52 protein-coding genes and 1 tRNA gene (1 of these 53 only partly in view) are annotated in these 57,671 nt (G+C 36.8%); 36 read left to right on the top strand and 17 right to left on the bottom strand.

What is annotated here, in order from left to right; genetic code table 11:
- From AC59HC_RS10740 to fmt, 5 genes are all read left to right on the top strand, one after another.
- Positions 1 to 1,046: the 3' portion of an OmpA family protein gene (locus AC59HC_RS10740; RefSeq protein ID WP_227942856.1), read on the top strand. The gene continues 70 nt to the left of window position 1, outside the view; only the last 1,046 of its 1,116 coding nucleotides appear in the window; its start codon lies beyond the left edge, outside the window; it ends in the stop codon at positions 1,044 to 1,046.
- A 52-nt stretch (positions 1,047 to 1,098) separates the two neighbouring features.
- Positions 1,099 to 2,625: an OmpA family protein gene (locus tag AC59HC_RS10735; protein ID WP_411413489.1), complete on the top strand. Its 1,527-nt coding sequence runs from the start codon at positions 1,099 to 1,101 to the stop codon at positions 2,623 to 2,625.
- A 209-nt stretch (positions 2,626 to 2,834) separates the two neighbouring features.
- Positions 2,835 to 4,274, top strand: coding sequence for an OmpA family protein (locus AC59HC_RS10730; protein ID WP_202841231.1), 1,440 nt, complete (start codon positions 2,835 to 2,837; stop codon positions 4,272 to 4,274).
- Between the two features lie 78 nt (positions 4,275 to 4,352).
- Positions 4,353 to 6,260 carry a RecQ family ATP-dependent DNA helicase gene (locus tag AC59HC_RS10725; protein ID WP_496558574.1) on the top strand — a complete coding sequence of 636 codons (1,908 nt, stop codon included), beginning with the start codon at positions 4,353 to 4,355 and terminating at the stop codon, positions 6,258 to 6,260.
- 140 nt (positions 6,261 to 6,400) lie between these two features.
- Positions 6,401 to 7,348: a methionyl-tRNA formyltransferase gene (fmt, locus tag AC59HC_RS10720; RefSeq protein WP_202841235.1), complete on the top strand. Its 948-nt coding sequence runs from the start codon at positions 6,401 to 6,403 to the stop codon at positions 7,346 to 7,348.
- 80 nt (positions 7,349 to 7,428) lie between these two features.
- Here the strand turns inward: fmt and AC59HC_RS10715 are convergent, their stop codons facing one another.
- The 3 genes from AC59HC_RS10715 to AC59HC_RS10705 form a co-directional block, all read right to left on the bottom strand.
- On the bottom strand, positions 7,429 to 8,010 hold the full coding sequence (locus AC59HC_RS10715; RefSeq protein WP_330743103.1) for a Crp/Fnr family transcriptional regulator: 582 nt from the start codon (positions 8,008 to 8,010) through the stop codon (positions 7,429 to 7,431).
- Positions 8,011 to 8,113: 103 nt separating this feature from the next.
- On the bottom strand, positions 8,114 to 9,235 hold the full coding sequence (gene ribB / locus AC59HC_RS10710) for a 3,4-dihydroxy-2-butanone-4-phosphate synthase (RefSeq protein WP_120232913.1): 1,122 nt from the start codon (positions 9,233 to 9,235) through the stop codon (positions 8,114 to 8,116).
- Between the two features lie 68 nt (positions 9,236 to 9,303).
- Positions 9,304 to 10,308 carry an LLM class flavin-dependent oxidoreductase gene (locus AC59HC_RS10705; RefSeq protein ID WP_062676211.1) on the bottom strand — a complete coding sequence of 335 codons (1,005 nt, stop codon included), beginning with the start codon at positions 10,306 to 10,308 and terminating at the stop codon, positions 9,304 to 9,306.
- A gap of 261 nt (positions 10,309 to 10,569) precedes the next feature.
- On the opposite strand from AC59HC_RS10705, the gene AC59HC_RS10700 reads away from it, so the two are divergent.
- On the top strand, positions 10,570 to 11,418 hold the full coding sequence (locus AC59HC_RS10700) for a M12 family metallopeptidase (RefSeq protein WP_120232911.1): 849 nt from the start codon (positions 10,570 to 10,572) through the stop codon (positions 11,416 to 11,418).
- 36 nt (positions 11,419 to 11,454) lie between these two features.
- On the opposite strand, the gene AC59HC_RS10695 is transcribed toward AC59HC_RS10700, so the two are convergent.
- Entirely contained in the window at positions 11,455 to 13,581 is a 2,127-nt protein-coding gene (locus AC59HC_RS10695; RefSeq protein WP_411413486.1) for a helix-turn-helix domain-containing protein, read from the bottom strand.
- A gap of 82 nt (positions 13,582 to 13,663) precedes the next feature.
- Between AC59HC_RS10695 and AC59HC_RS10690 the strand changes: the two genes are divergently transcribed.
- Entirely contained in the window at positions 13,664 to 14,116 is a 453-nt protein-coding gene (locus tag AC59HC_RS10690) for a hypothetical protein (protein ID WP_202841242.1), read from the top strand.
- Positions 14,117 to 14,292: 176 nt separating this feature from the next.
- Here the strand turns inward: AC59HC_RS10690 and AC59HC_RS10685 are convergent, their stop codons facing one another.
- Positions 14,293 to 14,829, bottom strand: a complete 537-nt coding sequence (locus AC59HC_RS10685) for a gamma carbonic anhydrase family protein (protein ID WP_034694954.1) — start codon at positions 14,827 to 14,829, stop codon at positions 14,293 to 14,295.
- Between the two features lie 162 nt (positions 14,830 to 14,991).
- On the opposite strand from AC59HC_RS10685, the gene AC59HC_RS10680 reads away from it, so the two are divergent.
- Genes AC59HC_RS10680 through hemH form a run of 3 tightly spaced genes read left to right on the top strand, consistent with a single transcriptional unit; the run spans position 14,992 to position 17,458 of the window.
- A complete protein-coding gene (locus tag AC59HC_RS10680; protein ID WP_062676215.1) occupies positions 14,992 to 15,870 on the top strand; it encodes a NifU family protein in 879 nt (292 codons plus the stop codon).
- A 10-nt stretch (positions 15,871 to 15,880) separates the two neighbouring features.
- Positions 15,881 to 16,414 (top strand): NADPH-dependent FMN reductase, encoded by a 534-nt coding sequence (locus AC59HC_RS10675; RefSeq protein ID WP_429812777.1) that lies wholly within the window; start codon positions 15,881 to 15,883, stop codon positions 16,412 to 16,414.
- A gap of 15 nt (positions 16,415 to 16,429) precedes the next feature.
- Entirely contained in the window at positions 16,430 to 17,458 is a 1,029-nt protein-coding gene (hemH, locus tag AC59HC_RS10670; RefSeq protein WP_496558573.1) for a ferrochelatase, read from the top strand.
- A gap of 81 nt (positions 17,459 to 17,539) precedes the next feature.
- Here the strand turns inward: hemH and AC59HC_RS10665 are convergent, their stop codons facing one another.
- Complete coding sequence (locus AC59HC_RS10665) at positions 17,540 to 19,492, bottom strand: M4 family metallopeptidase (RefSeq protein ID WP_411413482.1); 1,953 nt, start codon at positions 19,490 to 19,492, stop codon at positions 17,540 to 17,542.
- 353 nt (positions 19,493 to 19,845) lie between these two features.
- On the bottom strand, positions 19,846 to 21,066 hold the full coding sequence (locus AC59HC_RS10660; protein ID WP_343643344.1) for a type IX secretion system plug protein: 1,221 nt from the start codon (positions 21,064 to 21,066) through the stop codon (positions 19,846 to 19,848).
- A 70-nt stretch (positions 21,067 to 21,136) separates the two neighbouring features.
- Between AC59HC_RS10660 and AC59HC_RS10655 the strand changes: the two genes are divergently transcribed.
- Positions 21,137 to 21,775, top strand: a complete 639-nt coding sequence (locus tag AC59HC_RS10655; protein WP_202841251.1) for an MBL fold metallo-hydrolase — start codon at positions 21,137 to 21,139, stop codon at positions 21,773 to 21,775.
- A 499-nt stretch (positions 21,776 to 22,274) separates the two neighbouring features.
- On the opposite strand, the gene AC59HC_RS10650 is transcribed toward AC59HC_RS10655, so the two are convergent.
- The 3 genes from AC59HC_RS10650 to AC59HC_RS10640 are packed head-to-tail and all read right to left on the bottom strand — an operon-like array spanning position 22,275 to position 27,453.
- Positions 22,275 to 24,716, bottom strand: a complete 2,442-nt coding sequence (locus AC59HC_RS10650) for a TonB-dependent receptor (protein WP_496558572.1) — start codon at positions 24,714 to 24,716, stop codon at positions 22,275 to 22,277.
- 23 nt (positions 24,717 to 24,739) lie between these two features.
- On the bottom strand, positions 24,740 to 26,221 hold the full coding sequence (locus tag AC59HC_RS10645; protein WP_496558571.1) for a trehalase family glycosidase: 1,482 nt from the start codon (positions 26,219 to 26,221) through the stop codon (positions 24,740 to 24,742).
- Positions 26,222 to 26,223: 2 nt separating this feature from the next.
- Positions 26,224 to 27,453, bottom strand: a complete 1,230-nt coding sequence (locus AC59HC_RS10640) for an MFS transporter (RefSeq protein ID WP_496558570.1) — start codon at positions 27,451 to 27,453, stop codon at positions 26,224 to 26,226.
- Between the two features lie 123 nt (positions 27,454 to 27,576).
- Between AC59HC_RS10640 and AC59HC_RS10635 the strand changes: the two genes are divergently transcribed.
- Positions 27,577 to 28,482, top strand: coding sequence for an AraC family transcriptional regulator (locus AC59HC_RS10635; protein WP_496558569.1), 906 nt, complete (start codon positions 27,577 to 27,579; stop codon positions 28,480 to 28,482).
- Between the two features lie 130 nt (positions 28,483 to 28,612).
- Here the strand turns inward: AC59HC_RS10635 and AC59HC_RS10630 are convergent, their stop codons facing one another.
- On the bottom strand, positions 28,613 to 29,167 hold the full coding sequence (locus AC59HC_RS10630) for a thioredoxin family protein (RefSeq protein ID WP_120232903.1): 555 nt from the start codon (positions 29,165 to 29,167) through the stop codon (positions 28,613 to 28,615).
- Between the two features lie 310 nt (positions 29,168 to 29,477).
- Between AC59HC_RS10630 and AC59HC_RS10625 the strand changes: the two genes are divergently transcribed.
- From AC59HC_RS10625 to AC59HC_RS10610, 4 genes are all read left to right on the top strand, one after another.
- Positions 29,478 to 30,074: a TetR/AcrR family transcriptional regulator gene (locus AC59HC_RS10625; RefSeq protein WP_034694942.1), complete on the top strand. Its 597-nt coding sequence runs from the start codon at positions 29,478 to 29,480 to the stop codon at positions 30,072 to 30,074.
- A gap of 366 nt (positions 30,075 to 30,440) precedes the next feature.
- The gene (locus AC59HC_RS10620; RefSeq protein WP_062676224.1) at positions 30,441 to 31,601 is read left to right on the top strand and encodes an efflux RND transporter periplasmic adaptor subunit; all 1,161 of its coding nucleotides are present in this window, start codon (positions 30,441 to 30,443) and stop codon (positions 31,599 to 31,601) included.
- Between the two features lie 40 nt (positions 31,602 to 31,641).
- Positions 31,642 to 34,824: an efflux RND transporter permease subunit gene (locus AC59HC_RS10615; RefSeq protein ID WP_123279189.1), complete on the top strand. Its 3,183-nt coding sequence runs from the start codon at positions 31,642 to 31,644 to the stop codon at positions 34,822 to 34,824.
- Between the two features lie 169 nt (positions 34,825 to 34,993).
- Entirely contained in the window at positions 34,994 to 36,406 is a 1,413-nt protein-coding gene (locus tag AC59HC_RS10610; RefSeq protein WP_062676226.1) for an efflux transporter outer membrane subunit, read from the top strand.
- 233 nt (positions 36,407 to 36,639) lie between these two features.
- Here AC59HC_RS10610 and miaA read toward each other — a convergent pair whose 3' ends face one another.
- Entirely contained in the window at positions 36,640 to 37,560 is a 921-nt protein-coding gene (miaA, locus tag AC59HC_RS10605; RefSeq protein ID WP_496558568.1) for a tRNA (adenosine(37)-N6)-dimethylallyltransferase MiaA, read from the bottom strand.
- Positions 37,561 to 37,851: 291 nt separating this feature from the next.
- On the opposite strand from miaA, the gene AC59HC_RS10600 reads away from it, so the two are divergent.
- The 4 genes from AC59HC_RS10600 (at position 37,852) to AC59HC_RS10585 (ending at position 40,691) form a co-directional block, all read left to right on the top strand.
- Entirely contained in the window at positions 37,852 to 38,709 is an 858-nt protein-coding gene (locus tag AC59HC_RS10600) for a YicC family protein (protein ID WP_082798853.1), read from the top strand.
- 81 nt (positions 38,710 to 38,790) lie between these two features.
- Positions 38,791 to 39,354 carry a guanylate kinase gene (gene gmk, locus AC59HC_RS10595; RefSeq protein ID WP_110008065.1) on the top strand — a complete coding sequence of 188 codons (564 nt, stop codon included), beginning with the start codon at positions 38,791 to 38,793 and terminating at the stop codon, positions 39,352 to 39,354.
- Positions 39,355 to 39,458: 104 nt separating this feature from the next.
- Positions 39,459 to 40,478 carry a quinolinate synthase NadA gene (gene nadA, locus AC59HC_RS10590; protein ID WP_002976710.1) on the top strand — a complete coding sequence of 340 codons (1,020 nt, stop codon included), beginning with the start codon at positions 39,459 to 39,461 and terminating at the stop codon, positions 40,476 to 40,478.
- Between the two features lie 51 nt (positions 40,479 to 40,529).
- Complete coding sequence (locus AC59HC_RS10585; protein ID WP_157885796.1) at positions 40,530 to 40,691, top strand: bacteriocin-like protein; 162 nt, start codon at positions 40,530 to 40,532, stop codon at positions 40,689 to 40,691.
- 56 nt (positions 40,692 to 40,747) lie between these two features.
- Here AC59HC_RS10585 and AC59HC_RS10580 read toward each other — a convergent pair whose 3' ends face one another.
- Genes AC59HC_RS10580 through AC59HC_RS10565 form a run of 4 tightly spaced genes read right to left on the bottom strand, consistent with a single transcriptional unit; the run spans position 40,748 to position 41,630 of the window.
- Positions 40,748 to 40,957, bottom strand: a complete 210-nt coding sequence (locus AC59HC_RS10580) for a bacteriocin-like protein (RefSeq protein WP_110008066.1) — start codon at positions 40,955 to 40,957, stop codon at positions 40,748 to 40,750.
- A gap of 24 nt (positions 40,958 to 40,981) precedes the next feature.
- On the bottom strand, positions 40,982 to 41,179 hold the full coding sequence (locus AC59HC_RS10575) for a bacteriocin-like protein (RefSeq protein WP_202841259.1): 198 nt from the start codon (positions 41,177 to 41,179) through the stop codon (positions 40,982 to 40,984).
- Positions 41,180 to 41,218: 39 nt separating this feature from the next.
- Positions 41,219 to 41,389 carry a bacteriocin-like protein gene (locus AC59HC_RS10570; protein WP_157885797.1) on the bottom strand — a complete coding sequence of 57 codons (171 nt, stop codon included), beginning with the start codon at positions 41,387 to 41,389 and terminating at the stop codon, positions 41,219 to 41,221.
- A 46-nt stretch (positions 41,390 to 41,435) separates the two neighbouring features.
- Positions 41,436 to 41,630 (bottom strand): bacteriocin-like protein, encoded by a 195-nt coding sequence (locus tag AC59HC_RS10565; protein ID WP_496558567.1) that lies wholly within the window; start codon positions 41,628 to 41,630, stop codon positions 41,436 to 41,438.
- Between the two features lie 335 nt (positions 41,631 to 41,965).
- Between AC59HC_RS10565 and thrA the strand changes: the two genes are divergently transcribed.
- The 9 genes from thrA (at position 41,966) to AC59HC_RS10520 (ending at position 50,430) form a co-directional block, all read left to right on the top strand.
- A complete protein-coding gene (thrA, locus tag AC59HC_RS10560) occupies positions 41,966 to 44,413 on the top strand; it encodes a bifunctional aspartate kinase/homoserine dehydrogenase I (protein ID WP_429812754.1) in 2,448 nt (815 codons plus the stop codon).
- Between the two features lie 10 nt (positions 44,414 to 44,423).
- The gene (locus tag AC59HC_RS10555; RefSeq protein WP_496558566.1) at positions 44,424 to 45,350 is read left to right on the top strand and encodes a homoserine kinase; all 927 of its coding nucleotides are present in this window, start codon (positions 44,424 to 44,426) and stop codon (positions 45,348 to 45,350) included.
- A gap of 15 nt (positions 45,351 to 45,365) precedes the next feature.
- Positions 45,366 to 46,670, top strand: coding sequence for a threonine synthase (gene thrC, locus AC59HC_RS10550; protein ID WP_343641498.1), 1,305 nt, complete (start codon positions 45,366 to 45,368; stop codon positions 46,668 to 46,670).
- A gap of 3 nt (positions 46,671 to 46,673) precedes the next feature.
- Positions 46,674 to 47,042 (top strand): dihydroneopterin aldolase, encoded by a 369-nt coding sequence (folB, locus tag AC59HC_RS10545; protein ID WP_110008073.1) that lies wholly within the window; start codon positions 46,674 to 46,676, stop codon positions 47,040 to 47,042.
- Between the two features lie 34 nt (positions 47,043 to 47,076).
- Positions 47,077 to 48,441, top strand: coding sequence for a DUF4403 family protein (locus AC59HC_RS10540; RefSeq protein ID WP_343641496.1), 1,365 nt, complete (start codon positions 47,077 to 47,079; stop codon positions 48,439 to 48,441).
- A 42-nt stretch (positions 48,442 to 48,483) separates the two neighbouring features.
- Positions 48,484 to 48,993, top strand: coding sequence for an RDD family protein (locus tag AC59HC_RS10535; RefSeq protein WP_343641494.1), 510 nt, complete (start codon positions 48,484 to 48,486; stop codon positions 48,991 to 48,993).
- A 58-nt stretch (positions 48,994 to 49,051) separates the two neighbouring features.
- Positions 49,052 to 49,122, top strand: a tRNA-Cys gene (locus AC59HC_RS10530).
- An 89-nt stretch (positions 49,123 to 49,211) separates the two neighbouring features.
- Entirely contained in the window at positions 49,212 to 49,655 is a 444-nt protein-coding gene (locus AC59HC_RS10525) for a CPBP family intramembrane glutamic endopeptidase (protein ID WP_496558565.1), read from the top strand.
- 547 nt (positions 49,656 to 50,202) lie between these two features.
- The gene (locus tag AC59HC_RS10520) at positions 50,203 to 50,430 is read left to right on the top strand and encodes a glutathione synthase (protein ID WP_202841274.1); all 228 of its coding nucleotides are present in this window, start codon (positions 50,203 to 50,205) and stop codon (positions 50,428 to 50,430) included.
- Between the two features lie 653 nt (positions 50,431 to 51,083).
- Here the strand turns inward: AC59HC_RS10520 and AC59HC_RS10515 are convergent.
- A complete protein-coding gene (locus AC59HC_RS10515) occupies positions 51,084 to 51,524 on the bottom strand; it encodes a hypothetical protein (protein WP_496558564.1) in 441 nt (146 codons plus the stop codon).
- Positions 51,525 to 51,766: 242 nt separating this feature from the next.
- Here AC59HC_RS10515 and AC59HC_RS10510 point away from each other — a divergent pair, with 242 nt between their 5' ends.
- The 7 genes from AC59HC_RS10510 to pyrE all read left to right on the top strand — a co-directional run.
- Entirely contained in the window at positions 51,767 to 52,315 is a 549-nt protein-coding gene (locus AC59HC_RS10510) for a glycine zipper domain-containing protein (protein ID WP_496558563.1), read from the top strand.
- Positions 52,316 to 52,370: 55 nt separating this feature from the next.
- Positions 52,371 to 54,005 (top strand): LIC_10190 family membrane protein, encoded by a 1,635-nt coding sequence (locus tag AC59HC_RS10505; RefSeq protein ID WP_429812745.1) that lies wholly within the window; start codon positions 52,371 to 52,373, stop codon positions 54,003 to 54,005.
- Between the two features lie 50 nt (positions 54,006 to 54,055).
- Positions 54,056 to 55,126: a chorismate synthase gene (gene aroC, locus AC59HC_RS10500; RefSeq protein WP_202841276.1), complete on the top strand. Its 1,071-nt coding sequence runs from the start codon at positions 54,056 to 54,058 to the stop codon at positions 55,124 to 55,126.
- A gap of 17 nt (positions 55,127 to 55,143) precedes the next feature.
- Entirely contained in the window at positions 55,144 to 55,707 is a 564-nt protein-coding gene (locus tag AC59HC_RS10495; protein WP_062676249.1) for a thioredoxin family protein, read from the top strand.
- 9 nt (positions 55,708 to 55,716) lie between these two features.
- Positions 55,717 to 56,256, top strand: coding sequence for a TlpA family protein disulfide reductase (locus tag AC59HC_RS10490; protein ID WP_062676250.1), 540 nt, complete (start codon positions 55,717 to 55,719; stop codon positions 56,254 to 56,256).
- Positions 56,257 to 56,338: 82 nt separating this feature from the next.
- Positions 56,339 to 56,680: a YkvA family protein gene (locus AC59HC_RS10485; RefSeq protein ID WP_496558562.1), complete on the top strand. Its 342-nt coding sequence runs from the start codon at positions 56,339 to 56,341 to the stop codon at positions 56,678 to 56,680.
- Between the two features lie 121 nt (positions 56,681 to 56,801).
- The coding region (pyrE, locus tag AC59HC_RS10480) for an orotate phosphoribosyltransferase (RefSeq protein ID WP_496558561.1) at positions 56,802 to 57,671 on the top strand (870 nt) is incomplete at its 3' end.

The raw sequence follows: 57,671 nt of genomic DNA, 5'->3' as shown, positions 1-57,671 counted from the left end.
CAGTAAACTCTTCCACAGAGTACCCTAATACATTCTCCTCAGGTTCCGCTAATGTAAAACCCTTTGACAACAAATCCAGACGTTTCAGAGACTGGTCTATTTCTGTTGGAGGAGGTCCTGCATTTATGGTACACTCCGATTTAAAATCTATCCGCAAGGATAAGACTAATTGGGGATACAATGCTTACGTAAGCGTGGACAAACAAATCACACATGCATTCGGGCTAAGCCTTATGTATATGAGAGGAGAAACAAAACAGACAGCCCAGCTTCCTGGTGCTGAAGGTGTAAAATCAGGAATAGCTACTGCAACAACACAGTTTGACAACATCTCTTTATTGGGGGATATCAACTTCTCGAACTTATTCAGAAGAGTAGACAACCACTCTCCATACAGATGGGCTTTCCACGGATATATGGGTATCGGTCTTCAGGGATTCAGAACGTCACTGCATGATAATGACGAATTCAGATGGAGCAATTCTCCAAGAAGAACTCCTTTATTCATTAAACAGGACATTGATATCAACTCTATCTTCTATCAGGGAGGTGTGGGAATCAAGTACAATGTTTCAAAACTTATTGACGTTGAGGCAAGAACCATGTACATTATCAGTGGTGATGATGAATTCGATGGCGGCGGATGGGCAGATCCTAATGATTATGATCCTTCCACTCCAGGTTCAAAATATAACATGTTAAATTCCAGAAGATCTGATAACGCCTGGACAGTAAGTTTAGGAGTATCTTTCAAACTAGGAAAGCACGAATCTCATCTGGCATGGCATGATCCGCTTCAGGAAGCTTATTACAGAACCAGCGTTCTCGAAAATGCAAGTACTGACCTTGTTGTCTGCGAAAAAGGAGATGCAGACAATGACGGAGTATGCGATGACTGGGACAGACAGCTTGATACTCCTGCAGGAGCAAGAGTAGATGGAGCCGGAGTTGCTTTGGATATGGATCTTGATGGAGTTATTGACCTTTACGATAAGTGCGTAACTGTACCAGGACCTGTTGAAAATAACGGATGCCCGATTAAATAATTAAAACAGTCTTACAATTCTTTTACAAAAAGAAATCAAATAATAATACACGATGAAATTAAGTTTAGCAATTGTTGCATTAGCTTTGGCAATTCCTTCTGCCGCTTATGCACAAGACTCAACAGCAGTTTCGAATGGAAAATATCCCAATACATTTTCCTCAGGATCTGCCAATGTTACACCATTTACCAACCAATCCAAGAGATTTAATGATTGGTCTGTTTCAGTAGGAGCAGGTGTTCCGCTTCTGCAGTCAGCAGATTTAACCTCTATCAAAAATGGTAATGGTAAAAACCTTTTTGGCTATTCAGCGTATGTAAGTATTGATAAAGCGATTACCCATGCTTTTGGGATCAATTTACAGTATGACAGAGGTGAAACCAGACAAGGATGGTTCAATACTAAAAATGCAGCACCGGATGCAACAGCAGTAGGGGCAAGAACTCAGTATGACGCGATCTCTATCTTAGGAGATATCAACTTCTCAAACCTGTTAAGAAGAGTTGACAACCATTCTCCTTACAGATGGGCACTTCACGGATATGCAGGTATCGGTACTATTGCATACAGAGCATATCAGAAAGACGGAAGCAACAGACAGAGATTGATGACAGAAATCAAACCTTTCGAATTAGGTTCTATGTTCTTTCAGGCTGGTACAGGTCTGAAGTTCAAAGTGAACAGAAGAATCGATATTGAAGGTAGATTAATGTATGTGGTAACCGGTGATGATGAATTTGACGGTGGAGGTGATGCTTACAGCACTATCAACAAGCGTTCTGAGCAGGTTTCGGACAACTTCTTCAACGCTACTTTAGGTCTTTCTTTCAAACTAGGTAAGCACGAGTCTCACGTAATGTGGCATGACCCGCTTCAGGAAATCTATTATAAACTTGATGTATTGGCTAACAAAAACCAGGATATTGAAGTATGTAAAAAAGGAGATGCTGATAATGATGGTGTATGCGACGATTGGGACAGACAGCTTGATACTCCTGCAGGAGCAAGAGTAGATGGTGCCGGAGTTGCGCTTGACACTGACTTAGACGGTGTAATTGACCTTTACGATAAGTGTGTAACGGTTCCAGGACCTGTTGAAAACAACGGATGTCCAGTTGTTAAAGATAATAAGCAAACTGCTGTAGAAGTAGAGAAAACCCTTAAAGATATTTATTTCAACTTTAATAAAGCAACCATCAGACCTGAATCTAATGAGAAACTGGATCTGGCTGCTTCAATTATCAAAGAAAACGGAGGTAATTACCTGTTAACAGGACATACGGATATCAAAGGAAATGCAGCATACAACCTTAGATTGTCTAAAGAAAGAGCAGCAGCTGTAGTTGGAGCTCTGGAAAACAGAGGCATCAATGAAAATGTGCTGAAATCAAGAGGAGTAGGTTCTGCTGAAGCTACTATCCCTGCATCAGCTTCAGATGCTGAAAGAATGGCGGACAGAAAAGTTACTGTAAGATTTATAGAAAGTTCAGAATGGGATTCTATCAAAAAGAAAGACTATGAAGATGCTCCTGTAAAAAAAACAGTCAAAAAAGCTCCCGCTAAGAAAAAGAAGAAATAATTTCAAATACTTCATAAACCGAAAAGAATTGTTCTTTTCGGTTTATTTTTTTTCTACTACGAATTTTTTTACATACCTTTATCATTATTTTCAGGACAATTGTACAAACACATTAGTAATCAGTACGTTTGTTTTGAAAAAAATTAACACAATATCACTTTTTAGCGTAAAAAATCATTTAAAATAACTTAACTTAAAAAAATAACACTATGAAATTAAGTTTAGCAATTGTTGCATTAGCTTTGGCAATTCCTTCTGCCACGTATGCACAAGACTCAACGGCAGTTTCAAAAGGAGAATATCCTAATACATTTTCTTCGGGATCTGCTAATGTTTCCCCATTCACCAATCAATCTAAAAGATTTAACGATTGGTCTATTTCTGCCGGGGTGGGTGTTCCACTTCTTCAGTCTGCGGATTTAACCTCTATCAAAAATGGTAACGGTAAAAACCTTTTTGGATATTCAGCGTATGTAAGTATTGATAAAGCGATTACCCATGCTTTTGGGATCAATTTACAGTATGACAGAGGTGAAACCAGACAAGGATGGTTCAATACTAAAAATTCAGCACCGGATGCAACAGCAGTAGGAGCAAGAACTCAGTATGATGCGATCTCTATCTTAGGAGATATTAACTTCTCAAACCTGTTAAGAAGAGTTGACAACCATTCTCCTTACAGATGGGCACTTCACGGATATGCTGGTATCGGTACTATTGCGTACAGAGCATATCAGAAAGACGGAAGCAACAGACAGAGATTGATGACTGAAATCAAACCTTTCGAATTAGGTTCTATGTTTATGCAGGCTGGTACAGGTCTGAAGTTCAAAGTGAACAGAAGAATCGATATTGAAGGTAGATTAATGTATGTGGTAACCGGTGATGATGAATTTGATGGAGGAGGTGATAAATACAGCGCTATCAACAAGCGTTCTGAGCAGGTTTCAGACAACTTCTTCAATGCTACTTTAGGTCTTTCTGTTAAACTTGGAAAACATGAATCTCACTTAATGTGGCATGACCCGCTTCAGGAAATCTATTATAAACTTGATGTGCTGGCTAACAAAAACCAGGATATTGAAGTATGTAAAAAAGGTGATGCTGATAACGACGGAGTATGCGACGATTGGGACAGACAGCTTGATACTCCTGCAGGAGCAAGAGTGGACGGTGCCGGAGTTGCGCTTGATACTGACTTAGACGGTGTAATTGACCTTTACGATAAGTGTGTAACTGTTCCGGGACCTGTTGAAAACAACGGATGTCCTGTAGCTACAACAGGACCTGTAGTAGAAACAGAAACTAAATTGGAAGGTATTGAGTTTGATTTGAATTCTGACAGAATTTTACCTTCAAATACTCCAATTTTAAATAATGCAGTAAACTATATTAATTCTTCAAACGGTTCTTACAATGTAATCGGAGCTACAGATACAAGAGGTACTGATGCTTACAACCAGAAACTATCTGAAAGAAGAGCAAACAACGTTAAGAACTATCTGATCAAAAATGGTGTTCAGACAGGTAAACTACAGGCTATAGGAAAAGGTGAAAAAGACCTTAAATATCCTGAATGTGAACCGGCAACGAAGTGCCCTGAATGGAAAAACAGAGCCAACAGAAGAGTATACTTCGAAGCTAAATAATAAACATATTGATACATTATATGAAAGTCACGCCCTGCGTGACTTTTTTTGTCCTAATTCTTTCCTTATTTTTACAACATGATTTCTCCGCAGGATTTTCAAAAGCTAAAATATGATACTCTTAAGTATTTCTGGGGTTATACCGACTTCAGAGATTCTCAGGAAGAAATTATCAATGCTGTAATCAATGAAAAAGACACCCTGGTTCTCTTACCTACAGGAGCAGGAAAGTCTTTATGTTATCAATTACCAGCCTTACTGAAAGAAGGAACCTGCCTTGTTGTTTCTCCTTTGCTGGCATTGATGAAAGACCAGGTTAATCAGCTTAAAGCGCGTGGTATAGAAGCAGAATATCTTTCCTCCGAATTGGATGAATATGATGCTGAAGCCATTTATGACCGCTGTAAAGAAGGACTTACCAAGCTGCTCTATGTTTCTCCTGAAAGGCTTACCAATACTCAGTTTATTCAAAATATGGAAGAAATACAGCTATCCTTCATTGCCGTTGATGAAGCACACTGTATTTCAGAATGGGGACAGGATTTCAGGCCCAGCTACCAGAATATAAAAGGATTCAGAAATAATAACCCGGAGATTCCCTGCCTTGCCTTGACTGCAACTGCAACTCCGAAAGTGCTGGAAGAAATTAAAAATAAACTGGAACTGAAAAATCCTTTTGTTTTTCAAAAGAGTTTCAAAAGAGAGAATATTAAAATCTTTACAGATGAAGTATCTGATAAATTTCAACGTGTTTTTGATATTCTAAAATACAGCAATGATTCCGGAATTGTTTACGTAAGAACAAGAAAAGAAGCTGAACTGTTGGCAGAATTTCTAAAGAAAAACCAACTGAAAAATGTAGATTATTTCCATGCCGGCCTCACAACCAAAGAAAAGAATGCAAGACAGAATCTTTGGAATAACAGTGACAATCACGTCCTTATTTCTACCAATGCCTTTGGAATGGGTATTGACAAAGATAATGTCCGTTTTGTCATTCATTATTCTCCCGCAGCATCCCTTGAAAACTATTATCAGGAAATCGGAAGAGCCGGAAGAGATGGCAAAGATAGTTTTGCCTTCATGCTCTGGAACAAACAGGAACTATTGAATTTTGATCAGGTTTTAAAAAACCAGACTCCCAACAAAGCTGAGTTTTTGAAAATAGTTAGTTATCTCTACTCTATTTTTCAGGTAGCTGAATTTGAACTTCCGGAAAAGACATTTCAAATGAATCATCTCAGTATACAGAATTTTACAAAACTATCGAAGGCCAAGATCAACAATGTACTCAATTTTCTGCACAATCAGGAAATTGTTTACTACAATGATAACAAAAGTCTGTCTTCGCTCGAACTTTTTATTAAAGCTGATGAAATCGATCAGCTGCCACAAAAAGATGGCCATTTCATAGAACTCCTTTTCCGTACCATATCAGGAATTACTACGCACAAAGTTATGTTCAGCGAACAGCAGGTCAGCAACAAAATCAATATCAGTGTTCCCTTAATCAAGGAACGTCTGAAAGAGCTGCAGCAAAAGAATTACCTTGAATATATTGACGGAGCATTAGGCAGCATTAAATTCCTCAAACCCCGTGATGAAAGAGCTGTGAACAGCGCTTACTGGAAATTATTTGAACATATTCAGAGGAATAAAATCCAGAAATGGGAAGAGATGAAGTTTTACGTAGAAAATAACGACTACTGTAAAATGAAACTAATTCTTGCTTACTTTGGTGAAAAAAATTCAAAAAACTGTGGACAGTGCTCTGTCTGCGAAAAAAATAAGCAGTCTATCTTTGGGAAAAATATTTCCCAGCAGATCATTAATTTATTAGCTAAAAAATCGGCTACTATTGAAGAACTGTCTATCCAGCTCAGCTATCATTCCAAAGAAAATATACTGGAGAATCTGATTTTTCTTTTGGATTCAGGAAAGGTAAGAATGCTGAATTTCAGAACGTATGCGCTGAATCATGAGTAATGAGTAATATGCAATGAGCAATGATTGATAAATATTATGACCCTCAACCTGCCTAAATCTCAAAGCTCATACTCTAAAACTCTCCTACCTTCAAACCCTGATATTTTCCGACTCTCAGATCAAAAACTTATCTTTGCAGTATGAAATCATTGAAAGTCGTTTTTTTAGGAACTCCTGAGTTTGCAAAAACCTCTTTGGAGGCCATCCACCAATCCCACCATCAGGTAGTAGGTGTTGTAACTGTAGCTGATAAGGCAAGCGGACGCGGACAGAAAATTCACCAGTCACCGGTAAAAATCTATGCAGAAGAAAATAATATTCCTGTTTTTCAGCCAGAAAAGTTGAGAAACCCTGAATTCCTGGAAGAACTTAGGAAACTGGATGCTGATGTTTTTGTAGTGGTTGCCTTCAGAATGATGCCTAAAGTGCTTTTTGAGATGCCTAAAATGGGAACTTTCAATCTTCATGCTTCACTGCTTCCTGATTACAGAGGTGCTGCACCCATCAATTATGCTGTAATCAACGGAGAAGAAAAAACCGGAGCAACTACATTCTTTATTAATGAAAAAATTGACGAAGGAAATATTCTTCTTCAGCAGGAAATGGAAATTTTACCGGATGAAAATGCAGGAAGCCTTCATGACCGACTCATGGAAATGGGCTCAGGCCTTGTGGTTAAGACATTGGATGGTCTTGCCGAAAATGCTATTGAAGAAAAACCTCAGCCCCATGTAGAACATCCTAAAAATGCTTATAAAATTTTCAAGGAAGATACGAGGATTAATTGGGAACAGCCTTCAAAAACTATTCATCAGTTTATTCTGGGAATGTCTCCTTATCCTGCAGCCTTCACTACTTTAAAGATTGACAACGAAGAAAAAGGATTAAAAATATTCGGGGGTAAATTTGAACTTTCTGATCACGGAAAACCAGCCGGAACGCTGGATATTTCAAAAAATGAATTTAAAATTTACACTCAGGACGGGATCTACTACCCTCTTGAACTTCAACTGGAAGGTAAAAAAAGAATGATGGTAAAAGATTTTCTGAATGGCTTCCGAAACTTTGACGGAATTACATTAAGCTAAAATAGACTATTATCAAACATAGAAAAAGTCCCGAAAACATGTACCAATAAACTTTCGGGACTTTTTATTTTTTTCGGTCATCAGCTTTTACTGACAATTTTCTTTCGGATTCTGCTTATAAATTCCGGAGTTACTCCCAGATATGCTGCAATCTGAATATTTGTTAAACGGTTGGCTGTCTGCGGATAATCTTTTAAAAACTCAACATAGCGTTCATCTGAAGGTTTGCTTAGATTATCAATAATTCTACGCTGTAGGGCAATAATTGATTTTTGAAATTTAAGCCTCATTAATCTTTCAATCTCCGGCATTTCAGCATACAGTTTTTCTTTGTCTTTTTTGGGAATAAGAAGGATTTCACTATCCTCAAGCGCCTGAATATTGAGTTTTGAGGGAATGCGGTTTACAAAACTATCAATATCGGAGATCCACCAGTTTTCAATTCCAAAATACAATATCTGTTCGGCTGCATTATGATGGGTATGAAAAACTTTAAAACATCCGCTAACGACAAACCCTTCAAATTCGCAAATTTCACCTTCTTTTAAGAGGAATTCTTTTTTCTTGATTTTCCTTAAACTGAAAGCACTGCAGTATTTCTCCAGCTTTTCATCTGAAATTTCAATATAGCCCCGGATATGTTTTTTTAAAGACTCAGTCATGGTTTAAAAATAAAAAAAGGTTTAGAAAAATCCTAAACCTTATAATTTTGTATTACAAACAGTCAATTAATGTGAAAACAATTCACTATTGACCATTCATTTTTTATAGTTGTACCATCTCCGTAACCTCTACATCATATCCTCCAACCTGAGGTTTGATATTAGGATTTTGAGTGATTACTTTAAACTTGTTGATTCCTAAATTCTTTAAGATCTGCGTTCCGATTCCATAATCTCTGTAATTGTACGCTAATGTAGGATGCTGCTCCTGACCATCCTGATAGTTCAGGAACTGTTGAAGTTTTCTCAATGTATTTTCAGAGTTGGAAACGTTGTTGATAAAAATAATAGCTCCTTTTCCAGCTTCATTCACCATACCTGTGACCTTTTCCAACAATGGTTTTTCACCGTTGTTCAATCTGGTCAATACATCAAAATAAGAATCTGAAGACTGTACTCTTACCAAAACAGGCTCATCTACCGTCCAAGCTCCTTTTGTCAATGCAAAGTGGATCTGGTCATTGGAAGTTTCTCTGAAAGCATAAAAATCAAAATCACCGTAGTGCGTTTTTACTTTTTTCTCTTCAAGTCTTTCTACCAGATTTCCTTTTTTAAGCTGATAGTGGATAAGATCTTCAATAGAAACGATCTTCATATCGTGTTTTTGGGCAAAAGCATGAAGTTCAGGCAGACGGGACATTGTACCATCTTCATTCATGATCTCGCAGATCACACCTCCTTCTTTCAATCCTGCTAAATTCGTAAGATCGATGGCCGCTTCAGTATGTCCGGCTCTTTTCAATACTCCTCCTTTTCTTGCACGAAGCGGGAAAATGTGGCCAGGTCTCATAAAATCTGTAGGCTTGGATTTTTCATCCATCAGTGCTAAAATTGTTTTTGCTCTGTCACTTGCAGAAATTCCGGTAGATGTTCCGTTACCCAGAAGGTCAACTGATACGGTGAAAGCAGTTTCCTTAGGATCGCTGCTTCTGCTTACCATCACTTCAAGTCCAAGCTCATCACATCTTTTTTCAGGAAGCGGCATACAGATCAGCCCTCTTCCGTGAAGAGCCATAAAATTGATAATTTCCGGCGTTGTCAGTTCTGCCGCGCAAAGAAAATCACCTTCATTTTCTCTGTCTTCATCATCTACTACTATGATTATTTTACCATTTCTAAGGTCTTCGATAGCCTCTGGAATAGTATTTAATTTAATATCGGACATTTTTACTTTTTATTTGTGCAAAGATACTCATAAAAATAAGCATCTGCCAATTAATTATGTATGGTTTATTACGCTTTGGATAAAGAGTCTGCAGCCTCTCTGAAAATCTCGTAAGATCTCAATCTTTTCTGATGATCGTAGATATGTGAATTGATCATCAGTTCATCCACCTGGAATCTTTCCTGGAAATCTTTAAGCTTTTCCTGAACTTCAGCCTTATCTCCGATAAAAGTATATCTCAGTTTCTGTAAAACCATAGATTTTTCCATTGGCGACCAGATTTCATCCATATCATCCACGGGTGGAGCAAAAGGTTTTCTGTCGTTTCTTACAATATTGATGAATGCCTGGAATAAAGTGGTGGAAATTTTATGAGCTTCCTCAGAAGTTTCAGCCGCTACCCCATTTACACACGCAATGATATAAGGTTTATCCAGATATTTTGACGGTTCGAAATGTTCTCTGTATATTTTAAAAGCCATTTCCATCTGCTCAGGTGCAAAATGTCCCGCAAATGCATAAGGCAGCCCTAGTTCTGCAGCCAGCCATGCACTGTCTGTACTTGACCCCAGAATATATAGCGGAATATCCAATCCTTCTCCCGGAATGGCACGAACCATCGCCTCTGAATTTTCTTTTGAAAAATATCTTTGAAGTTCGAGGATCTGTCTTGGAAACTGTTCATTGATGATGGCTGGATTCCTTCCCAACGCTTGTGCTGTCAAGCCATCTGTTCCCGGAGCTCTTCCTAATCCAAGGTCAATCCTTCCCGGAAACAGAGATTCCAGAGTACCAAATTGTTCTGCAATGATCAGAGAACTGTGGTTAGGAAGCATAATTCCTCCTGAACCTACTCTGATTGTTTTCGTTCCATTGGCAATGAAACCAATTAAAACAGAAGTTGCAGAGCTTGCAATACTTTCCATATTGTGGTGTTCTGCCAGCCAGAATCTTTTATAATTTAAATTTTCAGCGTGATTAGCTAGTGATAAGCTGTCCTGAAAAGTATCATGAATGCTTTTACCTTGCTTTACCGGGGCAAGATCTAAAACAGAAATTTCAAAATTTTTCATGTTATGATGTTAATTTTTCTTTAATCTGAAAAACAAGGCAAATTTAAAACATAAAAACTGCATTAGTTACTTTTTGTAATTAATAAAAACAATTGCTCAGTTCAGGGAAAAACTATTGGAATGAAAATTTTGCTTACATCGTTTTACCTATGTGATCTTAAAATTAAATAATCATATTAAAAAACATATTTTAACAAAAATAATTCAACAAAAAGAGATATATTTATTATATTCGTATACCAAATTTTTAAAAATTTTAATATGAACAAAAAAACAAACAGCCTGTTTTATAAGCAGATGTTGACAGGAAAAACTGTCTTTATGAGTTTTCTTATTGCTGCAATATTTTCGTCTTGTAGCAAAAACAATGAAGAAATTACTTCTGAAGCTCAAACCAATGCCTTCAACGCAGACAATGTAAAAAAAGGACAATTGAACGGCCAGGAAATTACCTATGAAAGAAAAAACGGAATGAATTTTTTCCAGGGAGATATTGTTCTTACCGACAAACAATTATCAGAAGGTAATGAAGTTAATAAAGGCGGTGCAAGCTATTCAAGATGGCCGAATGGTAAAATTTATTATACTATTGCCGGCAATATGGGTTCCATCAATGTTAACAAAATCAACTCTGCCATCAGCGAGTACAATAATAAAACGAATACACAGTGGATCTACCGTACCAACCAGGCTAATTATGTGGAATTTATTTTCGGAAGCTCATCAGGATCTGATGGCTGGGCTCATATCGGATATCAGGGTGGAAAACAAACCATTTCTTTGGATCAGTATATTTCTGTAGGTTCAGTGATTCATGAAATGGGACATACGGTAGGACTTTATCATGAACATACGCGTAAAGACAGAGATCAATATGTAAAGATTCTGTGGAACAATATTCAAAATGGACAGTCTTATAATTTCAACATCTATAATTCCGGAACAGATATAGGCCCGTTTAATATTAATTCTGTGATGATGTATTGGCCAACCTCTTATTCTAAAAATGGGTTACCAACAATTACCAGAGCTGACAACAGCAATTTTACTTATAACAGAACCGGATTTACTACCGGAGATATCAATACCATCAATGCGATGTATCCTTAAATTTTTAAGAATCGTCTCTCCATAAAAAAAGAACTCTTATGAGTTCTTTTCTTTTTTATAATTATAATGATTAATTAAAATCCTGATTTCGTTAAATTCAAAATGGCTTGGCAATGCATTCTTCCACTCGGTTAATGTTTCATGTGGATTTTTATAGAATTCATCTTCAAAAGCTTTGATTTTATCTGAAGTAATGACTCTGGCGATGTCCAGCAATCCCTGCTCGGCAAATTTGGCAAGATGCCCAATAACTGTTTCTTTCACCAGCCCTCTTTCCAAGGCAATTTCACCGATCGTTTTTCCTTGCTCAAACAACTGGAAGGTTAAAACCTGGGACGGAACTTTAGCAATTTTCAGATTGATTTCCTTATCATTCTTTTCATCTAAAAGTTTCGTTTCAAGCAGGTGAATATCTCTCAGGCTGTTCAGATATTCTTCAATGTCTTCCAGCCAGCTTTTAAATTCTTCGTTGTATTGTTTCAATCCTTTTGCACCTTTTATCTCAGCATAAAACTCTTTCAAAGGATCGAATATTTTATTTCTGGTTTCTGTAAAAAAGAAATTAACCGCACCTTTTGATTTGCTTTCAATCTCGGACCATTCTTCTTTCTGTTCAATAAAATTATTGACTTTCTGGAAAATGATTCGTTCTAATTTTTCAAAAATTTTCCCCAGGTTGACCGCTTCATGTTTCAACTGAAGATAAAGCTGTTTGGTTTTAACGTGGTCTATATTTTTGGTGACAATGGAAAGGTTATTCCACTCCTCCACTTCTTTCAAAAACCATGTACAGTCTAACGTTCGCAATACTTTACTGATGCTGTAATCATATTTTTCCTGATTCAGGATCGCCTCCACATGATCATTGGCAATAGTATCGGTATGGAAATGAAGAATCCTGTTATCCTTGAAAATAACTTCGGGAGTAATTTTTGATTTTAAAACAATGCCCTCCAGAGTTCTGCAGCGGGATAAAGCCACATACACCTGACCGGCAGTAAAACTTTTCCCGGCATCAATAATCACTTTATCAAACGTTAATCCCTGGCTTTTGTGAATCGTAACCGCCCATGCTAATTTGATCGGAAACTGCTCGAAACTTCCCAACACTTCCTCTTTGATATTTTTATCCGTATCAAGGAAATATTTTTTCTGTTCCCAGGTTTCCCTTTTTACCACAATTTCTCTTTCACTTTCATCCAGAACAACACGGATTTCATTCTCATCCAACCCGATAATCTCACCCAGTTTTCCGTTAAAATATTTCTTTTCTCCGGAAATATCATTTCGGATAAACATGATCTGAGCTCCAATTTTCAGTTCCAGAAACTGGTCATTTGGAAATTGATTTTCTTTAAAGTCTCCTACCAGTTTAGCTTCATAAATCTGAGGATCTACTTTAATTTCTGCCAGTTTTTCCTGATTGATCTCGTCTGCCATTTTGTTGTGAGAACAAAGATATACATAAGACTCTTTTCCCATATCAAAGTCAGGATCATACCTTTCATTGAGATGATCAAAATCTATATTATCCACATCGCCGTCACGGATCGCATTCAGAATTTCCAGAAACTCTTCGTCAGATTGTCTGTATACCTTTGTCAGCTCAATGGTGACGATTGGAATTTCCTTAATGGCATGGCTGTCAAAAAAGAAAGGTGAGTTGTAATACATTTTGAGTATATGCTCATCCCTTACCACCGGAGGAAGTTGATACAAATCTCCGATAAAGAGCATCTGTACCCCTCCGAATCTCTGATTATTCCTTCTGATGAATCTCAAAGAAAAATCCATCATATCCAGAACATCAGCCCTCAGCATCGAAACCTCATCGATAATGATGATCTCAACCTCTCTCAGAAGTTTGAGTTTATCTTTACGGTATTTGAAATGAGGCATCAGATCGGCAATATTATTGGCCAAACTGGTATCTATCCTTTCTGTAGTAGGAAGAAAGGTTCTCAACGGCAGCCCAAACATGGAATGGATGGTTACTCCTCCAGCATTAATGGCAGCAATTCCCGTGGGAGCCACTACAATATGCTTTTTCTTGGTACGCCTTACAAAATCATTAAGAAATGTTGTCTTTCCTGTTCCGGCTTTCCCCGTTAAAAAAACACTTCTGTTCGTATACTCTATTAAGTCAAAAAAATGATTATTCATCTCCGTCAAAAATACGGAAATGAATTTGAATTTCTTACCTTGGCATAAGTTTTGAAAATTCTTAAAAAGAAAAAAGTTTATTGTGAAAAAATTATTCTTTCATATCCCGGCAATAGTATTGTGTACTACATTAACTTTAGTTTCGTGTAATACATCAAAGAATGCCAATACCAATCTTCCTGTTGATATTGCAGACAGACCTGCTGACGAAGACAGTCAGAAATATGAACAGGCACAGCTGGATAGATTAAAAGCTTCTATTGAATCTGAAGTATCAGGAGAAAAATGTACGGATGCCAGCGAATGGGCATTTGCTCCTATGGGATCAAAAGCCTGCGGCGGGCCTCAGCAATACATTGCCTATCCTAAGAAAAAAGAAGAAGCTTTCTTACAAAGAGTGAATGAGTATACGGATAAAGTGAAAGCTTTTAATGAAAAGTATAATATTACGTCTGACTGTATGATGATCGAGCCACCTACATCACTCAAATGTATCAATGGTAAGATCAGACTTATCACACCGGACAATAATTAACAATAAAGCAAAGGTTCTATATCAAATCGAAAAAGCTCTGTTCTGAAACAGAGCTTTTATATTTATTTTTAAACAGATCAATGGTGAATTTTGCTCCGCAAGTGAATGGTAAATTTTTGATGCCAAAAATAATTGACAAGCGCAGCGGATTGACTATTCACTATTCACCTGACATCCTAAAATTGATGATCCTTCACATTCTCCTTATACCATGATGAATATTTCACATAGTTATCTGCAATTCTGTTCACTTCTCCTTCCAGTAACTGAGCATTGATATCTTTTATTTTTCTTGCAGGAACTCCTCCCCAGACTTCTCCGGATTTAATGTGCGTTCCCTGGGTCACTACAGAACCTGCTCCTACAATGGAGTTTTCTTCTACAAGACAATCATCCATCACAATAGCTCCCATTCCGATCAATACATTATCTTTAATGGTACATCCATGAACAATCGCGTTATGTCCGATGGAAACATTGTTCCCGATATTCAAAGGATATTTCTGATAGGTACAGTGCAGCATTGCATTATCCTGAACATTTACCTTGTCTCCCATTTTGATGTAATGAACATCTCCTCTGATTACTGCATTATACCAGACACTACAGTCTTTTCCCATTGTGACATCGCCAATAATAGTTGCCGTTTCTGCTAAAAAAGTATTCTCTCCGATCTGTGGTGCTTTTCCTAAAAGCTGTTTTATTAGTGCCATAATATTAATTTGAAAATTTGAAAATGTGCCCAATTGGGAATTAAAATATACTATCATTTCTTACATCTAACTTCTAAATTACAGTGATAGCAAAAATCTAACTCTCAATTTTCAGCTTCTAACTTCTAATGCGTATTTTTGTATCTCAAATTTAACGAAAAAATGCGTACCGTACTTATAGAACCAACTGAAAACCCAAAAGTGATGAAATTTGTAGCAGATTACAATCTCATCCCCGGGTCTTTGGAACTGGACAGAAATTCAGATATTTCAGAAATTCCTCTGGCACAGGAACTTTTCAATTATCCGTTTGTGGAAAGAGTTTTCATTACCGCTAATTTTGTAGCTGTGGCAAAACAGGATACCATAGAATGGGAACATGTTGCTGAAAGTCTGAAAAATGTAATTGAGGATGAATTACTGGCCAACCCGAGAATTTATCTTCAGAAGAAAAAAGAAATGTATCAGATCTATGCTGAAATGACTCCGAATCCCAACGTAATGAAGTTTGTTTCAAGCAAACTGCTGATGGATGGTTTCGTGGAAGTAAAATCGAAAGAAGCGGCTGAAGAAGTTCCTTTAGCACAGGCTATCTTTAAAGAGTTTGATTTTGCAACGGAAGTTTTCATTTCAGACAACTTTGTAGCTGTTACGAGAGATAATTCTGTAGAATGGCACCAGGTGATGATGACTGTTCGTGCACTTATTGCCGAATATCTTCAGAACGGAGGTGAAATTTCAAAAATCGAACCTCAGAAACACGAAAACCCAGTTGAGAAAATTATCAACAGAGATTATACAGAGGATGAGCAGAAAATTTCTGACATTTTAAATGAATATGTAGCTCCTGCCGTAGAAAATGATGGTGGAAAAATTTCTCTGATGGAATACGATCAGGAAAATAAAACAGCAAAAATGCTTCTACAGGGTGCGTGCTCCGGCTGCCCAAGCTCTACTGCTACTTTGAAAAACGGAATTGAAAATATCTTAAAACAATTCGTTCCGGACTTAGTAGAAAGAGTGGAAGCTGTAAACGGATAAAACTGCCGAAATGCCTCCCGGAAAAAAAATTGTCGTGATTATTGGAAGTGCTTCGGCAAATTCCAGCAATCAGAAACTGATGGAACAGGTGCTGGAAAAAACAGACAACGCAAATACAGATTTTCAGTTGTATGCTGACCTTTCTGTTCTTCCGCATTTTGATACCGCATTAACTGATGATCATACTCCTGAAGAAGTTCTGAAGATCAGAGAGGATATTAACCGTTCAGCAGGGGTGATATTTTCTACACCGGAATATATTTTCAGTATCCCGGGAAGAGTAAAAAATCTGTTGGAGTGGTGTGTTTCCACAACGGTATTTTCTGAAAAACCTGTTGCTGTGATTACCGCTTCTGCCAGTGGAGAAAGAGGTCACGAAGAGTTATTATTAATTTTAAAGACTCTTGGAGCTATAACAGATGATAAACATCAGGCATTAATAAAAGGGATAAAAGGTAAATTTGACGGCAATGGCTTACTGGAAAGTAATACCTTTGCCAAAGTATCAAAATTAGTAACAGATTTTAGAACCTCTGTTTCATAATTAAAATTTAGAATATTGAATAAGAAAGGAATTTTACTAGTCAACCTCGGATCACCGAGATCAACTTCTGTAAACGACGTAAAGGAATATCTTGATGAATTTCTGATGGATGAAAGGGTGATTGATTACCGTTGGATCTTTCGTGCACTTCTTGTACAGGGAATCATTCTGAAAACAAGACCTGCAAAATCTGCTGAAGCATATAAAACAGTCTGGACAGATAAAGGTTCTCCACTGATTGTCATTACTGAACAGATTCAGAAAAAGCTTCAGAAAGTAGTAGACGTTCCTGTGGAAATCGGAATGAGATATGCACAACCAAGCATTGAAACCGGAATTCGGAAACTGGTTGATCAGGGAATCACTGAAATTGTTCTTTTTCCACTATATCCTCAATATGCGATGAGCACCACGGAAACGGTTATTGAAAAGGCCGAAGAGGTAAGAAAAAAGAAGTTTCCCGGTATAAAAATTAATTATATTCAGCCTTTTTATAACAGAGATATTTATATCAATTGTCTTGCAGAAAGTATTAAAGAGAAGCTTCCTGAAAATTTCGATGCATTGCAGTTTTCTTACCATGGTGTTCCGGAAAGACATATTTATAAAACAGATCCTACAAAGACCTGTAACCTTAATGACTGTTGTTCCAGAGATGATAATCCAAGTCATCAGTTCTGCTACCGTCACCAATGTTATAAAACAACGCAGCTTGTTATTGACAAACTGAATTTACCTAAAGAAAAAACGATTGTTTCTTTCCAGTCAAGATTAGGAAAAGATAAATGGATTGAGCCATATACCGACGAAACATTGGAAACAATTGGTAAAAAAGGGATCAAAAACCTGGCCATTGTATGTCCGGCTTTCGTTTCTGACTGTCTTGAAACCCTGGAAGAAATTTCTGTGGAAGGAAAAGAACAGTTCATGCATGGTGGTGGAGAAAATTTCCATTATATCCCATGTCTGAATGATGAAGACCGATGGATTGAAGTGGTAAAAACACTTTGTGAAGAAAAACTTAATGATTTCTATTTAGTATAATTTTTTTTGCTAAAAATATACAAAAGGCCACAAGAATTAACTTGCGGCCTTTTCATTGAATATATTAAAGATTTGATTTGGTTATTTTTTAATCAGGTTTCCTGCTTTTTCTCCGTTGACCAATACAATGTATACTCCCGGAAGAATATTAGAAGGAAGCTGAATGTTCAGTTTATTTGTCCCATCAGTAATTTCAACTTTTTCTGAAATTTCTTTTTTACCTGTAAGGCTTACCAGTTCTACAATTCCTTTTCCTGATTTTCCTTCAAAGTTGATGGTAAATCTGTCTGTTGCAGGATTCGGGCTTATCGTGTACAGTGCTGTATCTGCTGTTGCCATTTTTCCTGCCGGAGAAGTTCCACCTCCTACACCTACAGCATTCCATGCATTTTTAACCTGAGTCACTTCATTGCTGGTTGCTCCGTATAAATCAGTAGCTGCCTGAATAGAATAGGTTCTTGCATTGGCATATGTTGAAGAAGAGGTCAGATAAGTTGTCAATGTTCTGTATGCAATGGCTCCAGCCTTATCAAGTCCTATTGCGGAAACATTGTAAGCAAAACCTTTGTCATTCGTACCGGAACCTCCTGTTACTAACAGATAATACCAGAAGTTAAGTACACCTGAATTGGTATGAACCCCACAATAATCATTAGACTGGCTTGGAGTAACGCAACCTGAAGTGGTGGTAGTTTTCCAGTAGGTTCCCATATAGGTATCCGGCTGGCTGTATGCGTTAGGGTTAGCCATATTCCTGATTACATAATTGAAATCTTCTCCCAGTGTCCAGCTTGCCTGTGTAGGTCTTGCCCAACGTTCAATGGTGTTTCCAAATATATCTGAGAAGCCTTCATTTAATGCTCCTGATTCTCTTTGATACGCAAGGTTAGCTGTTTTGGATGTTAATCCATGCGTAATTTCATGGCCGCAAACATCAAGTGCTGTTAATGGTTTTCCTCCGTTTGTAGTGGAACTACCATCTCCATAGGTCATTCTGGAACCATCCCAAAATGCATTAAAATAGTTGGTAGAATAGTGAACATAGGATTTAATAGCAAAGTTATTATTATCAATACTCTTACGTCCGTATTTTGTATAGAAGTAATCCACTGTCATTTCTGCTCCCCAATGGGCATCTGTAGCATATTGATCTTTATTGGTATTGACATTATTCCAGTTGTTGTCCGTATCTGTAAAGTCTACTGCAGAAGCATAGCTTGTTCCTTTTTTCAGGTTATAAGTTTCTACTGAAGTTCCTCCGTTTCTTCCTGTTTCTCTTAATCTGTAGCTTCCGTTATAAGAGTCTGTAGTGATGCTGCGGGTTCCGCTATATCCTGTAACGGCTGTTCCCGGTGTGTTTACTTCGTGAATAATGGCATCTACTCCCAGCACTTTTCCATTTTTAGCATCTACAAAAACATATTGTCTGCTTAATGGTTTTTCTGCATAGATATCGAATTTATAGGCTAGCCTTAAATCATTCAGCTTGTCATCATCAGGATTTGAATAATAAACCAATTCACCTTTTGGAGCATAGCTTGCATTGGGATCACCGGTTTCTTTTTTAAGAAAATCTTCTTCTTCTTTATTTTTCCATTTATAGGATTCTGCTCCTACAAATGACAAAGCGCTCTGTAAAGCAGCATTTTCAGCAAGACTGGCTGTTTTATCAAGTCCTTTCGGAACTTTAATAACCCATTTTCCTGATTGTCCTACAATTTTACCGTCTTTTGTCTGTACCGCCATCATTCCGTATTCTACAGGAATATCATTAACGGTCTGTTGAAATCTTTGAGTTTCAAAACCTAATGCATCTTTTTCTAACCCTAGTTTACGAGCATGCCCCGGAGAAAGCCTCTGAGAAGCTTCGTCAAATAAAACAGGGGCTCCCTGATAGGAAGGGGCATTTTTTTCAAATCTCATAAATTCAGCATGTAATCCGCTTTTTCCCGGAACTAATTTTGATGGTGTGTTTTGCCCAAAGACAAAAGAGCATGCAGCAACGCTTGCTACTAAGATAAATTTCGTTTTCATATTAATATTGGTTGATTGTGGTGACGAATTTATAAACTTTTCACAATAAAACAACAAAAACAATGAATAAAATTCAATTGATATTATAAATCAATAAATAAAACATAATAATGATTTTAAAACAAAGAAAATTATTTAAATATATTTTTTTTGCAATATGAATTTTATGTTAAAAAATTTAACTAAAATCAAATTTTTGTGAATTATTATTTTTCACTATGCAGTGCATTATAATGTAAAAAATTAATCCTAATCTACGGTCTGGAGGATAAATTCTATTCAATAGAATCAAAAAAAAGGAACCATCTTAACAGACAGTCCCATTTTATATGATATTTTTATCGTATTACTACCTACCTCTTGTTGGCAATTGGTGTTCTGAATTCTCCATATCCCATTAACCCATCATAATTTCTTCCAAATGGTGCATAATAAAGAAATGCCTGATAGAGATTTTCTGTCTGCCAGAAGTTACCGTTTATTTCTCCAAAGTTCAGAGAGCCATTCCCTTCTTTTGTTGCCAATACATAGTTATAAAAACCTTGTTTCAGGAATATTTTCGCGACATACTGTTTGGTGGACGCGTCATATTGCATCTGATTTTCCTTGCTGGGTTTAAAATTATTAAATCCTCCCAGTACATAAATTTCTTTATCCACAGGATCGGAATCCAGGTAGAAATGTACCCATGAATAATCAGCTTCTCTTTCTGCATCTCTCTCTCTTCCCAAGTCGTTCCTTCTGTAGTACCAGGCTCCATTCACATCCGGCTGATACTGATAATTTAAAGGGAACGCCCATACCGGATGAAGATACGTCTGGTTCACATCATCTTTTATTTCGGTAGCACGCACCATATCTGCGGCCATATTCATATTTTTATTATCAAAATAATAAAACTCATTATCCCCAGGAAAAACAAGATTCATCTGCTGGAACAAAACCTGATTTCCTAAAACACTGCTCGGTTTAAGATTGGATATCACCATATTCGGGTTGTTATTCTGCATCACATTCATCGTGATTGAATTGACGTTGGAAGAAATATCTCCGCCTTTCGGAGAAACATTCACTTCTACCCTCTGGTTAACGTTGGGATTTTTCGCATCTGCAAATCTTGAAATATTTAACCCCACAGACGTTACATCTTCTACCAGATAAAATCTCTTTTTGAACAGAGGCTGGTCTGCCGAATCTTTGTAGACAATCAGTTCATAATTCCCTGAGACTTTCAGCTGGATTTTATCATTCGGGAAAACAAGTTTATAGTGGGTATAAGCCTGTAATGTATTGAAAGAATACTGAAACTGATCCAGCAGTGCATTCATACTTCCGGTAGCAAATTCTGTAAAAAACAGATTATCTTCATTCCAGTTTCTGTCGTAATGTTTGAAGGTATACCTATAGATCTGACTGCCGTTTGTAAGATCATCAAAGCCTAAAACCAATTGTTCACCAATTTTAATGACAGGGGTTTCATCATTGGTCTGAGGGTTGAACAGCTGAATACTTTGGATATTTTGTCCAAAAACCAGTCCGCCCAAAGAAAGTAAGAGTATTCGCAAAGTTTTCATTATGACGAAGATAACGAAAAATAGCCATTTTCTTAATAATATCGTATTTTTGAATAAAAAATATTCAGATATGCTTCAGATTCAAGGTTTCGTATTCAACTTTGCGAGTGAAAATACTTACATCGTCTATAACGAAAATAAAAATGCCTGGTTAATCGATCCGGGAAATATGAATGCTCAGGAGACTCAGGCTATAGATAATTTTATTACTGAAAAAGGACTGAAGATTCAGAAAATTCTTTTAACCCATGCTCATATTGATCATGTTTTGGGCCTTCAGTGGGCTTTTGACAAATTCAATGTTCCTGTGAATATGCATCAGGAAGACCAGGAAGTTCTGGATATGCTTCAGGCGAGCGGGATGAGATTCGGAATGCAGATCAATCCGGTAAAAGTGGATGTAGAATATATAAAGGAAGGTGATGAACTTGATCTGGATGGAGAAAAATTCAAAATATATCATGTTCCGGGACATTCTCCAGGAAGTGTTGTCTATCATAACGAAGCACAAAAATTCATGATTTCCGGTGATGTTCTTTTTGAAGGAAGTATCGGAAGAACAGATCTGTATAAAGGAAATTATGATCAGCTGATTGAAGGAATTAAATCAAAACTTTTCATTCTGGATAATGATACCCAGGTTTTCTCAGGACATGGAAATCCTACATCTATTGGTTTTGAGAAACAGTATAATCCTTTTTTGAAGTAAACAATCTATTTAAACCTCATGCAGATAATGCAGATTCCTTCGAGATGAAATGATTTAAGTTTATTAAAAAATACTCATATAGCTAATCATTAAGAAGGATTTAAGTAATAAAGAATAGTTAAGATGAATCATTCTGATTTTTAAGCATAAAGCGCTGCTTATCTTAATACTCTCAAATGCTTAATGATAAACCTTTTTGTTTCAAAAAATAAAATTTAATCTTCATTAACAGGTCGCTCCTACGGAGCTTTATTTTACGGTGATCTTATTATTTTTCTATTAACAGTTGATCACGATGGGATCAAATCCAGCTCCAGTAGGAGCTAACTGTTAATAGACGTATATGTTTTAACATTAGAGCTCCGGAGGAGCGACCTGTTAATCCATGCCATAAATATTGATATTTCCAATGTATTTAGACTTTTTATCGGACAGTAATGATAAAAAATACAAAACCGTCAGAAATTCTGACGGTTTTGCTGTTATAAAGAAATAGAATTTAGAAATCCAATGTGATTGATGCTCTGGCAGCAGCTCCCATAATAGGTCTGGCCATGATGATTCCGTCTCCATTAGGCGATCCTGCTCTTGGATCTCCTTCTGTAATCCCGATGGTGTTAAAGATATTGGTACCGTCAACGGCAAAGCGTATTCTTCCTAACTGGTAAGACATTCCCGCTCCAAATTCTGTGAAAGAAGGCAAAGTTTGTACATTCTTCTCATCCTGGAAGCGTTTTCCATAATAATTCATACTTACATAGGCTCTCCATAATTTGGTAATATTCACAGCCGGTGAAATATTGAAGAAAAATTTAGGCATCCTTCTTACTACATTTCCTTCAAGAACACTTCCGGCCTCAAGGTTTTTATATTTTGGACTCTGAATGGTTCCGTTGAATGTTACTTCTACAATATTATTGAATAAACGGGCGAAACCTTCCACTTCAACTCCATAGTTTTGTGTATTGGCAAAGGTATTTTCGGATTTTCCATCAGAGAAAACATCCGTAAATGACAGGTTCTTCAAGGTAGAATAGAACGGAATCACTGCTATATCAAAAGTACGCGAGTAATATTTATACCCAACCTCCAATTGGTTTGTGGTCACTGATTTTAAAGGTTTATCAGGAGTTGGATTGGAGAAATAATTGTAGTACGCTTCTTCATTCGGAGATCTGAAACCATTGGAGAAACGGGCGTATACTGCATTTTCTCTATTGATTTTATAATTCGCTGCTAATGTAAAAGATACTTTATCCACATTATAGTTCCAGTAGGTATATTTATTTCCCAATACACTCATATTATCATCAGCAGTAGTCGTGCTGAAACCATGAGTTCCATCAATGGTTAACCCTGAATTATTTAAATTCGCACTTGTTGTATTGGCAAAATTTCCTTTGTAATAATCGTGGCTGTAACGAAGACCTCCGTTTACACTTAAGGCATCGGTAATATTATAATCCAGGTTTATATACAGATCATTCAAACTTCCCTGAGTCTGAGTTCTTCTTTGTAAAAATGTCATATCCATAACACCATTGTAGGTTTTAGAATATCCATCATCAGACGGACTCATAGACGGGTTTACCAGATTTAAAAGTTCAGGTCTGTCTGTAGCAGTTGCCAGAACATTACTCCAGTTCCAGTATTGCTGAGATTTCCAGTTGGATTTATAAAAACCAGCCGTAACATTTCCTTTGTCAAATTTATAACTGAATTGTAAATCATTCACAAAATTATTCATCTGTTTGTCGATTGCCCAGAATCCTAATTTTTGTACATACTCAGGATTAACAACAGCTCCGTTGCTTACGAGAGAATACTGATAATTGCTCATACCAAGCCCACCATCTTTCACGGCATCAGTAGCATATTTAGAAGCTAGCTTTGGACCTCCTGCCGGAAAAATCCCGGTATAATTCATATTGATATTGGTGTATCTCGTTTTGTTTAAAACACTGAAATTATTTCCAAGATCATACTTAAACTCAGCACCCACTGCATCTACTTTCGGATGGATCCCGTCTTCAAGGTTTCTGTTGAAAAACCCACCTCCGGCCTGTGGAATATTCAGCTGACTGATGGCTCTGTAACTGTATGTTCCGTAATTAGGATCAAATCCCTGGAATCCTTTCAGTTTATTTCCGTTCTGGATTAAAGGAATCGGAAGGAAGAATGTATTTCTGTCATCCAGTTTTTTGTAATACACTTTTACATAGCCTTTATCAAAGACATATTTCAGGTTCATTCTGATCTGCCCGCCGTTATTGGCTTTAAAACCCGTTTTTCTGATCCCGTCATCTGTTCTGTAAAAACCACCGACATTGAAAAACAATTTATCCTGAACCAAAGCACCTCCTACATTCACATCGGTACGCATCAATCCGTAGGTACTTGTTTCAAGTTTCGCCGTACCTCTGAAATCATTGGTTCCTTCTCTGGTAATAAAGTTGATCAGACCACCTGGAGAATTCGTTGCATAAATAGATCCGGAACCTCCTCTCAAAGCTTCCATACGGTTGACCGAATTGTCTACACGGAAAAAATTATCTGCATTGGCAAACTGAAGCGCTCCATCTTCAAAAACCGGAAGACCGTCTTCCTGTACCTGTACAAATTCATAAGCTCCTGCAGAAGGAATCCCCCTTGCAAAAAGGTTGTTTCCTACTTCACCTCCTGAAGTTTCCACTGCAAATCCCGGAACTCGCTGTAATAAAGCCGCAGCACTGATTGGGTTTTGTTTCTGGATTTCTTTGGAGCTAAAGGTAGAAATCGCTGTACTGGATTCTATTTTTTTCTTCGGATTTGAGTTTCCTGTAATGACAATCTGATCGATGGAGGAAACTTTTGCAGAATCCTGCGGTGTTTCCTGGGCATAAGCATTATTAAAATATAACGTAGCTGTTGCGGCGATTAAAAAGATTGATTTTTTTTTCATAGCCATATTCTTTTATTGTTAGTTCAGTTTTGTTGTAATTGTAAATACACTCCATTGGTCCAACCGAATCCGTCCTGATTGGGGTATTCCCCGCCGCCTGCTATTGTTTCTGTGTCTAATGCATTGTATTTTTCCATCAGCTTTCCGGTGTTTTTGTAGACCCTTTCTACATTGGAACACCAGTTGTTTTTAATTTTTTCTGCCAATTCATTAAAGCCATAATTTTTCATTGCTTTAAAGCCCAGCCATTGATAAGGAGCCCACGCATTGGGAAGATCCCACTGCTGACCCGAGTTTTTAGTTGTGGTAACAAGACCACCCTGGTAAAGAAACTTTTCAGCAACAGCTTTAGCAACTGCCTCAGCCTGCTCCTGATCTGCAATTTCAAGGAATAAAGGGTAAAGAGCAGCAATATGTTCAGACGGTGTTTTTGTGTTTTTTTTAGTGTGATAATCTTTATAATTGTTAGTATTTCCATCCCAGAAATAGTTATTGATCATCTGTCTTCGGCTTGCTGCTCTTTCTGAAAAATAATTTTCTTTTTCACTCAGATTCTGAAGCGCTGAAGATTTTGCCAAAGTCATTTCCAAATGCCATAAAAGGCAGTTCAGATCAACCTGTGCAAGGTTCAGCGTTTCTATCGTCTGTATATTTTCTCCGTCTGCAAACCATCTGCTGGAAAAATCCCAGCCGGATTCGCAGGCACTTCTTATATTTCTATAAAATTCGTCTCCTGAAGCGGTCTCCTGATCTTCAATATCGATCAGATAACTTTCGGGACGTGGTGCATTTTCTGCATCGTAATAACGATTTAGAATATCTCCGTCTGCTGTTCTCACCACTCTTTTTATCCTGGAATTGTTTTCAAGCCCTTCTTCGCCATCCATCCAGAAAGCATATTCTTTCTCCAGGGTTTCGTGGTACTGTGTATAAATTCCTTCATCATGCGTTGTTTCAAAAAGGAGATCAAGCATTAATGAAAAGTAAGGAGGCTGCGATCTGCTCAGGAAATGAGTTCTGCTCGCATTCGGAACAAATCCTATATTTTGGATCAGATAAGAACAGTTTTCAATAATATTTTCCATCATTTCTACTCTTCCGGAAACCTGCAATCCAAGCATAATAAAGTAGCTGTCCCAATAGAAAAACTCATTGAAACGACCACCCGGAACGATATAGGGTTTTGGTAATTTTAAAAGGGTTCCTTTTTCTTCATACGCTGTACGGGTTAACTCATCCCATAGTTTTTCAATATGCTCACCAATGGGAAGCTGATCTTGTCTCTGAACAGAAACTCTTGCTCCTAAAAAGTCAAAATGAGTCATCACAAAATCCTTCAGATCAAAACCTTCTGCATCTTTTGATTGTTCATAATCCTCATTGATCTTTGCAATGGGAAAAAGAGGAACTGCATCCGTCATCATTTTCTGATCTTCAAAAATTTCAGATCTCTGTACATTATCAAACAGACTTTGAATTTCGTTTATATAAAGCTGATTACTCATTGTTATTTTTTAGGATTAATTTTTAATTTATTCATGAACACTGCCGAAGTGATCAGTAATGAAAGCGGAATCAGGGAAAGGTAAAATGCCTGCTGCCCGCTGAACTCCTGAAACACAAAACCGGTAATAATAGAACCTATAGTTCCTCCGATAGCTGAGAACACAACAATCAGTCCTGACATCGCACTGTGCAGATATTTAGGGATTGATGCCAGAATCACAGAATTGATACTCGGATAAATCGGTGCCAGCAAACCTCCCATCAAAGGAAATAAATAAACGACCAAAGGAGCATTCAACCAGTTTGTATTTGTATCAATATGAATATTATGGGTCAAGGGCAAAACCAGCAATAAACTGATAGCAAAACCTACCACACAGAAAGAAACTACATAGATCCAGCTGAATTTTTTAGAGAAGAATCCCGATAAAAATCTTCCCAAAGCAAAAGCTCCCGCTAAAACCGCTCCCGCCTGAATACTCATAGAGGTAGGCACTTTTAAAATCTCTTTATAAAATGTGGGCGTCCACGTTTGAAAGCTCTGCTCTACCAATACAAAAAGGAAAGCGCATAATAAAAAACATAATACTTTTTTATAGCTGAATAAGCTTACACTATTTTTTAAATCTCCCAAGAGATCTGTTTTATCACTTTTAGCTTCCTGTTCGTTCAGTTTTGAAAAGAATAAAAATAAAAAAGACAAACTTGAAAGTCCTCCCAGCACCCAATACACATTCAGCCATTCAGTAGATTTCGGATTATGATCATCTATATATAAACTGAATAAAACATTTCCAGCCAGTACTCCGATCATAAAAAACCCTTCCAGAAATCCCATAAAACTGGAATGTTCTTTATCTGTTTCCGTTACCAACCCAATAGAAGTAAAAACCGATATTTTGATTAATGCAAATGAAACTCCTACGGTTGCAAATAATAATTTGAATACCCAGAAGTCATTGGTAAAAGGCATTACAAAGCACATGCAGCTTACCAGCAATAAAGCAATCAGCATTGATTTTTTGATTCCTATCTTCGGAAGAAATGAAGCCAGAATGAAAGAACATATGGCGATTGGAAGATCTTTGAAGCCTTCCAGAACGCTTGCCGAAGATTTTGAAATCCCATAATTCTGCTGTACCTGTAGAATGACTGTTCCTACAGAATTCAGAAGAATGGCGAAGACAAAATAGTTTAAAAATAAAACGGCCTTGATGTTAAGATTTTTCATTCAGGTGATTTCTTGCTGGCTAAGATAGAAGCATTTCTGTTAACGATAATTTAACACAGTAAATCAATATTTGAACTATATTAATATATTTAGTATTTTTAGTGAATAAATATGATTAATTAGATGAAAGTTACTTTTGAAAGGGTAATCCCTAATGAAAAGAGCTCATTCCGCACCATTCATAATAATTCTCCCATTTCAGAATTCAAATGGGAGTATCATTATCATCCCGAAATTGAGCTGGTATGTGTTATTTCCGGGAGTGGGACACGCCATGTGGGCTATCATAAAAGTAATTATACGAATGGAGATCTGGTGTTAATCGGGTCTAATATTCCCCACTCCGGATTCGGTCTGAATTCTATTGATCCGCATGAAGAAATTGTACTTCAGTTCAAAGAAGAAATCCTTCAGTTTCCCGAGCAGGAAGTAGAATCGAGATCTATTAAAAACCTGTTGGAACTTTCAAAGTACGGGATTCATTTTCATCATAAAGTAAAAAAGGTAATGCTTCCCAGGCTGAAACTGATGCTGGAATCTGAAGGCTACAAAAGATATTTATTATTGCTTGAAATTCTTTTTGAACTTTCAAAATGTGAGGATTATGATCTTTTAAACAAGGAAATCATGCCCTACACCATTATTTCTAAAAATAAAACCCGTCTTGAGAATATATTTACCTATGTAGAACATCATTACGACAAGGAAATTGATATTGAAGAAGTAGCAAAACTAGCTAACCTGACTTTACCAGCTTTCTGTAATTTCTTTAAAAAAGCGACTCAGATTACGTTTACAGAGTTTGTGAACCGTTATAGAATTAATAAAGCCTGTCTGCTGATGGCGCAGGACAGATCTATTTCAGAATGCAGCTACCAGTGTGGCTTTAATAATGTAACCTACTTTAACAGGATGTTTAAAAAATATACGGGGAAGACTCCTTCAGAATTTATCAGGAATTATTCTCATAGCAATGTTAATGTAGATATAAAGACTGAAAAGAAGACTAAAGCTAAAATAAGTTTTTAATAGAAGACTTCTACCGGAGTGACGGACTGTGTGGATAATAGGTGAACTATGTTGCAAGAAACAAAAAAGCCACTCCAAAAGAGCAGCTTTGTATTATTGAGTAAAAACCAGTAACTAAATAAACCAGCAATTATTTCCATTTAATATTGCAACCCATGCTAGGTCTCTGAATTTCTTCCTGAGCTTCTCCAGCCAAAAGATTTTCAAAAGCAATAATCAGATCCTCACCTGTAACATCTTTATTATTTCCCGGTCTTGAATCATCCATCTGACCTCTGTATACAAGGTCAAGCTTATCATCAAAGAAATAAAAATCCGGTGTACAAGCTGCATCATAAGCTTTTGCTACTGCCTGGCTTTCATCAAACAGATAAGGGAAATCAAATCTTCTTTCAATTTGAAATTCGATCATTTTTTCCGGAGAATCTGCCGGATATTTTTCGATATCGTTAGCATTGATGGCGATGAATTCAATTCCGCGCTCGTTATAATCTTCGTATAGTTCATTGATCTTGTCAATTACATGAAGAACAAACGGACAGTGGTTGCACATAAAGATCACCAAAGTACCTTTTTCTCCTTTCAGTTCTTCCAAAGACTGAAGTTCATTCGTTTTTGACGGGTTAGGAAGTTCAAAAAACGGAGCTTTTGTTCCTAATGCCAGCATATTTGAGGGAGTATTCATATCCTTATTTCTTTACCGGCAAAGATAATTATTTCTTTTGTTAATTAGGAAAAAGACATTTTCATTTTTAATAAGGTAAGGAAGCTGGAAGCTGGAGGATGAAGATTGTTAGCCCTCAAAAATAGTTATAGTCAAATTCTATTATTATATTATTTAACCTTCAAAATAACTCCCAGCACCCATTCTTCCAGCTTCCAGCCTTTAATTAATCTTCTTTAAAAAGTAGACGAACCTATAAAACTTACAATATCCCTTGGAAGTTATATTAAAAAGTTTGTAGTTTTGCTAACGCTGTTAGTAAATAAAAATCATGGGTCTACATGAACGCCGTCAACGAGAAAAAGAATCCATCCGTGCAAATATTTTGCAGGCTGCTTTTACGTTGGCTAAAACTGAAGGCTGGGGTTCGCTTTCTATGCGTAAGATAGCAGATGCTATTGAGTATAGCGCTCCCGTTGTATATGATTATTTTGAAAATAAAGAAGCTATTCTATTTGAAATTTCTTTAGATGGCTTTCATAAGTTACATATAGAATTATTAAAAGCTCAGCAGAAACACGACACTCCGGAAGAGCAGCTTGTTGCCATTGTGGATGCGTACTGGAACTTTGCTTTTAAAAATAAGGAATATTACCAGCTGATGTTTGGTCTTGGAATGCAATGTTGTGGAAAAGGGCAGATGAAAAAAGAATTCTCATCATTTCAGGAACTTATTTATGAATGTACTTATGAGATTATAAAGAAAAACGGATCCAATCCGGACAATGCCTGTCATATGTCCCACGCTCTGTTTTCTGCCGTACACGGTATGATCTCTATTATGATGATGCGTACAGCTGATATCCCTTCAACGATGAATAAAACGACTTTGGACGAAACTGTTTCGGCTTTTATTAAGTCTTTATAGATTTTTTTTGAATTAAAAATTAACACCGTTAGGAAAATTAACACTGAATTAATATAGATTATTCTGTTATTCCTGATTAAAAAATGAAATCACTTATGGAGCAATATATAACATTCAGCTGGTAAAAGTAATCATTTTTTGCTTATAAATTAACACTGTTAGTAAAATTAACACACCTTACACCAACATTATACACTTCAATACATTAAAAAAATTTTCAATTATGGAAACAATCGACCTCATCGGACATTAAAAATTCTGTAATTTTTTTTGAACAAATCATTAACACTGTTAGGAAAAAATACAGCATTTATCAAAACATTTTTTACTTACCTCTAACACTTCATTAAAAAAATTAAACCAACAATGAAATTACCTGGAAAAACAAGGTTTATTGTACTTATTGCAAGTATAATTCTTTTACAGAGCTGCACAAAAGCCGCAGAAGGAACCAATGCCGCACCTCCAGCTCCAGAACTTCCGGTTTATACCGTTATCACCTCACCCGCTACTACATATCAGGAATTCCCAACTGCTTTGGAAGGGAAAAACAACGTAGAAATCAGATCTCAGGTAGATGGATACCTGGACAGAATCTATGTAGAAGAAGGAGCTTATGTAAGAGCAGGACAACCGTTATTTAAAATAGATTCAAGAAGCTATGGCGAACAGATGAATATGGCTCAGGCTAATCTTCAGGCGGCCAATGCCAATATCCAAAAAGCAAGAGTGGAAGTAGACAGACTTCAGCCGCTGGTTGCTGCAAAAGTAGTTTCTGATGTACAGCTTAAAACAGCAAAAGCAAATTATGAAGCCGCTGTTGCTGCCGCTGCTCAGGCCAGAGCCTCTGTAGGAAGCGCCAGAATCAATGTAGGATTTACCACCATTACAGCTCCTGTAAGTGGTTATATCGGAAGAATTCCTTATAAAAAAGGAAGTCTGATCTCCAGAACAGATGTGAATCCATTGACATTATTATCAGACATCAGTGAAATCTATGCCTATTTCTCTTTAAGCGAACTTGATTTCATTGCTTTCCAGAATAAATATCCGGGAGCAAGCTTAGAAGAAAAACTGAAAAATATGCCCATGGTAGATCTTGTGATTGCCGACAACAGTACTTATCCTGAAAAAGGAAGATTAAGCATTGTAGACGGCCAGTTTGACAAAACTACCGGAGCCATCAGTGTACGTGCCGTTTTCCCTAATGCCAACGGAACTTTAAGAACCGGAAATACAGGAAGAGTACGTATGCCACAGCTCATTTCGAATGCAGTCGTAATTCCTCAGGAATCAACCTTCGAAATTCAGGATAAAACCTATGTCTATGTAATGGGTAAAGATCAGAAGGTAACCGGAAGACCTATCAAAATATCAGGAAAAACGGATAGCTATTATTTTATTTCTGAAGGGCTTAAGCCTGGAGAAAAAATTGTATTCACAGGAATTGGAAACCTGAAAGACGGTGCTTCCATCAAGCCGAAAAATATTTCTTCGGACAGCTTGTTAAAAGCAAAACCATTATAGTCCTTTTAGAATACAGAAGACTTAAAAAAATAAACTTCTTATGTTAAAACAATTTATAGAAAGACCGGTCCTTTCAACGGTCATCTCCATAATACTCTTATTATTGGGAGCTTTGTCTCTCTTTAATTTACCGATTGCCCTCTTCCCGGATATCGCTCCACCAAGCGTTCAGGTAACGGCATTCTACCCTGGAGCCAATGCTGAGGTCGTAGCCCGTTCGGTGGCCACTCCTATTGAGGAAGCCGTGAACGGGGTTGAGAATATGACCTATATGACTTCCAACTCCAGTAACGACGGTACCATGACCCTGAGTGTTTTCTTCAAACAGGGTGCCGATGCAGACAATGCAGCAGTAAACGTACAGAACCGTGTATCGAAAGCGATGAGCCAGCTGCCTCAGGAAGTGGTACAGGCCGGGATCTCAACCCAGAAGGTTCAGAACAGTATGATTATGTTCATGGGACTGACCAGTGAAGATGCGAAACAATATGATGAATTATTCCTTCAAAATTATCTGAAGATCAATGTTATTCCACAGATACAGCGTATTCCGGGGGTAGCACAGGCTCAGGTATTCGGGACAAGGGATTATTCCATGAGAATCTGGCTGAAACCGGATCGTCTGGCAGCCAATAATCTTTCGCCTCAGGAAGTTTTGGGAGCCATTAAAGACCACAACCTTGAAGCTGCTCCGGGCCGTCTTGGACAGGGAAGTAAGGAAACTTACGAATATATCCTTAAATATAAAGGAAAACTGAATAAGGGTGAAGACTATGAAAACATTGCCATCAAAGCAAACAGTGATGGATCTTTCCTAAGATTAAAAGATGTAGCAAGAGTAGAATTTGGTTCTTATACCTATACTGCCACCAACAGAGTAGACGGAAAACCGGTTGCCGGATTTGCTATCCTGCAGACAGCCGGATCCAATGCCAACGAAATCCTTACGGAAATTGAAAAGCAGGTTAAGGTAATGGAAACCACTCTTCCAAAGGGAGTGAAGCCAATCATTATGTACAATTCCAAAGATTTCCTTGATGCTTCTATCCATCAGGTTGTGGAAACGCTTGTTATTGCTTTCATATTGGTATTTATTGTAGTATTCATCTTCCTTCAGGATTTCAGATCTACCTTAATTCCGGCTATTGCCGTGCCGGTTGCAATTATCGGAACCTTCTTCTTCCTGCAGTTATTTGGTTTCAGTATCAACATGCTTACCTTATTTGCATTGGTACTCGCCATTGGTATTGTAGTGGATGATGCCATTGTGGTGGTGGAAGCCGTCCATTCTAAAATGGAACAGACGGGAATGCCTGTAGAGCATGCTACCATGCACTCGATGAGTGAAATTTCAGGAGCCATTATTTCCATTACATTGGTAATGTGTGCCGTGTTTATTCCGGTTGGATTTATGCAGGGACCTGCAGGAGTTTTCTACAGACAGTTTGCTTTCACATTGGCGATTGCGATTTTAATTTCAGCGGTTAATGCATTAACATTGAGCCCTGCATTATGTGCGATGTTCTTAAATGATCCTCAGGGAGAACATGGGGAGCACGGTCATAAAAAAGGTTTTGGAGCAAGGTTCTTCAATGCTTTCAATGCGAGCTTCAACAGCATGACCAGAAAATATATTTACAGCCTTAAGTTTTTAATTAAAAACAAATGGGTTGCGATAGGAGGTCTTGTTATCATCACAGCAGCAAGTGTATTTTTAATCAAGAAAGCGCCGTCAGGATTCATTCCTACGGAAGACCAGGGATTCGTATTATATGCAGTGAATACTCCTCCGGGAAGTTCACTGGAAAGAACCCACAGAGCGACAGCACAAATTGATCAAATCATCAATGGTGAAAAAGCAACCAACCACCTTTGGGTAGCGGATGGGATGAACTTCATCAGTAATGCCAACGCATCTCCCTATTCTGCAGGTTTCATCAAGCTTAAAGATTATGACAAGCGTGGTGAAATGAAAGATCCCGATCAGATTGCAGCAACGTTGACAGGTAAGGTAAGCCAGGTGAAAGATGCCAACGCATTCTTCTTCAACTTCCCTACTGTACAAGGTTTCGGTAACGTTTCCGGATTTGAATTCATGCTTCAGGACAAAACGAATGGTTCTTTTGAACAGTTGGGAACAACCACACAGCAGTTTATCGGAGAGCTTATGAAAAGACCTGAAATTGCTTTCGCCTTTACAACATATGCGGCAGGAAACCCTCAGTATACTATTGATGTGGATACTGATAAAGCTAACCAGCTGGGCGTTTCTGTAACAGAACTGATGCAGACCATGCAGATTTATTTCGGAAGTAGCTTTGTATCGGATTTCAACAGATTCGGAAAGTATTACAGAGTAATGGCTCAGGCCGATATTCCTTACCGTACGGATGTTAATTCATTAGAAGGAATCTATGTTAAAAATAAATCAGGAGAAATGGTTCCTGCCAAAACTCTGGTAACGTTAAAAAGATCTTTCGGTCCTGAAACGGTAACAAGAAACAACCTTTTCAATGCTGTTACGATTAACGGAACCCCGAAACCTGGATACAGTACCGGAGATGCCATCAAAGCGGTAGAAGAAGTTGCCCAGCAGTCACTTCCGAGAGGATACGGATATGAGTGGACAGGGATTACCCGTGAAGAAATTAAAACAAGCGGACAAACTGCCTTTATTTTCTTCTTAAGTATTCTATTCGTTTACTTCTTACTGGCAGCTCAGTATGAAAGTTATATCCTTCCGTTTGCGATTATTCTTACCATTCCAACAGGGATTTTCGGAGTATTTGCCTTCACAGGACTAGCTGGAATTGATAACAATATTTACGTTCAGGTAGGATTGATCATGCTTGTAGGACTATTAGCGAAGAATGCCATCCTGATTGTGGAATTTGCCGTACAGAGAAGAAAGGCAGGTAAAACATTGATTGAATCTGCCCTTCAGGCATCGAGATTACGTTTAAGACCGATCTTAATGACCTCTTTTGCCTTCATCGTGGGAATGCTTCCATTGGTATGGACGCAAGGTGCTTCTTCAAAAGGAAACCACTCTATCGGTTACAGTACCGTAGGAGGAATGCTTACAGGGGTAATCTTCGGGATCTTTATCATTCCGGTAATGTATGTAGTGTTCCAGTACCTGCATGAAAAAATGCCAAGCAGAAAAAAGAAAAGACTTCTGAAAAAACAAATGGAGGAAGAACTTTTAGCTGCTAGTCACTAATAAAAAAATGAATGACAAAAACTTAGAGAAAATTTTAAGATCATAGGTTTACCTATTTACCTGCCTGTTCTTAATGGTTTAAAAAACTAACTATTTTCTCCTACTAAAGAAATTTTTGCATCAACAGAAGCCTCTCTAAGTTTTGTCTTCAATTAAAAGTTTAAAAACTATGAAACGAGTAAAAAATATTATTCTAACATTTGTGCTGGCCATCGGCTCTGTTTCGTGTGTGTCTAAGCTGGCCTACACGGAGCCTGAGCTTCCTCTTCCGGAAAAGTTCCAGTACACCGCCACTGCAGACACAGCCAGTATAGCCAACCTGGAGTGGAAACAGTTTTTCAGCGATCCTATATTACAGGGACTGATTGAAAAAGGAATTAAAAATAATTATGATCTTCAGATTGCCTTAAAGCAGGTAGCAGCTTCACAGGAAAAACTGAAACAGGCAAAATATATGCAGTACCCGGATGTTGGGTTCGGAGTAAGCGGACAGATTTCAAGACCATCCAAAAACAGCATGAACGGGCAAAGCTTAAATTTATTTTTAGGCTCGAGCCATGTTGAGGATTATAACGCAGCCTTCAATCTTTCATGGGAAGCAGATATCTGGGGAAAAATCAAAAACCAGCAGGAAGTTTCAAGAATGCAGTACCTTCAGACCTATGAAGGTTCAAAAGCAGTTCAGACTCAGGTAGTAGCAGCTATTGCACAAGGGTATTATAACCTGTTGATGCTTGACAGACAACTGGCGATCGCAAAATCCAACCTGGAACTGACCAGCAATACCCTTTTAATGACCCAGAAAATGTGGGAAAGTGGTGATAATACTTCTTTGGGAGTACAGCAGGCTGCTGCACAGAAACAGGCTACAGAGCTTCTGATTGCCCAGCTGGAACAGAATATTGCCATCCAGGAAAATGCACTGAGTATTCTGGTTGGAGAACTTCCCAATAAAGTCGACAGAACCATTGAAATGTCTGATACTTCACTGCCTCAAAACATTACGGCAGGACTTCCGGCAGCTATGGTAAGCAGAAGACCGGACGTTCGTCAGCAGGAACTGGTTTTATTAGAATCCAATGCGATGGTAGGAATTGCTCAGGCGAATATGTATCCGGCATTGAAAATTACTGCTAATGGTGGAGTAAATTCATTCAAATTTGATAACTGGTTCCAGATTCCGGCTTCGTTATTCGGATCGGTTTTAGGGGGAATTACCCAGCCTATTTTCCAGAAAAGACAATTGAAAACAGATCTGGAAGTAGCCAAAATTCAAAGAGAAAAAAATGTTCTTGCATTCCGTCAATCAGTATTAAATGCTGTGGGAGAAATTTCTGATGCCTTGGTTTCCAATGAAAACTTAAAAGTTCAGGAACAAAAAGCGACAGAACAGGCAACTACATTAAAAGATGGAATTAAAAGTGCACAACTTCTTTACAAAGGAGGTTCAGCCAATTACCTGGAAGTGATTACAGCACAGGGGAATTCCCTACAGGCAGAGTTGAATCTGGCTTCCATAAAAAGACAGAGATTAAGCAGCATTGTAGATTTATACAGAGCTTTAGGCGGCGGTTGGAAGTAGTAAATTAAATTATATTTGTTTTAAGATGCGGTTCTTTTCAGAGCCGCATTTTTTGTATTGTTTCTGTTTATTTACAATATGAATTTAAACTTGGATTCCTAAGGAATGACACAGTGTATGGATAAATGAAGCGTCCGGTTTGTCATTCTGAATGGAACAAAGTGGAATGAAGAATCTTTAAAAACAATCGATGAGATTCTTCCTTCGTCAGAATGACAAACTAAGTGCTTAATTTATTCCTGAAATTGCTCAGCAATCCATTTTAACAGAGCCTCAAAGTCTTCCTGAGAATATCCTAATTGCAAATAATGAATATCATCCGCTTTCCTGTACCAGGTCAGCTGGCGTTTCGCATACCTGCGGCTGTTCTTTTTAATTTCCGAAACCGCAAAATCAAGATCCCATTCTCCATCAAAATATTTGAACAGTTCAGCGTAACCTACAGTATTCAAAGCTGTCAACCCTTTGAATTTCTCAAGACTTTTCACCTCATCCAGCAGTCCATTCTCCATCATGATATCCACTCTGCGGTTAATTCTTTCATATAATTCTTCCCTTGGAGCTTCTATCCCGATTCTGATGATATTAAAATCTCTTCCATTTTGAGAAACCGAAATATGTTCAGAATATTTTTTATCCGTCTGCCAGATAATATCAATAGCTCTCAACAGCCTGCGGTGATTGTGAATATCCACTACATTGAAATATTCAGGATCCAGTTCTTTTAAAATCTCCTGAAGTTTTTCTATTCCCTCCTGCTCCATCATATTTTGAAGCTTCTCCTGGTTTTCAGCATTGGCTTCCGGAAGATCGTGGAGACCTTCTATCACCGCTTTTTCATACATCATGCTTCCTCCAACAAGAATTACCGTGTCATGAGCAGCAAAAAGTTCATTAAGTTTTTGAAGCGCATCTTCTTCATACTGCCCGATAGAATAATACTCTTCCACTGAAAGATTTCCGATAAAATGATGAGGTGCCTGCGCCAGTTCTTCTTCCGAAGGGGCGGCAGTCCCTATTTTCATTTCTTTAAAAAACTGGCGGGAATCACAGGAAATAATCTCCGTATTGAAATGTTTCGCCAAATCAATTGCCAATCTTGTCTTTCCTATTCCGGTGGGTCCTACTACAGAAATTAAATTTTTCTTTTTCACAGCGCTAATTTACGAAAACGAGCTCATTTGAATTTTTATTTTTAAACACAAAAAAGCTACGGATTGTTTTGAACCATTAAGAATATTTAAGTTGTTAAGTTTAATTAAGAAAAAATCAAATAGATTTCTTTTAAGCACTATGCTAAAAGCGAAGCTCATCTTAATATTCTTAACATCTTCATTAAAATTTTAATGGTTATTTAAAATTGAATGATCAGATTGTATACGTTGGAATTTCATTGTATCACATTATACACTTAATTGTTTATCTTTGTAGAACAATAAAAAACTATGATTTTATCAATGACCGGATTCGGTAGAGCCGAAGATGTTTTTGAAGGAAAAAAAATTACTATTGATATTAAATCTCTGAACAGCAAGAGCTTTGATTTAAATATTAAAATTCCTTTACGTTATAAAGAAAAAGAATTTGAAATCAGAAAAATTCTTAACGATAGAATTATCCGTGGAAAAGTAGACTGCTACGTTAATATTGAGAATCTTGAAGAGTCCAACGATGTAAAAATCAATAAAAACTTAATTGACTCTTATATTAACGAACTTAAAAACATAGCTTCTGACGGTCCCAATTTCGAATACCTTAAAATGGCAGTAAGACTTCCTGATGCCATCACTTCAAGACCTGACGAATTAACGGAAGGTGAATGGGAAGCTCTGGCTAAGATTGTCAATAATGCCGTAGACAGATTCGAAGAATTCAGAAGAACTGAGGGTGGTATCTTACACGAAGAACTCAACAGAAATATTCAGAATATCGACAAATATCTTAGCGAGGTGATTCCTTTTGAAGAAGAAAGAATTGTAAGCGTGAAAGAACGTTATCAGAAATCTTTGAAAGAATTCGAAAACGTTGATGAAACCCGTTTCTATCAGGAAATGGCCTATTTCACTGAAAAACTTGATATTTCTGAAGAAAAGGTAAGACTTGCCCAGCACCTGAAATATTATAAAGAAGTAATGGACAATGAGTCTTTCAACGGAAAAAAACTGGGATTTATTTCTCAGGAAATCGGAAGAGAAATCAATACACTGGGTTCTAAAGCCAATCACGCAGAAATCCAGAAACTGGTGGTGATGATGAAAGACGACCTTGAAAAAATTAAAGAACAAACGTTAAACGTATTGTAATGATAGATACGGGGTACGAGATGCGTGGTTGTTCTAAGAATAGATCCCCAAACTCGAAACCCGTAACCCGAAACCCAAAAAATGGATAAAGTAATTATATTTTCAGCACCATCAGGGAGCGGAAAAACTACATTGGTAAAGCATTCACTGGAGACATTTCCTGAACTGGCATTTTCAATCTCATGTACTACAAGACAGCCAAGAGGAAGTGAAGTACATGCCGTAGATTATCATTTTCTGACACCGGAGGAGTTCAGACAGAAAATTTCCGAAGATGCTTTTGTAGAATATGAAGAAGTTTATACTGACAAATATTACGGTACTTTAAAATCTGAAGTAGAAAAAATCTGGAATCAGGGAAAAGTTGTTATTTTTGATGTAGATGTAAAAGGAGGCATTTCATTAAAAAAATACTTCGGTGAAAAAGCGTTGTCTATTTTTATAGAACCGCCTTCCATTGAAGAATTGGAACGAAGATTGATCTCCAGAAACACAGATGATGCAGAAACCATAAAAACCCGTGTCGCAAAGGCAGAAGAAGAAATGACCTACGCCAGCGGGTTTGACAAGATCGTGATTAATGAAGATCTTGATGCAGCTAAAAAAGAAATAGAAAGTTTAATAAAAAGTTTTATCAGTAATTAATGGCTGGAAGATGGAAGAAGGAGGATGGGAGTAAAATACTACACTCAAAATCTAACTTCTAATTTCTAACCTCTAGCTTCTGATCATAAAAAATTGAGGTGGATATGAGTACCGAAACATTAGAAAAAGCTAAATCTGCAATTCCTGTCAGAGGATTTCTGGATATAAAAGATATTGCTATTCCTCAGGGTGAAGAATTGGTGAAGGCCATTCTCAAACTGAAAGAAGAAAAAAATGCGGTTATTCTTGCCCATTATTACCAGCCCGGAGAAATTCAGGACATCGCAGATTTCCTTGGAGATTCTTTACAGTTGGCAAGACAGGCTAAAGATACCAATGCTGACATGATTGTATTTTGTGGAGTACATTTCATGGCAGAAGCCGCTAAAATTCTGAATCCAACTAAAAAAGTAGTTCTTCCTGATACCATGGCCGGATGCTCTCTGGCAGATGGATGTTCAGGAGAAGGACTGAGAAAAATGCGAGAGCAGCACCCGAATGCTTTAATTGCTACTTACATCAACTGTAATGCTGAAACTAAAGCTGAAAGTGATATTATCGTTACAAGTTCAAACGCTGAAACAGTGATTGAAGCACTTCCGAAAGACAGACCGATCATCTTTGCACCGGATAAAAACCTGGGAAGATACCTTTCTAAGAAAACAGGTCGTGATATGATCCTTTGGGACGGAAGCTGTGTAGTACACGAAGCATTTTCAATGGAAAGAATTGCCCAGCAATTGGCAGACAACCCGGATGCAAAACTGATTGCACACCCTGAAAGCGAAGAAGCGGTATTGAAATTAGCTCATTTCATCGGCTCTACTTCTGCTCTTTTAAATTATGTAGAAAAAGATGACTGCCAGAAATTCATCATCGCTACTGAGGAAGGTATTCTTCATGAAATGAAAAAACGTGCACCTCACAAAGAACTGATTCCTGCATTGGTTTTCGACGAAAGCTGTAACTGTTCAGAATGTTTTTATATGAAGCGTAATACAATGGAAAAATTGTATCTATGTATGAAATATGAACTTCCGGAAATTCTTATCGACGAAGAATTAAGATTAAAAGCATTAAAGCCTATTGAAGCGATGCTTGATCTTTCCAAAAGCATAAAATAATTTTTTTATCACGAATATTTATTATATTTAAAACTTAAACTAATAATAAATATGAAAAATCTAAAAAAATTAGACAGAAGAAGTCTTAAAAATGTAAACGGAGGAAGTAACATATGTAACTTAAACTGCGAAATACATGAAACCTGCGGAGCAGGATGCAATGGAGAATTGATCTGCGTACCCAGAGGAATGTATATTCCGGATAACTGTTAAAAAAATAAAGCACTGTAAAAACAGTGCTTTTTTATTGTTCTGAAACAGGTCTTGTGCTAAGAAACACCTCCGTCTACGCATTCCATACTTACCAGAACACACATCTTACAATAATCAGGCAGTCCCTGATAAGCAGAACATGGATACTGATATTCTGGACCATCTCCGAACGTAGCATTCTGAGGACACCCTGCACATCTGGACGGACCAGCTGCCCCATTTAATTTTTCAAGTTCTTTTCTGTTTAATTTCTTTAAATTTTTCATAGTTGTTTTAATTTTTAATACGTTTTAAGATTCTGAAATAAGACAACTTCCCGGAATTGACGGATCATAAGGGAAAAGATAAAGACAAACTTTACGCCCTTTAAGATCTGTGCATACTGCACACCCTTTTGGTCCGCAATCGAGGTCAACTGCACAGCTGTCTCCTGTACCTCCGATAATAGATCTTAAGCTTTCTCTGTTTAATTTTTTTGAATTTTTCATAGTATTTTAATTTTTAAATTGAGTTTAGTCTATTCAATACTAAAGCATTGGTGCATAGCAGGTTCCTCCCGGCTTCAGCCAGCATCCCCAATTCCCGCCTCCGCGGAAACAAACAAACTGCTCGCCTCCACAGGCTTCAATCTGAATATCAGTGAAACCACCTTTGATGTTCTTCTTGTCTTCTCTTGATAATTTTTTAATTGTTTTCATATGGTAATAATTTTGGTATTCTGTAACAATAAATTGATCATTTGAATCAGTAAGGTCCGAAGCATTCAAAGCTTACCAGAACTCTTCCTTTACAGCATTCCGGTAAAGCATGATAATCGGCACATGACCTTGGCTCGCCTGGTCCGTATGGGCCGGCAAGACAATTCTCAAAACAGTTATTCACATTTCCTCCACTGATTGACTTCAGATTCAAACGGTTTAATTTCTTTAAATTTTTCATAGTTATTTCGTTATTAGTTAATATCATAAATGTAACATTTTTAATCAATTACACCAAAATATATCTCATAAAAAGGAAATATATTTTATTATGTTAAAAACTTGTCTGTTTCAAAATAATTTGTACATTTGTTCCGTTACAATGAATTTTTTAAGAAACATATCTGATATTTCTGCTCTGAAGTCACTTATTTCAGGCGTATCTTCTGTTTCTACATTTGGCACTACAACAATTACCCCATAACGGGGTAGATTTTCACATATTATTCCCGGTACCCGTACTCTTTTTTTCAAAGAGTAACCACTTCTTTTTATCCAACTTCAAAAAAATAATTGATGAAAGTTTTAAAATTCGGCGGAACATCAGTCGCCCATTCTCAGAATATCTTACTGATGGAAAAAATCGTAAAAAGAGAATCTTTAAAAAGTAAAGTTGTTGTTATTGTATCAGCTCTTCACGGAGTTACAGATCAATTGATCAAAGCAGCAGAACAGGCTTCTGTAAAAGATGAAAATTACAGTCAGGCCGTTCAGAACCTTGAAGAAAAACATATCAGTCTGGTGAAAGAACTTTTCCCAATCACAGAACAAAGCTCATGGCTGAGTTTTGTAAAAAAACATTTCAACGATATCGAAGATCTCTGCAACGGAATTGCTGTTCTTGGTGAATTGACAGATAGAATTAAAGATAAAATTGCTTCTTACGGAGAATTCCTTTCCTCAAAAATTATAGCTGCAAGATTACAACATGAAGGATTAGACTGCGTCTGGATGAACTCTGCAGAACTGATCAGAACAGACAGTAATTTTACCCATGCAAAAGTAGATTTTAAATCCACCGATCATAATATTGCCCGTTTTCTGAATGAAAATCAGAACCCCATTATCGTAGGACCAGGTTTTATAGCGAAGGACGAGAAAAATAACGCCACCACATTAGGGAGAGGCGGATCAGATTACACCGCATCTATTATTGCAGCGGCTATTGATGCAGAAGAACTCCAGATCTGGACCGATGTAAGCGGAATGATGACTGCTGATCCCCGTCTGGTCTCCAATGCTAAACCTATTTCAGAAATATCTTATCATGAAGCGATGGAACTGTCACATTTTGGGGCTAAAGTGCTCTACCCGCCTTCCATTCAGCCTGTCATGGTAAAAAATATAAACCTGCTTATCAAAAATACTTTTGATCCCGATGCAGAGGGAACTCTGATTTCTCATCAACTACAATCTTCAGAAGATGAAAAACAGATTGCAGTAGGAATCTCCAATATGAACAGTATTGCCCTGCTTACACTGGAAGGCAGCGGAATGGTAGGAATACCCGGAATTTCAGCTAAATTATTTCAGTGTTTAAGCCATGAAAAGATCAATGTAATCCTTATAACACAAGGTTCTTCAGAGCATTCCATCACTATTGCGATTGAAGAAAAAGAAGCTTTATGTGCCGAGCATGCAATCAACTCTTCTTTTGCGGATGATATTAATCTGAAAAGAGTGTACGCGGTGAAAATTGAGACCGGACTTTCTATTGTAGCTCTGGTTGGAGAAAGTATGAAAAGCAGAAGCGGTGTAAGTGCAAAAATGTTCGGATGTCTGGGAAATAACGGAGTTAATATTAGAGCCATAGCACAAGGGTCTTCGGAAAGAAATATCAGTATTGTGATTTCAGAAAAAGACAGTAAAAAAGCGGTAAATGTACTTCACGAAGATTTTTTCGAATCTGAAATAAAACAAATTCATCTTTACATCTGTGGAACAGGAAATGTAGGTTCAAAACTGATCCAGCAGATTTATGACCAAAATGATTATCTAAAAGAAAACTTTCTGATCAACCTGAGAATTGCAGGAATCTCCAACAGCCGGCATATGATGTTTTCAGATCAGGGAATATCACAGGAAAATTATTTTAACTGGAATCAGCAGGGTGAAAAAGCCTCTGCCAGGGAATTTGCTGATGAAATTATCCACAGAAACCTTAGAAATTCTGTTTTCGTTGATGTAACTGCAAGTCCTGAGGTTCCTGAAGTGTATGAAAGCTTATTAAAAAGAAGTGTGGATATTGTTGCCTGTAATAAAATTGCAGCTTCTTCTGATTTTAAAAAGTATAAAACCTTAAAAAATACCGCCAGAAACCACAACTGCAGTTTTTATTTTGAAACCAATGTAGGGGCAGGGCTTCCGGTAATAGGAACTATCAACGACCTCATTAAAAGCGGAGACCAGATTCAATCCATTAAAGCTGTACTGAGTGGAACATTGAATTTTGTATTTAATGAGTATGACGGAAACAGGACTTTTTCCGAAGTGGTAGCCCAGGCTCAGAAGGAAGGATACACAGAGCCGGATCCAAGGCTTGATCTTTCGGGAACAGATGTAGCAAGAAAAATTTTAATTCTGGCCAGAGAGGCAGGATATCTGCTTCAGTTTGAAGACATTGAAAATATAGGTTTTCTGCCTGAAGAATGCATGGAAGGAAGCGTTGAAAACTTTTATGAGAAACTCACAGTATATGAAGACCATTTTAAAAACTTATTAAACAATGCTAAAGACGAAGGCAAAATATTAAAATACGTAGCAGAATTTGAAGACGGAAAAGCCAGAGTAGGTTTACAGCATATTGCTCCGGACAGCGATCTGTTTCATCTGTATGGCAAAGACAATATTGTCATTTTTAAAACGCTGAGATATTCCGAACAGCCTTTGGTGGTAAAAGGAGCCGGTGCCGGAGCGGATGTAACAGCGAGTGGAGTTTTTGCAGATATTATCCGTTCTATTTAAAAATACAAATATGAAAAAAGTAAAATTAAAAGTACCTGCCACTGTTGCCAACCTGGTTTGCGGATTCGATATTTTAGGAATGGCAGTTCATGATCCTTATGATGAAATGGAATTCAGATTATTGGAAACTCCTGATATTATTATACAACATACAGACTCTTTCGGGCTGCCTGAAGAACCGTCCAAAAATGTTGCAGGCATCGTCTTGTTGAAAATTCAGGAACATTTTAATCTGAAAAATGGTTTTGAAGTGATTATTCATAAACATATAAAGCCTGGAAGCGGGCTCGGCTCCAGTGCGGCAAGTGCCGCCGGAGCCGCCTTCGGAGCCAATATATTATTAGGAAACAAATTGTCAAAAGAAGAAATGGTTCATTTTGCCATGTTTGGAGAAGAACTGGCTTCGGGAGTACGCCATGCAGACAATATCGCGCCATGCATCTATGGTGGGATTACACTGGTAAAATCTACTGATCCGATTGATATTATTCCGCTGAACAGCCCGGATTTGTTTGTAACAGCAGTACATCCGCAGGTAGAAGTTAAAACTTCGGATGCCAGACAGATTTTAAAGAAAAACATCAGTTTGAAAAGCGCTGTGGAGCAATGGGGAAATATCGCAGGGCTGGTAGCTGGAATTGAGAAAAATGATTTCCCGTTAATTGGAAGAAGTCTTAACGACGTCATTATAGAACCTGTCCGCAGTATCCTGATTCCGAAGTTTGACGAAATCAAAGAAAAAAGCTTACAGATAGGATCTTTGGGAGGAGGAATTTCCGGATCAGGACCTTCCATTTTCATGCTGTCTGAACAAAAAGAAACGGCAGAAAAAATTGCTCAGATGATGAAATCAGTCTATGATGAAATTGATATAGAAAGTTTTGTATATGTATCAAAAATAAATCCGGCAGGAATTCAGATTATTGAAGAAAATTAACCTTAAAAAACAGAAATGAAATATTACAATTTAAAAGACCATCTGGAAAAAATTGATTTCAGAGAAGCAACAATAAAAGGCCAGGGAAAAGAAAAAGGATTATTTTTTCCGGAAAACATTCCGCAATTTGATCAGGAATTTATTCAAAATCTTCATCAGTATTCCAATGAAGAAATTGCGTACCAGTGTATGAAAGATTTTGTGGGTGATGAAATTCCTTCTGAAATCTTAAAGGAAATTGTTACTGAAACAGTCAGTTTTGATATCCCTTTGGTTAAGATCAATGAACAAATCTCTATATTGGAATTATTTCATGGTCCCACCCTGGCTTTTAAAGATATCGGAGCCAGATTCATGAGCCGCTGCCTTTCCTACTTTTTGAAAGACCGGAATAAAAAAGTCACTGTTCTGGTGGCAACTTCTGGAGATACGGGAGGCGCTGTAGCCCATGGATTTTATAAAGTACCGCAAATTAATGTAGTCATTCTGTATCCTAAAAACAGAGTCAGTCCGGTTCAGGAAAAACAATTGACCGCATTAGGCGAAAATATTTCAGCGCTGGAAGTCAACGGAAGTTTTGATGATTGTCAGAATCTTGTTAAACAGGCTTTTTCAGATGAAGAAATCAATAGTCAGTTATTTTTGACCTCTGCCAATTCTATCAACGTTGCAAGATGGCTTCCTCAGCAGATTTATTATTTAATCGCTTTAAAACAATGGATACAGGAGCATAAGGAACAACCTGTAATCTGTGTACCCAGCGGAAATTTCGGAAATATCTGTGCCGGGCTTCTGGCTCATGTCAGAGGTTTGCCTGTCAGCCATTTTATTGCCGCCTGTAATGCCAACCAGGTAGTTCCTGATTATTTTAAAACTCAGAATTACCAGCCACAAAAAGCCATTACCACTCTATCCAATGCTATGGATGTGGGAAACCCAAGTAATTTTGTAAGAATTCTGGAGCTTTTTGGGAATCAGTTTGAATTGGTAAAAAATAAAATTTCAGCTTATTCCATTGATGATGAGCAAACGATGAATACTATCTCGGAAGTTTATGAGAAATACGGATACGTTCTGGAGCCTCACAGCGCTGTTGCATTGGCCGCAATGGAACAATATCTGCAAGAAAATCCTGAACAGAAAGGATTTATTCTGGGGACTGCACATCCTGTAAAATTCCCTGATGCGGTGGAAAAAGCCATTCATACGCAGATTGAAATTCCTGAACCTTTGAAAGAACTTATGGAAAAGGATAAAAAAACTGTAGAAATAAATTCAGATTTTGAAGAATTAAGACGATTTTTGCTTCATAAAATCTAAGCAATGAGCAAAATATATCTTGAAGATGTAAGAATATATGCCTACCACGGTGTACTTCCCGAAGAAAATATCATCGGTACCTATTATATTCTGAACGTAGAACTTCATACCGATCTGTGGAAAGCTGCAGAATCTGATGATTTGCATGACACAATAAGCTATGCAGACATCAATGATATTCTTCATGGTGAGATGAAAATAAAATCCAGATTACTGGAACATGTTGCCGGGAGAATGATTACAAAAATTCACAACAGCTTTCCACAGATTGATTATATTAAATTAAAAATCACCAAAACAGCTCCTCCAATGCAGGGAGAAATGAAAGGCGCCAGCATTGAGCTTGAAAAAAGCTTTAAGCCGGAAAATTAAAATTCATATTTTCGTTGATAAAAAAACATTCAAATTGAAATTCGTTACAATATTATTTTTAGCAGCAGGAATCAGCGTTTTTGGCCAGACCACCGTTGATAATCAGCTGGCAGCCTATAACTTTCCGAAGATAAAATCCAGTATTACAATGCCTGTGACCATTCCTCTTTCGGAACTTAGCAATATGATCAATGCTTCTGTGAAAGATCTCGTTTATCAGGATGATTCTTATACAGACAATAATAATGACCAGTTCAAGGTAAAAGTTTGGAAAACAAGACCTATCCGCCTTGTAGGTGGAACCAGTCAGAACCTGCTGATTGAAGTTCCTTTAAAAATATGGGCAGAAAAAGGAATTGGTACATTGGGAGTTTATACCTATCAGAATACAACCTTCGAAACGGTAATGTCTTTCAATACCACCGTTACTTTTAAAAATAACTGGACCATCACAACGAACACCCGTCCGAACGGTTTCAGATGGGTTACAAAACCTGTTCTGGATTATGGAAGAATACAGATTCCTATTACCTCCTTTGTTGAAAAAAGCTTAAAAGAACAACAGGAAAAATTTTGTAAAACAATTGATCAGCAAATGGCTGCACAGTTGAATTTCCAGCAATATGCCTTAATGGCCTGGAATACTTTTCTGCAGCCCTTCAATATTTCTGAGGAATATAATACCTGGCTGAAAGTAAGTCCGGTGGGAGTTAATATCACTCCTTTGAAGTTCTATGGAAATCAGATCAACGCTACTCTTGGTGTTGATATCTTTTCGGAAACTTTCACAGGAAATAAACCTGCAGCTTCTTCACCGGTGACCAGCGTTGCCAATTTTAATACAACACCGGCAGTTGCAGATCGATTTATTTTGCAGACCACTGCTAATATTCCTTTTACTGAGGCAAGTAGTATGGCAAGAAAAACTTTCCTGAATAAGGAGTTTGATGTGCGTGATTCTAAAGTAAAAGTAACCGACATCAGAGTGTACGGTGTTGATGACAGAGTCGTTATTGAAGCGCAGACTGATGGTTATATAAAAGGGACTTCCATTATTTCAGGGGTTCCAGTATATGACGAAACGAAAAGGAAAATTGTTTTGTCACAAACCAAATTCAAGCTGAAAACGACCAATATTCTGCAGAAAACGGCTTCCCTTCTGTTCCAGGGAAAAATTGTAAAAATGATTGAGGAAGAATATGGTATCCCCACTCAGGAGCTGGAGGAAACTTCAAGGAAAAGTATTGAAGCAGCTTTTAATAAAGAGTATTATAAAGGATTAAAAATGAACGGAAGAGTTTTCAATCTTAAGCCCAGTAAAATTCTACTTAGCAGTACAGGAATTACCGCCGTTATTGATACAAATGCTTCGTTAAAATTGATTGTGAACGGATTCTAAAATTTTAAACTCAAAAACTAAACCAAAAACTAATAACCGACCATGAGAAAATATTTACTAGTTGTAGATCGAAACAAAGCTGAAAAGCTGACCAGATTTGCTAATTTTTTTATTGACAGACTTGTCATCTCAGTTTTTTTTCTTGCTTTGGGCTTTACTGCTTCCTTACTGTATAACCTAGCCAATATTGACTTTCTGATCAAGATTATTTATAAGATGTCAGAAATCAATAGGTTTCTTGATATACTGATAACCTCTCTTATCTACTTTATGTACACTTTTCTGATAGAATATTTTACCAAAGGAAGATCGATCGGCAAGTATATTACCGGAACAAAAGTCATTTGTATTGATGGAACAGAACCTACTTTCAATGATTATTTGGTTCGCAATATTTCGAGAATTGTTCCTTTTGATACATTTTCCTTCTTAGGTGAAAATGGCTGGCATGATAAATGGAGTGAAACAAGAGTAATAAACATCAAAAATTATCAGGCTGAAATTCAAGCAAAAAGCGAAATTGAGGATCTTGGAAAGAAAGAAATTGCTTAAAAACTTTTGTTCATAAAGAAATTTTACTATATTTGCACACCTCAAAAATGGTAAAAATGGTACTTTGGCCGAGCGGCTAGGCAGTGGTCTGCAACACCATCTACAGCGGTTCGAATCCGCTAGGTACCTCAGAAAAAACCTCTAAGTTATTTAGAGGTTTTTTTGTTTTTATATTTTTACGATTTTTAAATATTCCATTTTTTTTCAACAATATTATTATGAAAAAGTTGATCACTTTCTTTCTGATTTCTTTTGTCTTAGCAGTTTTAAACGGATATTTTTTTAATTATATTAATGACACCTACTTACATTTTGATGTCAATTACAATAAGTCTCAAAATATCTCAAAAAATGAATTAAACTTTATTGCGCTATTCGTTGCACCTTTTATTGAAACTTTTATATTTCAGTATCTCCCCTACCTGATTTTAAGCAAATGGATAAAGCTCAATAATAAAGCATTTTGCATTATCATTATGAGTATTATTTTCGCATCAATGCATTATTATAACTGGCTCTATATTACTATGACATTTTTTGGCGGAATTATTTTAAATAACTTTTATATTTATTATCACAAGCAGATTCCTCACTACAGTTTTATTCTAACAGTACTCTTCCACATGTTGTTCAATCTTTATGGGTTTTTGTTTATCATGTAACTTTCCTTTATTAAAAAAAACAAGCTCTTCCTGATCAAAGAAGAGCTTGGTAAATAATGCAAAAAGTAATGATGGATAAAAAATTATCTTTTTCAAAGATAAAGGGATAAATCAACCTGGGTTTATGAGCAGCGTCATATCATATCAAAAAAAAATCCCCGGAAATTCCGAGGATAAAAACTAATAACCATGAAAACTCAAATTAAACATGAGTTACATTTCTATATTGAAAAATCGTGCCAAGAATAACAATTTTGAGAAAAAAAGTTAATTTCTTACTGCAGCACCATTTTAATCAATTCAGCATTTTAAACCGATTTTACTGATACTTTAAAAACCACTTCATAATTACTTCTAATAATTTCAGATAAATATAACGGTCTGGCAAAAGTATTAAAAAAAAAGTAATTTACATTTTAATAAAATAAAATTTACATTCATGACATAAAAAAAATTAAAATAACTTAATCGGCCATAAAAATATTTTTTGTCACAAATTGGCATACTTTATTCTTTATATAAACCAACCCAGTAAAATTTAAATGTCATGTCACAAAAAAATTTTAATAAAGAAGATTTCACAAAAATCAAAGATGGGGAATATCAGTTGGAGTATACAATAAGTGAAATAGGTGAAGGGGCAGATCTTATCGTGGAAAGAATGACAGAAAATGGAAACTATGAAATGATTCAGCCTCAGTTACGAAAATCAAATGACAAAATATCAATCATTTGGGACAGTCCGTTCGACGGTAGAATTCTATTTGATGCATAAGGGCAATTCAGACATGTTCATCATATAGAAAAAGCCCCCAGAAATGGAGGCCTCAAAAAACACAAATGATGAAAAAAAATTTTATATCAGAGATAAAAATTATTTTATCTATTAATTCTTAGTCAAAGATATACCACTCTTTTTTTTTATTTTATGATTATACTCATAAAATTTTTAATTCTTTTAAGTAGGAATTTTTCCGAGCCTTTCAAATATTTCTCAAAAAGAGACAATAATTAAAATCTGTAATACTCTGTTTTCTTATAACTGGGAGAACAGCATTTCTTTAGATGAAAATGCATCATAAAAATATCATGTTTTGCACAATTATCATATTCGCTAAGTCATATAAAGCATAAAAAGAAACGGCCTCCGCAAGGAGGCCTAAAAAACACAAATGATGAAAAAAATCTATTTAGAAAAATCCAAACAGAATATTGTGGAATCATTCAAAAATGGTCATTATATTGTTACATTTTCTAAGCAGAAAACACTATACAATACTGGAACAGAAGAATGAATACTTTCTATAAGAATCAAACTGCATCTGAAGATCAATTAAACACCAAAACAGGGTGAAATTATTTAGTAAACTAAAAGATCTTCATCTGTGGAACGGGTAAATTTAGTTAAATATTTATTTGCTCACAAGACTATTCCTCCCAAATGATTGGAATATACACTGTAACATATCCATCAGCATCTACATGGGCATCAGAAACCGTTGCAACGACAGTTCCATAACCTACCCAGCCTCCCTGGCCCTGCGTAGCAGAAAAATTATAGGTTCCTGCAGGAAGGCCATCATAATATTGTGGAACAGATTGAAATCCGCCACCGTAATAGGTATCATACACTTCTCCTGTAGCTATATTCTCAGCAAGAAAACTTCCTACATCATAATTTCCAGAAAGAATTTTGGTTCCGTTTTTTGAGAGAAGACCGTACCGGATCTTATAGGTCTGAGTTTTTGGCGTTTCACCGGTTATTCCTGAACTACCTTTATAGGGCTGGGTTATTTCTCTGGAGGAAAACGATGTGGCAACAGTAAGCAATGTAATCACTGCTGATACTGTAAAGATTGATTTTTTCATATTAAAACGAATTTGGTATTCAAAAATACTCAACTTATATGAATTTAATAAAAACTATTAATGAAATAAAATTTACAAATATTCCTGAAACCCTGCATTAACAATATAAAATTCATCATTATTCAAAATCATTTTCCTTTTAACTATTAATTTTAACACTCGTTAACTAAAATTTGGCTCTATAATTGAAAATACAACTAAAATTAAAAGTCAATTGACTTTATTGTATTAAAATTTGAATTATGAGAAAGATAGTATTAGCAGGTTTTTTATCCGTCTTTTTAATGACGGCCTGCAAGAAAGATGACCGTATTGCAGAAAAGTCGCTGGAAGCACAGAAACTTGAGTTTCAGGCCAGACAACTTGAAATAGAAAAACAAAAACTGGCTATTGAAAAAGAAAAAATGGTGTACGAAGCCCAGAAAAAAGCAGACAGTATATCAGAAAGCAAAAAATCAAGAGCTGCTGCTGAAAATAATTCAAAACCACAGGTGATCAGAGAAACACGAACAGTATATAGAGACAGAAGCTCAAACTCTGGTTCAGGCAGCAACGGAAGCTATGCAGATAACGGAAGTGGTACTTCACAGGGAACCACACAGAAAAAAGGATGGAGTAAGGCTGCCAAAGGAACTGTTATTGGTACCGTAGGTGGAGCAGCTGTCGGAGCGATAGTGGCTAAGAAAAACAGAGGCCTTGGTGCTGTCATAGGTGGTGTTGTAGGAGGTGCTACAGGATATACTATTGGTAGATCACAGGATAGAAAAGACGGACGAGTACAACCACGTTAATAAATATTTTAATGATAAAATACAAAGATTGCTTACTTTTAAGCAATCTTTTTTTATGATACTGATTCTGTTTTCATCCATTTTCATGATTCCTGTCCTGATGGGCTGGGGAAAGATCATGGAAAATATATGGGGAGTTCTGTTTCAGGGAATTTCAGGGAAAATTTTATCCGGAATCCTGGGATTAAGTCTGATATGGACAGTTATCTCATTTTTCACTCCCTTGAATATCAATATAGAAATACCTTCCATATTCTCAGGGTTATTCTTTTTCTTTAAAAACAAACTTTATCAGAATTTCTATAAGCTTACAAAAAAAGATTTTAAAGTATTAAGTGTAAGTTCTCTGGTTATTATATTCGCAGGTTCTTTTTATCCTTATATATTGGATCATTTCGGATATTATATTCCTACGTTGAAATGGCTCACAGAATATGGTCTGGTAAAGGGAATTTCTAATGTAGATCTCACCTTAGGGCAAATGTCTGTCTGGCATACCTTTCAGGCTGGGTTCTCTAATTTCTCTGACCCTTTCTTAAGAATCAATACGGTGCTGCTTATCATCTACAGTATTTATAGTATTGAAAAGAAAAACTGGATACATCTATGTTTCCTACCGGTATTACTGCTGTTTTCACAGTCTCCAAGCCCTGATCTTCCTGTTATTATTTTTTCATTGATTATTTTAAATGAGATCATGACAGGGAACAGAAATTCCACTTTCCTTTTTACATTTTCAGTATTTGTTTTTGCCATAAAACCAACCATGATATGGCTGCCTGTATTGACATTCCTAAGTTCAGTTTTTATTTTTAAAACCCATTTCAGATCCTTCTTTTCAGGAATAATCATTTTACTGCTTTTCTTCATTAAAAATATCTGGACATTTGGATACCCCGTTTTTCCGATAGCAATAGGCGATATAGGAGTAGCCTGGAAGCCTGATCCGGAGGTTTTAAAAATCTCCTCACAATTTGCCATTATGAAAACGTATGATATGCAGTACACGTATGAGGAAATCCAGAAATTTTCAACTGCAGATTATATCAGAAACTGGTTTTCTCTGGAAGGAATCAAATCCAAAATCAACATTCTTTTTGTTTTGAGCTTAGTCATTTTCACTGTCTTTACCTTAGTAAAAAAGAAAAAGCTCACCACCCTGATCTGTCTTTCATTATTGATAAAGAGTATATTAGTTCTTGCTTTTTCAGCCCAGTACAGATTTTTCACAGATGTCTTTTTCGTGATATTCTTTGTTATTTTCCATGAATATTTTGATCAGAAAAAAGCTGTTATTGTTTTCTCAATTTTAAGCGTATTTTTTATTTCCATTTTATCTTTCCCGGAATTTATCCAGAGATATCTTCCAAGTTTCAGAGCCGGAAACTTCATGAGAGGATTTGAAAAAGAACAGATATACAAGCCTGCAACGTATGAATATCAGCAGTTTCATACATTTAAGGTAGGAAATTTTAAATTTAATATGGTTCACCATTATCCTTATAGTTTTGACACACCGCTTCCGGCCATCACTCCGGCTTATTTTTTCGATAACGTGAAGGCGGGTATTTTTCCACAGCTCTCGGATAAAAATGATATCAAAAAAGGATTTATCTGGAAAAAGATGACCTCAGAAGAAAAAGAGGAAGTCCAAAAGGTTATCAATACTATCAAAAACAATGATAAATAGAACAAATCCAGAAACTTTATTATCTGAAGAAAAAAAGGTAATTTTGTATCATGTTCAACACATTAGGTAATCTTCTTAGTCTTACAACATTTGGAGAAAGTCACGGAGTGGCTTATGGCGGTATCATTAATAATTTTCCGGCAGGTTTAACGGTAGATCTCGATAAAGTTCAGTATGAACTGAACCGAAGAAAACCTGGCCAGTCGGCAATCGTTACACAAAGAAAGGAAAGCGACACGGTAAAGTTTCTTTCAGGAATCTTTGATGGCAAAACAACAGGTACGCCCATCGGTTTTATCATTGAAAACGAAAATCAGAAATCGAAAGATTATGATCACATTGCTGGCGCATATCGTCCAAGCCATGCTGATTTTACTTATGACCAGAAATTTGGTTTCAGGGATCATCGTGGTGGCGGAAAATCTTCTGCAAGAGAAACAATGAATTGGGTAGTGGCAGGAGCCCTTGCCAAACAACTTTTACCCAACATTGAGATCAATGCTTACGTTTCTTCCGTAGGTGATATTTTCTGTGAAAAGCCTTATCAGGCTTTAGACTTCTCCCAAACAGAGAGCAATGATGTTCGTTGTCCGGATACTGAGACGGCAGAAAAGATGATTGCAAAAATCAAGGAGATCAAAAAAGAAGGAAACACAATCGGAGGAACCATCACCTGTGTGATTAAAAATGTTCCTGTAGGAATAGGTGAACCTATATTTTCAAAGCTTCAGGCTGAACTGGCAAAAGCAATGCTGAACATCAATGCCTGCAAAGGATTTGAATATGGAAGTGGTTTCTGTGGTGCTAAAATGACAGGAAAAGAACATAATGATGCCTTCAATACGGATTTCACCACAAAGTCTAACCTTTCCGGAGGTATTCAGGGTGGAATTTCCAACGGAATGGATATCTATTTCCGTGTGGCTTTCAAACCTGTAGCTACTATTCTGAGACCTCAGGACAGTATTGATAAAGACGGAAATCCAGTCATTGTAGAAGGAAAAGGACGTCACGATCCTTGTGTAGTTCCAAGAGCAGTTCCTGTAGTGGAAAGTCTTGCGGCATTTGTACTGGCAGACCTGTTTTTGATTAACAAAACAAGAAATATCAATAATTTTTAACATAAATATTTTTGGTAATGAAAAATTACTGGGATAAAGGAATTTCGTTTGAAGAATATCTTCAGATTGCAAAAGAAAGATTAGAAAATCCTGCCAACCAACAGGAGGCTGACTATAAACAATATTACGAGCTGGGTCTTCAGAGAATGGACAGAACGGTAAAAAAGTACGTTCCGGATGAAGATCAGCTGAAAGAACTGGCTGCCAAAAACTTTGACGGAAAGATTTTAATCATTTCTGAAGCATGGTGCGGAGATGCTAGTGCAACAGTACCTGCTCTTTTCAGATTTTTTGAAGGACACAATGAAGTAAGAGTTTTCCTGAGAGACAGTGATAAAAGTTTAATCAACCAATTTTTAACGAACGGTACAGAATCCATTCCGAAAGTACTTATCCTTGACAAAGACCTGAATGTGAAAAATTCATGGGGGCCACGTCCCAAATATGGATATGAGCTTCTGATGAAATATAAAGCTGATCCTGAAGCGTATCCAAAAGATACTTTCTACAATGATCTGCAGATATATTATGCCAAAAACAGAGGTAAAGATGCTGTTCAGGAAATTTTAGACCTGCTATAAAAAAGTGATATGAAAAAAAGTATTATTTATATTGTAATCATAGCAATCATTGGCGTTGTTGCATTTGTACCGGGAATAAGAAATTTCCTTAAGGATACTTTTTTTCCGGTAGCCACTATTGAAAATGCTGTTCACATCAGTGAAGAGGATTATGATATAGAACTTAAAGGCATTAATGCACCAAGCACCAATCTTAAGAATTTTAAAGATAAAGGGGTTTTTCTGAACTTCTGGGGAACATGGTGCCCGCCTTGCAGAAAAGAATGGCCTTCTATTCAGAAACTTTATGATACGAGAAAGGATCATGTTGATTTTGTTTTAATTGCCATGAATGATAAAGAAGAGGATGTAAGGAAGTTTTTGAAAGAAAACAACTATACTGTTCCGGTATATATTGCTCAAAGTCCTATTTCCGAAAAAATTCTTCCAAAGGTATTTCCTACCACTTTCCTGCTGGACAAACACGGAAGAATCCTTATTAAAGAGGATGCTACAAAAGACTGGAACACAGAGACTGTGCATCAGTTTATTGACAATATTATCAAATAATATTTTAACTAAATTTTATAATTTGTTGGTACAGGATTTGCGAATTTTATAGCGTTGAAAAATTTATTAATCCAAACACAAAATGAAATATTCAAAATTAAATCTTGCAAAAGAAGCCATCAATCATAAGGGCTTTATCAAAAAGATCCCTGATATTTTCAGAATGGTTAAAATGTGGAGAAAAGGTATTTATCCAATGAAATCCATAGACATTATTCTTCCTTTACTGGGAATTTTATATGTACTCTCTCCTATTGACCTCCTTCCTGAATTTGCCATACCGGTTCTGGGAGTTATGGATGACCTGGCAGTATTGTCGCTTACCATCCCTAAGCTCATCAAAGAGGTTGACAAATTTTTATTGTGGGAGGCCCAGCAAAAATATAGCAGTGCCCAAGTCATTGATGCTGAAATCGTAAAATAATAGTTTATTATATTTTTCACACCATCCCGGTCAATCCGGGATGGTTTTTTGTTTACAAATGAGTGATAAATTTTTAAGCCTTATTTCAATTCCTTAAATTTGCAATATCTAATAAAAAATAATGGAAAGTAAAAAAGAATTCTTCTTAGAGTGCTACAAACTAGGAATCATTAAATTCGGAAGGTTTACCCTAAAAAGTGGTATTGAAAGTCCTTTTTATGTAGACCTGAGACCTTTGGCTTCAGATCCTAAAATTTTAAAAAATCTTGCTAATTATTTACTGGAAATGCTTCCGTTAGATAATTTCGATTTAATTTGTGGAGTTCCTTATGCTGCTCTTCCTATGGCTACAGCAATGTCTCTGGAAAGCTATATTCCATTAATTATTAAAAGAAAAGAAGCAAAAAGCTACGGTACCAAGAAGTTGATTGAAGGAATTTACCAGAAAGGACAAAACTGTCTTTTGGTAGAAGATGTGATCACTTCAGGAAAATCTTTGCTGGAAACTATTCCTGAAATAGAACAGGAAGATCTTAAAGTTTCAGACATTGTGGTGGTACTTGACAGAGAGCAGGGAGGAAAACAATTATTGGAAAGCAAAGGATACAGAGTACACACGCTTTTCAATATTTCGGAAGTTTGCAATATTCTTCAGGAAACAGGTGAATTGTCTGATGAAGAAGTAAAAAGAATCCAGGACTTCCTTCAGGGGAACCACATTCAGTTTGAAGAGGAAACAAGATCTTCTTATGAACAGAAACTTCAGGTAACACAGCATTCCGTTTCAAAAAAATTACTGGAAACAGCTTTGGCAAAAAAATCAAACCTTATTGCCTCTGCTGATGTTACAACCACTCAGGAGCTATTGGAACTTGCTGAAAAAGTAGGGCCACACGTTATTGCTTTAAAAACACATATCGATATCATTTCTGATTTTGATTATGAAAAAACCATCACTCCTTTAAAAGCTATTGCAGCAAAACACCAGTTC

This window comes from Chryseobacterium sp. DZ-32, assembly GCF_059587025.1.
This window is presented reverse-complemented; position numbering and strand designations above follow the sequence as displayed.

Excerpts from the sequence above, each read along its gene's own strand:
- AC59HC_RS10735 (WP_411413489.1), top strand. The coding sequence starts at position 1,099 with ATGAAATTAAGTTTAGCAATTGTTGCATTAGCTTTGGCAATTCCTTCT.
- AC59HC_RS10730 (WP_202841231.1), top strand. The coding sequence starts at position 2,835 with ATGAAATTAAGTTTAGCAATTGTTGCATTAGCTTTGGCAATTCCTTCT.
- AC59HC_RS10725 (WP_496558574.1), top strand. The coding sequence starts at position 4,353 with ATGATTTCTCCGCAGGATTTTCAAAAGCTAAAATATGATACTCTTAAG.
- fmt (WP_202841235.1), top strand. The coding sequence starts at position 6,401 with ATGAAATCATTGAAAGTCGTTTTTTTAGGAACTCCTGAGTTTGCAAAA.
- AC59HC_RS10715 (WP_330743103.1), bottom strand. The coding sequence starts at position 8,010 with ATGACTGAGTCTTTAAAAAAACATATCCGGGGCTATATTGAAATTTCA.
- ribB (WP_120232913.1), bottom strand. The coding sequence starts at position 9,235 with ATGTCCGATATTAAATTAAATACTATTCCAGAGGCTATCGAAGACCTT.
- AC59HC_RS10705 (WP_062676211.1), bottom strand. The coding sequence starts at position 10,308 with ATGAAAAATTTTGAAATTTCTGTTTTAGATCTTGCCCCGGTAAAGCAA.
- AC59HC_RS10700 (WP_120232911.1), top strand. The coding sequence starts at position 10,570 with ATGAACAAAAAAACAAACAGCCTGTTTTATAAGCAGATGTTGACAGGA.
- AC59HC_RS10695 (WP_411413486.1), bottom strand. The coding sequence starts at position 13,581 with ATGAATAATCATTTTTTTGACTTAATAGAGTATACGAACAGAAGTGTT.
- AC59HC_RS10685 (WP_034694954.1), bottom strand. The coding sequence starts at position 14,829 with ATGGCACTAATAAAACAGCTTTTAGGAAAAGCACCACAGATCGGAGAG.
- AC59HC_RS10680 (WP_062676215.1), top strand. The coding sequence starts at position 14,992 with ATGCGTACCGTACTTATAGAACCAACTGAAAACCCAAAAGTGATGAAA.
- AC59HC_RS10675 (WP_429812777.1), top strand. The coding sequence starts at position 15,881 with ATGCCTCCCGGAAAAAAAATTGTCGTGATTATTGGAAGTGCTTCGGCA.
- AC59HC_RS10665 (WP_411413482.1), bottom strand. The coding sequence starts at position 19,492 with ATGAAAACGAAATTTATCTTAGTAGCAAGCGTTGCTGCATGCTCTTTT.
- AC59HC_RS10660 (WP_343643344.1), bottom strand. The coding sequence starts at position 21,066 with ATGAAAACTTTGCGAATACTCTTACTTTCTTTGGGCGGACTGGTTTTT.
- AC59HC_RS10655 (WP_202841251.1), top strand. The coding sequence starts at position 21,137 with ATGCTTCAGATTCAAGGTTTCGTATTCAACTTTGCGAGTGAAAATACT.
- AC59HC_RS10650 (WP_496558572.1), bottom strand. The coding sequence starts at position 24,716 with ATGAAAAAAAAATCAATCTTTTTAATCGCCGCAACAGCTACGTTATAT.
- AC59HC_RS10645 (WP_496558571.1), bottom strand. The coding sequence starts at position 26,221 with ATGAGTAATCAGCTTTATATAAACGAAATTCAAAGTCTGTTTGATAAT.
- AC59HC_RS10640 (WP_496558570.1), bottom strand. The coding sequence starts at position 27,453 with ATGAAAAATCTTAACATCAAGGCCGTTTTATTTTTAAACTATTTTGTC.
- AC59HC_RS10635 (WP_496558569.1), top strand. The coding sequence starts at position 27,577 with ATGAAAGTTACTTTTGAAAGGGTAATCCCTAATGAAAAGAGCTCATTC.
- AC59HC_RS10630 (WP_120232903.1), bottom strand. The coding sequence starts at position 29,167 with ATGAATACTCCCTCAAATATGCTGGCATTAGGAACAAAAGCTCCGTTT.
- AC59HC_RS10625 (WP_034694942.1), top strand. The coding sequence starts at position 29,478 with ATGGGTCTACATGAACGCCGTCAACGAGAAAAAGAATCCATCCGTGCA.
- AC59HC_RS10620 (WP_062676224.1), top strand. The coding sequence starts at position 30,441 with ATGAAATTACCTGGAAAAACAAGGTTTATTGTACTTATTGCAAGTATA.
- AC59HC_RS10615 (WP_123279189.1), top strand. The coding sequence starts at position 31,642 with ATGTTAAAACAATTTATAGAAAGACCGGTCCTTTCAACGGTCATCTCC.
- AC59HC_RS10610 (WP_062676226.1), top strand. The coding sequence starts at position 34,994 with ATGAAACGAGTAAAAAATATTATTCTAACATTTGTGCTGGCCATCGGC.
- AC59HC_RS10600 (WP_082798853.1), top strand. The coding sequence starts at position 37,852 with ATGATTTTATCAATGACCGGATTCGGTAGAGCCGAAGATGTTTTTGAA.
- gmk (WP_110008065.1), top strand. The coding sequence starts at position 38,791 with ATGGATAAAGTAATTATATTTTCAGCACCATCAGGGAGCGGAAAAACT.
- nadA (WP_002976710.1), top strand. The coding sequence starts at position 39,459 with ATGAGTACCGAAACATTAGAAAAAGCTAAATCTGCAATTCCTGTCAGA.
- AC59HC_RS10585 (WP_157885796.1), top strand. The coding sequence starts at position 40,530 with ATGAAAAATCTAAAAAAATTAGACAGAAGAAGTCTTAAAAATGTAAAC.
- AC59HC_RS10580 (WP_110008066.1), bottom strand. The coding sequence starts at position 40,957 with ATGAAAAATTTAAAGAAATTAAACAGAAAAGAACTTGAAAAATTAAAT.
- AC59HC_RS10575 (WP_202841259.1), bottom strand. The coding sequence starts at position 41,179 with ATGAAAAATTCAAAAAAATTAAACAGAGAAAGCTTAAGATCTATTATC.
- AC59HC_RS10570 (WP_157885797.1), bottom strand. The coding sequence starts at position 41,389 with ATGAAAACAATTAAAAAATTATCAAGAGAAGACAAGAAGAACATCAAA.
- AC59HC_RS10565 (WP_496558567.1), bottom strand. The coding sequence starts at position 41,630 with ATGAAAAATTTAAAGAAATTAAACCGTTTGAATCTGAAGTCAATCAGT.
- thrA (WP_429812754.1), top strand. The coding sequence starts at position 41,966 with ATGAAAGTTTTAAAATTCGGCGGAACATCAGTCGCCCATTCTCAGAAT.
- AC59HC_RS10555 (WP_496558566.1), top strand. The coding sequence starts at position 44,424 with ATGAAAAAAGTAAAATTAAAAGTACCTGCCACTGTTGCCAACCTGGTT.
- thrC (WP_343641498.1), top strand. The coding sequence starts at position 45,366 with ATGAAATATTACAATTTAAAAGACCATCTGGAAAAAATTGATTTCAGA.
- folB (WP_110008073.1), top strand. The coding sequence starts at position 46,674 with ATGAGCAAAATATATCTTGAAGATGTAAGAATATATGCCTACCACGGT.
- AC59HC_RS10535 (WP_343641494.1), top strand. The coding sequence starts at position 48,484 with ATGAGAAAATATTTACTAGTTGTAGATCGAAACAAAGCTGAAAAGCTG.
- AC59HC_RS10525 (WP_496558565.1), top strand. The coding sequence starts at position 49,212 with ATGAAAAAGTTGATCACTTTCTTTCTGATTTCTTTTGTCTTAGCAGTT.
- AC59HC_RS10520 (WP_202841274.1), top strand. The coding sequence starts at position 50,203 with ATGTCACAAAAAAATTTTAATAAAGAAGATTTCACAAAAATCAAAGAT.
- AC59HC_RS10515 (WP_496558564.1), bottom strand. The coding sequence starts at position 51,524 with ATGAAAAAATCAATCTTTACAGTATCAGCAGTGATTACATTGCTTACT.
- AC59HC_RS10510 (WP_496558563.1), top strand. The coding sequence starts at position 51,767 with ATGAGAAAGATAGTATTAGCAGGTTTTTTATCCGTCTTTTTAATGACG.
- AC59HC_RS10505 (WP_429812745.1), top strand. The coding sequence starts at position 52,371 with ATGATACTGATTCTGTTTTCATCCATTTTCATGATTCCTGTCCTGATG.
- aroC (WP_202841276.1), top strand. The coding sequence starts at position 54,056 with ATGTTCAACACATTAGGTAATCTTCTTAGTCTTACAACATTTGGAGAA.
- AC59HC_RS10495 (WP_062676249.1), top strand. The coding sequence starts at position 55,144 with ATGAAAAATTACTGGGATAAAGGAATTTCGTTTGAAGAATATCTTCAG.
- AC59HC_RS10490 (WP_062676250.1), top strand. The coding sequence starts at position 55,717 with ATGAAAAAAAGTATTATTTATATTGTAATCATAGCAATCATTGGCGTT.
- AC59HC_RS10485 (WP_496558562.1), top strand. The coding sequence starts at position 56,339 with ATGAAATATTCAAAATTAAATCTTGCAAAAGAAGCCATCAATCATAAG.